The sequence below is a fragment of the Legionella quateirensis genome (assembly GCF_001467955.1).
GTDB lineage: Bacteria > Pseudomonadota > Gammaproteobacteria > Legionellales > Legionellaceae > Legionella > Legionella quateirensis.
Genome location: NZ_LNYR01000022.1, coordinates 97,303 through 154,973, shown reverse-complemented (window position 1 = coordinate 154,973; position 57,671 = coordinate 97,303). Strand labels below are relative to the sequence as shown.

Sequence of the window (57,671 nt, the reverse complement as noted above, 5' to 3'; positions counted from 1 at the left end):
CAGCCACTTACTTTAGATCAACTGAAAACAGTCTATCAGGAAGGTTTCATTCTTAATTGGACTGATTTTTATAAGTCTTTAAATAGTCCATTTGAGAAAGTTAAATTACCTTTATATGAATTTGACCGAAAGGAATATTGGACCAAATCAAAAGACAAATTGAATGACATTCCAATTCCAGACAATTGGTGTTTTCAAATGCAATGGCAAATTCAACCCTGCGATAAAAAAAATAGGAAAATACAGGGGAATAATTGGCTCCTGGTTGGGGCAAAGCATTTGGAATCTGATTTTAAAGCGAAAGGATTAAACATTTTTATTGAGGATGATGGCGTTGCCCTCGACAAAATGTATGGGATAATTTTTGCAGCAGGTCTGGATTCAACTGAGTCAGAATCTAGTGATTTCAAAATCGAGTTCCAAAAAAGCATCACTAAAAAGCTGCTGAATTTGATAAAAGATTTAAATAAACGAGGGCTTACTCCCCATTTATTTGTTCTTACAACCAATGCTATAGCTGAACTTCCTTTAGGCAAACTCAATCTGAGTAATAGCCCACTCATTGGATTTTGCAAAACCCTTGGTCTTGAATTACCCCAGTTCCAAACCACCCTTATCGATCTGGAGCTATCAGACACAAGCAACCTGGCCAATCAGGTATTTGATGAGATAAATCACAACCACGGGCAATTCCATGAACACATGATTGCTTATCGTGATGGCGTCAGGATGGTCTCTCGATTAAAACAAACACCGTTAATTGACGAGAAAATCTTGATATCCGGCAAGGGCCGCTACCTCATCACCGGAGGTGGTGGAGGCTTAGGACTGGTAACCACACAGGCCTTGCTTTCAGCTGGAGCAAGAGAAGTAATTATCATCTCCAGAACAGTAGATAAACCCGAATTAAAAGCCGCTATTAAAAAAATTCTTATCGACTTCCCGGAGCAAACCATTCGCACACGAAGCGTGGATGTCAGCAATAAAGAACAATTGGAACAACTCATAATAGAACTCAATGAAGATAATTTGTTGAAAGGTATTATTCATGCTGCGGGAGCCGCGATTAAAGCCCCATTGATTGATCATAAAGACGAAGATGTTGATTATTTGTTTTCAGCAAAAGTAAAAGGAGCATGGCATTTACATGAATTAAGCCAGCACTGTGATTTGGATTTCTTTGTTGTTTATTCTTCCATCTCTTCAGTATTCGGTAGTAATAAAGAATCTGTATATAGCGGGACCAACAGTGTTCTTGATCTGCTGATTGCTGAGCGTCAGCGGCTGGGTCTGGTAGGCACAGCCATTCAATGGGGGCCTTGGGGTGAAGTTGGAATGGCCAATAAACGTTCACGCGATCAAGGTCTGAAAGATGCGTTGATCACTAATGAACAAGGTCATTCATTCATTAAAGTGTTACTGAGTGGCCAACTGTCGCATGCAAGCATCATCTCTCCAGACTATCTCAAGTTTATGTTGGATTTTGTTCCCAAGCCCCTGCCCGGATTTTATCAAGTGCTCTCCGATGATCTGATTTTGGATGATCGCAGCGTAACGAATCAATCCATCAATAAAGACCTGTCACAGTGGTTAAGTCATTACCTCAATATTAACAAAGAGAATCGATTTAAAGCCTGCAGGGAAATGTTGTCAGGCATCTGCAAAGACATACTGGAGCTGTCTGCTGCTGATGATTTGGATGAAGACGAAGGATTTTTTGAAATAGGTTTGGATTCGCTCATGATTGCCGAAATGGCGAACGAACTAAAGAAAAAACTAGAGCCAGCCATGAAAATCATGGTCAATATTGGCTTTAATCATCCTTCGATTAATAAATTGGCACGTCATATTGAATCCGAGCTGGATACGCATTTAATTCAAAAACAGACCGATCAGCCATCACTCCCAAAAAATGAAGACGCCATCGCTATTATCGGTATGAGCTGTGCCCTGCCTAATGCTCCCGACATCACGGCGTTCGAGAATCTTCTCGAACAAGGGCTAAGCGGTATTAAGGATATTCCGAATGAGCGTTGGGATAACAGTAAATATTATGATCCCGATATGGATGCCCCAGGCAAATCCTATGTGACTAAAATGGGCTTTATCGAACACATCAAAGATTTTGATGCCAATTTTTTCGGCATTAGTCCCCGTGAAGCAAAATTGATGGAACCACAGCAACGCCTTTTTTTAGAGCATTGTTATAAAGCATTAGAACATGCAAACTACCCTCCAGATTCATTGCGAGGCAGTTTAACTGGAGTTTTTGCCGGCGTTGGACCTAATGAATACTATGCATTATTGGAAAAGTCAGGCTTTTCCAATGAAGAACTGAGTGCTTATTCGATTACTGGGAATGTATTGAATTTAATTCCAGGTCGAGTAGCCTATTATTTTGATTTTAAAGGACCGTCCTTAAGTATAGATACCGCATGTTCTTCTTCTATGGTCGCACTTCATTATGCCTGCCAAAGTTTAAAAAATCATGAAACAGATTACGCACTCGCAGGTGGAGTCAACGTCCTCTTAATGCCTGAATCCAACGTGACCCTCTGCAAGGCCAAAGCTTTGGCTCCTGATGGTCAATGTAAAACCTTTGATGAAAAAGCAGACGGTTATGCCCGAGCCGAAGGTTGTGGTGTCGTGTTTCTCAAAAGATTATCCGATGCGATACGTGACAAAGACTCCATTCTAGCCGTTATCAAGGCCTCAGCAGTCAATAATGACGGCAAATCAGCAGGTTTAACTGTTCCTAACGGCACAAGCCAGGAAGAAGTGATGAAAACGGCTTTGAACCAAAGCAATTTATCAAGCGAAGACATCAGCTATATTGAGGCACATGGTACAGGAACACCTCTGGGCGATCCCATAGAGGTTCATGCCATTAACCAGGTATATGGTGCCCATCACAACCCGGAAAATCCTCTCTATCTGGGGACAGTTAAAACCAATATTGGACATCTTGAAAGTAGTTCGGGTATTGCGGGCATTATTAAAACAATTATTAGTTTACAAAAGAAACGAATTTATAAAACTCTGAATTTCAATCATTTAAATCCCAATATTACCTTAAATAATACTCGTATAGCCTTGCACAATATGGATTGGGATAGTAATTCAAAACTCAGATGCGCCGGGATCAATGCCTTCGGCTTTAGCGGTACAAATGCACATGTTATTCTTCAGGAATTTCCTCAACAGGACACTAGAAGATCTTCCCATCCCGATCAGCCCCATGTACTTGTTTTATCAGCAAAATCCAGTACGGCATTAACTCATTTATCAAAAGCTTATCAGCACTATCTGGAAGCAACCAAAGAAGATTTTGGCGACATTTGTTTTACGGCAGCAACGTGCCGCGATCATTATCCTCATCGTCTGACTTTGGTAGCTAAAAGTAACACTGAAGCCGCCCAGCTGCTTAATGCAGGCCAGGTTGCCCTGTCGTCAGATCCCAACAAGATATTCGATCTCTCACAGTATGCAGCACTTAATACTTTATTAATAAAATACTTAAGTGGTGGGTCTGTAAACTGGGCACTCTATTATAAATCCAGTGGCATTGAATTTAATCACGTTGTGCTGCCTAATTACACTTTTGACCGCATTGAGTTCTGGCCAGATAAAAAAAGTGAATACTTGCCCTCTGCAGGCCTGATACATCCCCTTTTAGGGCAGATGCTCTCCATGCCAGGAAATGAATTCTTATTTAATAACAAGCTGGATTTAAATAATTTAAGTTATATAAAACAGCACAAAGTATTTGATAAAGTAGTAGTTCCGGCAACGGCCTATCTTGAAACCGGATTAGCCGCTGCCAAGGAAATCCTCAAGACTAACGCAGTGTGCGTGGAACACGTTCATATAGAACGTCCTTTATATCCCCGACAAGGTCAGGATGTTCAGCTGTTGGTAAAACTAGGCCATAATGGACGATACAAAATCACTATATTCGCAAAACAAGATTCAAACTGGCAGAAATATGTTGAGATGGAATGTGATGCAAAACCTGGTGCTCCGCCAGAATATAGAGATATTGACGATCTTAAATCATCCTTTAAACACAAGATGGATCTGTCACAGATTTATGAACACTTTAAAAAACGATCGTTATTCTACGGGCAAGAATTTCAAGTGCTTCAAGAAGGTTATGTAGGTTCAGACAGCATACTTTCCAAAGTAACTCTAACCCAAGCAACTCAGACGGCACATTATCATTATCATCCTGTATTACTTGACGGCGCAATACAAAGTAGTGTCCTCCTCAGTATGAATACACTGGAACATTCGACTTACGTGCCCTACTCCATAGACCGTATGACCACTCTGCAAGAAGCACCTCGAAGTGTTTGGGTACATTTGACCAAAAGAAATACAGAACACGTTAACGATCTGTGTTTCGATTTAAAAATGTACGATGAGTCAGGCTTATTGATTGCTGATATCAAAGGGCTGAAATTAAGAAAGGTCACATCCAATCAGTTTATTTCCTATGAATCCATAGTACACCATCTTTATCAGATCCAATGGAATCAAGTTGATAAAAAACTACATGACCAACAAAAAGTACCAGAGCTATTGGTTATTTCAAAGGATCCGGAACACGCTAAAAAACGGTTAGGAACACTTCGTTATCAACTGATTAAAGAAGTCAAATCATTAGTAGAAACAGAACATAAAAACATTCTGTTTCTCTATGATCAAAGTCAATTTAATGAACTGGTTCAGTGCTGCAAAATGCTCTTTAAATCACGCCCGGCGAGCTTTACCTTAGTAACCGAACATGCTTATGCCCTGCACGAGAACGATCCGGTCAATCCCTACCATACAATGGCTCATTCTTTCTGGAACAGTTTCAGGAATGAACTGGATTTAAATCATAATTATACTATTGATTGTGGCGCAGAGAGTACGCTGTCAGCATCGCTCAGTTATTTATTTAATAACAATAATGCAGAAACACAATGCTTAATAAGAGATGCACTCTATATACCCAGATTAAAGAAAAAAATTCTGCAATTAAACCCTGCGCAACAAAAACCGATATTTGATTCTCATGCCAACTATCTAATCATTGGTGGAACAGGTGGTTTAGCAGAACCATTAATTCAGTACCTGATGAACAGAGGTGTTCGAAACATCCATCTGACCAGTCGTTCAGAACCATCAGCCCCTATTACATCATTAATTGAACATGCGGAACAAAAACAGGTGCACATAACGCATCATCAAATAAATGCCAGCAATTATCAACACATGGAACAATTGATAAAAACCCTTAATCAAGATTCCATACCACTTAAAGGGGTATTTCATCTGGCTGGAGTCGTTCAAGATGGATTGATCGTCAATCTGACTGAGGAAAAAATTCAAAGCGTATTAAACGCAAAAATGGATAGTGCTCTGATTCTGCATCAGCTTACCCAAAAGTTAGCTCTGGATTTGTTTGTTTTGTTTTCCTCCTCAGCATCCATACTCGGAGCTAAAGGACAATCAAATTATGCAGCCGCAAATGGGTTTCTGGATGGATTGTCGCATCTTCGCCATCATGAAGGATTACCCGCAATTGCAATTAACTGGGGACCTTTTCAAAACACAGGAATGACATCAAATCTGACCCAAGGCATGCAACAGCATGGATTTATGCCTCTGGAGAAAGACCACATCGAATTACTTGATGTTTTACTAAAAAGTCCTTTAACCCAAATTGCTCCTTGCCCTATCGATTGGGATATCTATTTCAAACACTCGCCCAAACAAGCCCTGTTCGCGGATCTTGCCAAGGGTACCAGGGCACCAGACCATCACTTTTTAAACTCCTTAAAACAGGGTACTAAAGAAGAATCCATTACCAAACTAAGTCAGGCTTTATGCCAAATCACTGCTGGTGTACTGGCGTTAGATAACACAAATCAAATCACCCCAAAAGACAATTTATTCTCTTTGGGTATGGATTCACTCATGTCTCTGGAGATAAGAAACCGTATTCATGATCTTTTGCGCTATCCCAAACTGAGTTTACCCATCGAGTACTTCATTAATAGTCCAACTATTGAAAAGATTGCCACCGAAATTGCCAACGAATTATATCCGATGCTCCTCACTGAAACGAATTATTCCGTTACAGTGCCCTTAACAGAACAGACCGTTCCTTTATGTGATTTTCAGTACATCTTTTGGGTTATGAATAAACTGGATTACAGTTTTAACATAGGCATGCAAATGCAAATACATGGCCCGCTTAATAAAGACTATCTGGCACAAGCATTTGATTTTGTGGTACAACAAAACAGCGCTTTTTGGATTAAATTTAACAAGGATGAACCCATCCAGACGTTAGAAAAACGAGATCAATTTCAATTAATCTATCATGATATCTCGTTGAATAATGAACGACATGTATTGCACATGGAATTTTATAGAAATTTAATGCGCATCATTCCATTGTCCGAACAACCTTTAATTAGAGTGTACCTTTATAAAATTAATAATGATCTGCACGAGTTGCATCTGTTAATCCCTCACATTATTGTTGATGATACTTCCTGTGAATTAGTATGGAGCCAATTTAAATACAGTTATGAGCAGCTTATCCAGGGCGTAAAACTGATTCCAATTCCCGAAAAGGAATCCTTTTTTAATTATGTAACACACAACAATGATCATTACGAAAAAAATCTGAATACTAAAATAGATTTTTGGAAACAGTATAATCAAGGATTTGAACTGTTAAGTTTTGGACATCGCAATCATCTGCCCGATGCAGCCATACAGTCTCAGTTTTTGTGTCACTACCCTATTCCAAATCAAATGCTGGACCAATATTTTGAGTGGCATAAAAAACAAAATATCAACGTAACCACTGGCTTGATTGCAGCTTGTCAAATTGCTTTTTACAAAATCAGCCATCAAAAGAAAATACCTGTAATTTTGATTCGCAGCGGCAGGGAAGGCAGTCGGTACAAATCCGTTGTGGGATTGTTTTCTGAATACAAACGCATCAACTTAACTCTGGATGAACAGTACCGCTTTATTGATTGCATCGAGGCAATCGAAGAACAAATTCTGAAAACAGCCCCCTATCAAAAATGCTCCCATTTCATCAAAGACGCAGGTTTTAAAAATTCAAAATTAACTTTTAGCCAATATATTTCCTATGCGTTAAACAAACTGTTCCTGACGAAACAATTTAAAGAAAGCAAAGTGAACTCCCTGGTGATCAATTACTATCTCAAGTATCTTAGCAGGACAAAAACCTTTAAAAACAGTCTGTTGATAAAAGATAAAATCAATCAATTATTTAATTTGAGTTTGCCTCTCCAAAAACCAGACAGACTAAGAGTGCTCATCAGCATTACTCCCAGTTTATTTGCTAAGGAACAGCAGGACATGAGTTTTGCAGATCTTAGCTACACATATCCCAGCCACTTTAGCTGCATGGATCGCCCCATCAGTAATAAAACCTTATGGGTTTATTTCTCAAAAAATCAACATGGAGAATATCAACTTTCTATAAACGGGCCATTAACTAAAGAATGTAAAGATCAAATAAGTATTGAGTTGAATAAAATTATTGCCCAAGTTGTAGAAAATGATAAATGTACTGTTGGTGAATTAATTATTTAAATAAATGTTCAACTAGGTGTATCGCAGTGAAGGATCTCCAATAACAGGCACTATGCTAAATTCAGGAGATCTCTCACTTCGTTCGAGATGACGTCTTTTGATTCTTTTTGTCTTCCGGTTCTTTTTAACGAAGAGGTTGGGTATGCTTCGAAAGTCCTGAATCTAACATGTCACCTAAGTGCTCTATCATATACTCATGCATCGTTTTTTTATGATGCTGGGTATCAAACAGGAAACGCCGTGGTGCGGAATGAGACGATGGATTATTGTTGGTCTTGTTGTTTCTGTCTAAAGTGAACTCATGAGATTCTGCATTATCAGCCAACTGGCGCTCTTCATCTATTGAAAGTGGTTGACCGTTCTTTTGCTTTTGTTTGATTACTTCTAAATGTTCAGCCATTAGCGAAGCTATAGAGGAAAAACTGTCATGAACCAGATCATCGTCATCATAGCGCTCCGGATTTTGATGATTACGCGCTACTGAATACACTTTATACTGGGACGGAATTCTATCCCATGCACTGGCAGCGTCAATATGCCATCCAGCAAGCCATATTAATGGGGCTATAAAGAGATACGTCAAGCCTACAAGCATATAACTGAGCCAGTTCAGAGGGTTCCATAGATTGCAATTACTCTTAGGCATAACATAACCAACAATTAATCGAACAAGCGATCGGTAGGATCGTTCATTATATAATTGTACTTTTAATCCTTTATCATGCATCTCTGCTGCAGAAAGTGTCGCAATAGCCGCTCCCAGACTCATGCCTTCAAAAGCAATATGTTCCGGCCTCACCCCAGACTCCAGCAATCGCCGAGCTTGCGCAAGGACATCTTGAACCATATTATCTTGAGTCCAGATCATGCCTTTGCTGTAATCTATTCCACGATAATTAAATCCAACCACAGTACAGCCAATTTTTTTCGCTGTAATATAAAAATCCTTTAACCAATACATGTAATTTTGGTTACGTGCCATACACACAATAACAAACTTTCGTTCAGCCATAGGCTTTAACTGTTCCTCGATGTCCGATACCTCTACGGATTCCAGAACAGCATTATCGGGAGTTTCTAAAGTAAAAAAATCCATGTTGATTTTACGAGGTCGTTCAAAAAAATCATGATGGTATTTATGGCGTACCTGTTCTTTGAAATACTGTGCCAGGTGATCATCCAGCCGTTCCATTCCTTTGATATGAATGTCTTCAATGGCAAAGTGTTTATTGGTACATTTATCATATGTGGACTTTCCCTGAATAAGGCATCCGATTTCCTCGATAATGGAGTCTACATAGGCTTTATGAACTGGATTATTAAAGGATAATTGGCGTTTTCCTAAAGAACTGAGTTGAGGAAGTGTGTCATAGTAACTTCTGGGATTTTTATCAGACCGCCCGGGAAGAACATTAACAACAACCGCCCCTTTCTCAGTTCTATCCTCAGAAAAAAACTGGACATGAATTGGTTTTTGCAGCCTGACCTCATCAGGACCTAATGCAATATTGATGATAATTCGTCTTAATATAAAGGTTAAAATCCAATTAAACTGCACAATCAGTTCTCTGATATACTCGGACCAATATCTTCGTTTAGGTTCATCAAGAATATAATAGCCAGGAACAAGAGTTCTCATTTGGATTCACCTTTAAACAGTAAGCTGTCCTAAATTAAACGCTTTATAGAGTTCGTGTCAATGCAAGTTGGCCCGAAGCAATTGCTTTGATAAAGGCCATTGAAGATAAATTTCTTATCCAATAGATTCAACTGTCGAATTTAGGTTAAGGTGTGTTAATAGAGCAAATTCAACTCAACACTATGAATAAATCCCAATCATTCATCAAACCAGTTGAATTTATACGAAAACCAAGAGTATATTCACAGAGATATCCACAGAAAATGTGGATAAGTAAACCATCATCAACACAATAAAAAATCCACTTCATCCCATGTACAATAAGGATTTTCTAGTTAAATTGAGTATTAATTGAAGAAATGGATTAACGAAATCAGAAATAAATATCCACAAGAAGAATACTGCCAAATTGGATATTGAGGGTACCATGTTAACAACAAAAATATTAAAAAAACAGTCTTGACTGACACAATTTAACTAATTTTTTTTATAATATTTTGGGAGTGTTTGCAATTCAACCCTGCCGCCTACCAACTGAGCTTTAAGCTTCGAATTAGTCTAAAGTTCCAGTGGTAAACGTGTAATCAATGTGTTTTGAATTCAGATCTGAACATTCGTTCTGAAGATTGAGTAATCCCCTCATAATCTATAACACCGGGAATGTATTCATTTAAACCTCTAGGATCAATTGAACTCCCGTCTTTGCAAGTTAATTCCCGTCTTTGCAAGTTAATTCCCGTCTTTGCAAGTTAATTCCCGTCTTTGCAAGTTAATTCCCGTCTTTGCAAGTTAATTCCCGTCTTTGCGAGTTAATTCCCGTCTTTGCGAGCAACGCGAAGCAATCCAGAACTGGTATCCAATAAGGCTCCGTCCTGGATTGCTTCGCGTTGCTCGCAAAGACGAATGATTGCACTGAATAGTAGATAGTGATCCTCGCTACACTAGTGGTAATCTCGCTACATTAATGGTACTAATTAATATAACTCAGATCACATTAAAAATAGGAATCCGAAGTGCGACGCAGAATTTAAATCACTCTATGTCATGGACGATTAAAAGGAGCAGAAATATCATGCTCCTGTTCAACAGAGTTGTTATCGTTGGTTATACTTCTGTAAAAATCCAAGGCTCCTTTTCGGACCATATGAACGAGGATGGTTCCTTGATCTGTAACAGCAACTTTATTTATTTCTTCCCCACCTAGATAAACATCGGAAAAATCCAGCAGATTTCTAAAATACTCTTTTGAAGTACTCAATGCAGTTAACATGTCAAAAGCAGTATATCCAGCATTGTTTTTAAACTCTGTAAATTCATTCCAAATACCCAGTTCAACCGCCCTGCTTTTTAATTCATTCAAGAGTTCTTCTTGTCCGGTAATTGCAGCAATATGAAATACACTATTTCCTCTGGGAGTAGGCTTCATCAATTCCTCAGCAGAATAAAAAGGAAGCAACTCTTTAACAGCCTCAACATCCCCGGCCTTAACCAATAACATCAAGGGTGAGTTTATCGGCATACCCATAGCTGATAATTCAACTGTAATTACACCGCGGGGATTATTTGGAGTTGTTAATAAATTTCTAGCAGATTCAGAAGTTTGAGCTAATTGACAGAGTTTAATTAATACCGACATGATTTCCCTATGACCTGCTCGGCGATAGTCCTGTTCTCTAATAAAAACACGCTCAGCCAGAAAACCAGTCAAGGGAGTATTACCCAGATCGTCATTGGAATAAGGATTCAATTCGAACGCTCGCACCATTTGATGCGACAGCTGCCTGTCGTTAGAGGATGATACCCGGGAAGTTAATTCATTATGCCTGTATAAGCTAGGAGCATTGCCAATGTCATATGACGAATCGATATTATCAAGATCGTCATCATTGTGCTCCTCATCCACAAAGATACTTCGTATACCGTCTATAAAGGAAAACAAAGTATAAGTCACAGGAGCCCAAAGAAATTTCAAGCTTAATGCATAGGGTAAATAAGACTCATTATTCCGGGGAAGATCAAACAATCGATACCAAAAACTTCTACGCTCTGCTGCCATTAAATACTCCTTGTGTCTTATAATATTCATTGTACACTTAAAGGCTTAAGTCACTATTAAGAAGACTATGATTTGAAATCGAACAAATTAATGTAGCACTTATTTGACTACTCACAGTATTATTTATCTTGTTCATTAAGCTCTATCAAAATCTGTAAATAAATCTTAAAATCAAACCGGAACAAATAACTTCTGAATAACACAGAGAGTTTCGTCATCTTGAGCGTAACGAAGGATCTCCATATGAAGATGCAGTGCCTCGTTCGAGAGATCCCCCATTACATTCGGGATGACGATACCCGGGGTTAAAATGTCATCCTGAGCGTAGCGAAGGATCTCCATATGAAGGTACCGCGCCCCATTCGGGATGACGTTTCCCGGGAGTATTGAGAGGTTACAGAAAAACCAGGCTTGATAAAAACGACAACAACGTTTTTCAAGCCCTTTTTCTTTCCAATCAATTGAACCCTTAATTTTAAGTTTATGGAGTACTGATTATGCCTTTAACACCCCCTGGTTCACCAAAACCAGAAAGAAATACTGAACAAACACCTCCACCGAGAGATCCGAACACTCTTTTTGGTCATACACCCCGTTTATATCGCTGCGAGCACAACCATATTCATTTAGTGGATGTAGTAGATGGAGAGCTAATATTTTTAACCTTAGGACAGTTCCCCGAACTAACTCCTTTTATAATGCTAGCATCAATTATTCAAGACCTAAATCTAAGTAATCAAGATGAATATACAGAAGATTATTCCAGCGAGGAAGACAATGTTGATGAAGTAACAGTTCAATCAACTGAAAAAACTGCAACCTCCAGCCCTCTTCCTGCAGCATCGACCGAAGAAGAACAAAACGTAGAGGAAGATCAAGACGATGAAAAAGAGGATGTATTAAAAGCATTCAGAACCATAAGTATGTAAAATTGAATTCCGCGGTCTTTGCCGCGGAGTTCACTTCATTGACTTTTTTCTGCGGTTGAACAATGAATCCGATAAGAAAAATCATCCATATCGATATGGACTGCTTTTATGCCGCAATTGAAATGCGTGACTTCCCTGAGCTTGCGGATAAGCCTATCGCTGTAGGAGGAGAAGCGGTACGTCGTGGAGTCATAGCAACCTGTAATTATGCTGCTCGCCAATTCGGTGTACGATCCGCAATGCCAACAGCTCATGCCCTAAAACTGTGCCGCCAATTAATCTTGCGGCCTGTGCGTATGGATGTCTATCAAAAAGAAAGCCAATACATCAGAGCGCTCTTTGCAGAGTATACTGATCTCGTTGAGCCCTTATCTTTAGATGAGGCATATCTTGACGTCACCCATTCCACACAATGTCAGGGCAGCGCAACCTGGATAGCTCAGGAACTACGTGACCGAATTTATCAAACACGGCAACTTACCGCGAGCGCAGGCATAGCTCCTAATAAAAGCCTGGCAAAAATCGCCAGTGATTGGCATAAACCAAATGGTCAAATGGTGATTAGACCAGAAGATATCAAGGACTTTATTGCTGAGCTGCCAGTACGTAAATTATTTGGCGTAGGCCCCAAAATGGAAGAACGACTTAACGCACTCAACATTAAAACCTGCATTGATTTGCAACACTATTCCATCGAATATTTATCAAAACAATTCGGTACCATTGGACATAGACTTTATGAACTCGCTCGAGGCATCGATAATCGCCCTGTAAATCCTGATCGTAATCGAAAGTCCATCAGTGTTGAAGAAACGTATCCAACAGACTTACCCGATAGTAAGGCCTGTATTGCGGCCTTACCCGAACTGATTAAACGCCTTGAAGCACGTCTACATCGTGCTGGTATCACTTCCGGTATCCATAATCTGTTCGTAAAATTGAAATTTAACACCTTTCAACAAACAACTGTTGAGCGGGTAAGCCATACCATTGATTTGAACATTTTACATCAAATGATACATGAAGGTTTTTACAGAAAAGACATGCCCGTTCGATTACTCGGCATAGGAATCAAGCTAAAACAAGAATCTGTGCATGCCCCTATTCAGCTGCAACTAATTGATTTTTAACGTGTTCTATTTAAAGGATCACCGACACTGTTTAATGTGGTTAATGATGGTTAATGGTGTAAGAATCTGAGGCAATACTACCGGTTCGCCTGATTGCGGGTAATAGACATAGAGCGGTACACCGGCACGATTAAATTGTTGCAAATACTGTAAAATGGCATCGTTTTTATTGGTCCAATCCGCCTTTACTACAACAATATGCTCTTTACTAAAGAAACTTTGTACTTCATTAGTGTCTATCGCAATTTTTTCATTTATTTTACAGGTTATGCACCAGGCCGCTGTCGCATAAACAAATACTTTATGATGATCCTTAATCAGACTCTTTAGCTGTTCAGAAGAGTAATCATAAGGTTCATTAATCTGATGTTTTTGAGTTAATTCTTGTTGTATCCAATACAATGGGTATACAACCAGGGCAAGACTGACCAACAGGGCTATCAAGCGGAAGGCTCCGTGATGAATAGCGCGCAAAAGCCAAAAAAACAATGCCAGAAAGCACAAACTGACCAATAACATAATAACACTGTCATAGCTCATTTGAAGGCCTGCTACCCATAGTAACCAAATAACTGACAACAACATGGGAAATCCGAGGAAGTGTTTCAATTTTTCCATCCAGACACCTGGCTTCGGCAAAATAATCTTGTTTTTTGGAAGGGTACACAAGAGTAAATAAGGCAAGGCAAATCCAAATCCAAGAGACAAAAAGATCAAGACAGTAATCCAGCTACCCTGACTTATGGCGACACCAACCGCCGTAGCCATAAATGGAGCCGAGCATGGCGTGGTTACCACTGCGGCCAAAACCCCCGTTCCAAAGGCATAGAGCAATTCATGCGTTTTTTGCCATTTCAGATTGGTACTTAGCGAAAAGGGAATATCAAAAAGTCCAAATAAATTCATCGTAATAAGCGTAAACAAAAAAATCAGCAGGATTAAAACGGCGGGTGACTGCATTTGAAACCCCCACCCCACCTTATTACCCAGGCTTTGCAATAACAGTGTTATCAAAGCAATGATAAAAAAGAAAAACATGACGCCCAAGGTATAAAAAATCCCTTGCATGCGTTTGTTTTTAAATGAATGAAGAGTCAATATTTTGAGTGATAAAATGGGAAACACACAAGGCATCAAGTTTAAAATCAATCCGCCCAGAAAGGCAAAAAGCACAATGGTACCGATCCAATAGCTGTCACTTGGATCTGTTGCCAGTTGACTTGTCTGATTACTGGCATCCATTTTAGTGAGAAGCGGTGAGTTGGGTACTGTTTTGGAAAGTGATATGGCATTTTGCTTGTTCACCAAAGTTAGCTGAAGCGGCTTTTTAAGCAATGTTTTCAGAGTTTGAGCAGATTCAAAAGCCTCATTTTTCTTTCCTTGAATTATAAAAAATCCATGTGTTTCATCCAGTTGTGTTAATTTTGGGACATTAAACAGTAGCTCGTCTGGACCCTCAACAAACAATTGTGCGTCTTTTATACCCGCTGCAGACCATACATTAACCTGCAAATCGATAGTTTGATCATCCTGATGCGTTACAATCAAATCGTGCAATGCCAGATCGCTGGTGTTTCCTGATTTTGGGATGGATTTTATCGCCTTATCGATTAATTTTGCCTCTGGCGTTATCGCAGCATCTCCTGGTGGCAAAGTCAAATTGAGCTTCGCTTGTTGGGGGACACAGGCAGTGGGACTACATAATAAATAATCGAGTTTCAAATGTAATGCCAAGGTTTTTGTGGCATCTTTCGGAATTATTTTAACAGGAAAGATCACTTCATTCAGATAGACATTTGCAATAAAATCAAAACTCTTTATACGTGTTGGCCATGGCCACAAGACTTCAGCCTGCTCCAGATTCTGACTGCCTTCCCATGAAAATTTAGCGCCGTATCCAACCTCTCCTGGTGTGCGCCAAAACGTTTCCCAGCCTTTAGGTAGTTTAAGACGCACGCCAAGAAGCACAGCATGTCCTTCCCGTATGCTGTCAGTATTGCTGATAAGTGAACTATTTGCTTTCGGGAGTTTGGAGGCATATACAGAGGCAACACAGCTCAACATCCCGAAAAACAGAACACATAGTACCCAAAAAATTTTAAGTGATCGATTCATATAATTTTTCGTACATTTTAATCTAAAGTTTAGACTATAGTGCAGAGATTTATATGTTTTAATTTGAATATAAGCTGACAGCTTATCGCTTTAACACAATTCTCCAGGGTTGAAAATAAGTCCAAATGTCCGCTTTTTTATAAGCAGGGCGTAGCTGCATTCTTTTAAACCAATCAATTAATTCAGAAGATTGAACCAACTGATACTCCCCTATCATTTTTAAACGTCCAAATAAAACTACGGTAACAATATCCACTGAACTGATTTTATCACCAAACAGACACGTTTCGGGTGTAGGTAATTGTTCGAGGAAGCTCCGCACATTATTACGTTCAACCTCTAATTTATCAGCAAGATTTCCCTCAGTGAAATAAGCCAAACGTTGCTGGTTCAGATTGATTTTTGCTTCAAGCGCCGTCTTATCTGAGGAAGTCGACAGTTGCGCTTCCAGGGAGTGAATCGCATTACGTATCATTCGAAGTGCAATAAATCTAAGTGGAGCAATGCTGCTCAATGCTTTACCAAAAGTAAGTCGCTCAATAGTAATTGAATAGTGATCTCGAACGAGTTGCTCAATTCTTGAAGCACAATCGGCATCAGCATCCATCCATTGATCACCAGCCCGAGTAGCAGCATATTTTAAAATATCCTGACTGTCCGTCCAGATCTGATCCTTATCTACCAGAGCAGGCACCGTCATGGCAGGGTTTATCTTCATATACCAGGCAGACAATTGCTCTTTAGCCAAATGAATATCCATACGTCTTAGTTCAAAAGGCAAACCCGCTTCGAGTAATGCATAACGACCTATCATCGAATAATAAGATGAAGAAGCACTATATAAAATCATAATCCATCCCTGAATCTAACCATTATTAAATAACAGAGTATCACTGCTTACTGACTTTTGGGAATACGATAACTCCTCTTATCTCTTCAAATGTTGAAATGATGTGAACCCCCAAAGAAGCCCCAAATACATGCCACTCTAGTTGAACGGATGAAAATCACTGGAAACGCCTCTTAACACACACTGTGCATCAATTTATTTCATCTTGTTTTAAATAACTCAGAGCGAATAAAGCAAGATATTTTTAAAAAATATTTAGGGAATTTTTGTCAGTCAATACTGTTTTTTTAATTTTTTTGTTGTTAATATGAGAACCCGAATATCCAAACCACTGATTCACCTCCTGTGGATATTTATTTCCAGAGTTCTAATTTCATTTCTAAAGTCACAATCCAATTCATAAACATCTCCTTGCCCTATATGGGTTATTTCTGCTGTTCCAATGTATTTGGCGTGAGTTACTTATCCACATTTTCTGTGGATATCTCTGTGAATAGCCTCTGAGTCTTCTGATGAATTCAGCAGGATGATTGCCTGATTAGGACTTACACAAAGTGCTGGAACCGTAAATTTTGTTTTTAATAACAGACGAATCCATCAATTTAGCCTCCCCCAACGAGCCCCTTCCTGCAATTCAGTTAAGCCGGTGTAGTCTGTTAATGCAATGCCTTCATCCCTCATCTTTAATTTTAACGTCACACATGCTTTATTTTATTGATTTCTAACCGTGAATAATAGAGAATCTGCCGCTCAATAATTTTCGTTCTTAGCCTTTTTAAATTTCCCGCTAGATAACTATTAATTCTGAAAATTGTTGATAAGAAATATAAGGACATATTTTATGAAGTTACTGATATCTGACGAAGCAGACCGCCCTTGTTATACCGTAACACCTAGTCCCGTTATCGCAACACTACTGGCGATCAGTATCTTTGTTCCAATCCAGGCCACTGCTGCCACCGCCGCTGAACAACAAGAACGGATTGAAGCTCTGGAAAAGAGAGTTCGTATACTCGAAAGACTGCTAACCGAGCAGTATAAAACAGCAATCAAGACTTCCTCTGGTTCGAAAAAGAACCATTCTGCCAGAACATATAAGCCCATACATACAGTACACAAACCTAAGGTATCCAAGCCTGATGTGCAAAAAACTGAAGCACACCAAGCACCCACGTCCTCGATTGAACCACCGAACTTTGCAACAGATAAAAAATTTCATTTAAAAGGAATAACGATTACACCTGGTGGATTTTTCGCTGGTGAAGGATTTACCCGTTCGCGCTATCAACAATCAGACGTAGGTTCTTTCTTCAGCGGTATTCCACTTGGCAATAATCCCTTACATTATATGAGAGAGACAAGACTCTCTGCGCGTCAATCACGGTTTTCCGGCCTGGTTGAAGGTGTGGTAAATCCAGAAACCTTATTGTCCGGATATGTGGAAGTCGATTTTTTGGGTAACGGATCAGCAAACTCAACTGAAAGCAATTCGTTCGATCTTAGATTAAGACATGCTTATCTCAATAATGACTGGAATAATTGGGGAGTACATCTCCTGGCCGGTCAGACCTGGTCTCTTGCGACAACTAATTTTAAGGGAATAACCCCCCGCAATGAGTTACCTCCGCCAACTATTGATACTCAATATGTGGTTGGATTTGTTTGGAAACGCCAGCCTCAGTTGCGGCTGGTAAAAAATCTGGGAGAACTCTTTACAGCTGCGATCTCAATTGAAAACGCTCAAACGACCTTCGGAGGCACACCCTGCGGCACAAATTTGGGCAATGGCGTTATAAACCAGATTTGTTTTACCCCAGGAATTCAAACTCTTCCCAATATTACCTTATTTTCATTAAACAACATTCCGGACGTCATTGGAAAACTGGCTTACGAAGACACTTTGAAAAACCACAAAGTCCACATCGAAGGGTTTGGTTTGCATCGAAACTTCTATAATCGAGTTCGACACACGCCTGATTTTAATAATAATCATAATACAAGTGCCTATGGCATTGGTGCAGGCGGACTTATCGAAGTAATACCGAAACGCCTTGATTTTCAAGGTAATTTCCTTGCCGGTCGCGGCATAGGGAGTTATGCATCTGGTTTTCTTCCTGATGCAACTATCAGCTCTAACGGTGCATTAGCAGCTATTCCTGAAGTTATATTTATGACTGGAGCAACATTGCATGCCACTTCAAAACTTGACTTCTATGTCTATGGTGGGCAAGAGAAAGAAGATCGCAAATACTTCAGGATTAACCAAAATTACTTTGGTTATGGCGTCCCTAACGCCAACAATACGGGATGTAACATTGAATACGGTATATGTGACGGAAACAATCAGGCATTATGGCAAGTGACAACAGGATTATGGAATAAATTTTATCAAGGAGATTACGGTGATTTACGTGCTGGTCTTCAGTATTCTTATACAGTGCGAAAAATTTTCTCAGGCAATGGTGGGCAGACCAATATAATTTTCCCCAAATATATTGGCTATCAAACCTACGATCAAATGGTTTTTGCCAGCCTGCGCTATTATCCTTTTACGACTCCTGCCGTCTCACCAGCAACTACTAAATAGTGTGCTGGTGGAGACTTCGTATTTCGGCACTGTATCCGCAAGGAGGATATTTTATTGATTTTTAAAATGCGTTTAAGTCTGGAAAAGATGATCTGTGATGTATTATTATTGCCAATTCGTCCATTTCAATCAATTTAATTTTAACCAGGAAGGTATTTATGCGTATGATGCGTGCTGTTTTATCGTTTGTTGTCATTCCACTGTGTTCCCTTTTCACTCCAGGCTTTACATCCATTTCATATGCACTAGGTAATAACATAGTTGCCGTTGATGTAGATGGAGTGACCGGCCAATATACATCAATAGCTCTGGACTCCCAGGGTTTTCCTACAATCAGTTATTATGATGCAACGGAACAAAAATTAAAGGTAGCTCATTGTTTTACTCGTACTTGCAATCAATTTAATTCAATTGTTACACCTGACGCAGCAACCAGCATAGGAAAATACACATCGATTGCACTTGATGGTGCTGGTAATCCTGTTATCAGTTATTATGATGAAACAAATTCCGCATTAAAAGTATTGCATTGCGGGAACAGTGTCTGTTCTACAGGTAATACCATTGCAACGCCAGATAATACCGGTACGGTTGGCATGTATACGTCCGTTACTGTTGATAAAAATAATTTTCCCGTTGTAAGTTATTATGATTCAACTAATGGAAAATTGAAAATTCTCCATTGTGGAAATGCAGCCTGTACAGTTGGTAACACCATTGTGAAGCCAGATTTAAGCAGCAGCAATGGTGTGCAGAGTTCAGTTAAGTTGAATTCATCTGGCAATCCAGTGGTTGCTTATTTTGATTTTACGAATTCATCGCTGAAGATTGTTCGTTGTGGCAATAGCGCCTGTAATTCAGGCAACTCAATCACAACGGTGGATGCAACTGGTGACGTTGGACGATATCCGTCATTAATGCTTGATAGCAATCAATATCCAGTAGTGAGTTATCTGGATTCTACAAACGGTAAATTAAAAGTATTGCATTGTGGTGACACCTTGTGTACATCAAATAATTCACTTGCATCAATAGCTGGTAATGGTGTTGCTGGTTATTATTCCTCACTATCACTTGATGCAGGTAATATACCAACGATTAGCTATTATGATTTTACAAACCAGAATTTAAATGTTGTACGTTGCGGCAATGCAAATTGTACAAACAACAATATAATCAATGTACCCGACAGCACTGGCAATGTAGGATTATTTACCTCTTTAAGGCTTGATGCGAGCAGTAACCCGGTTATTAGTTACTACGATGGAACAAATGCAAATTTGAACGTCTTACGTTGCGGTAGCCCAACCTGCGGTCCAAACTCAGTTTATGTTGGCGATCCTGCAATAGATGTCGGCCGATATAGCGCGATTAAATTAGATGCAAATGGAAGACCCGTAGTCAGTTATTGGGATGAAACGAATGGCGATCTCAAGTTACTGCATTGTGGTGATACAACATGCAGTCAAAGCAATTCAATAACCAGTCCACTCACCACAGGAAATGTTGGATGGGATACATCACTTGATATCGATACAAATGGTTATCCTGTGATAAGTTTTTATGACTTCACTGGAAAAGTGATGCGAATCATGCATTGTACCAATGCAAATTGCAGTGGTGTCAATCCAGTAAATACCCCGGATATTTTATCAAAAAGGGCATCTTCCATGGCGCTTGATGCCTCAGGAAATCCCGTGATCGCATCCGCTGGGCAATCTGATCAAGGATTAAGAGTCGTTCATTGCGGGGATGCAAATTGTTCAGCGAACAACAGCATTGCTTCACCGGATTTTCCGATTTATCCCGATAATGCAGATGTACGTGGTGTATCCCTAGTGCTTGATGCATCAGGATATCCAGTAGTTAGTTATTTTCGCGCAGATAAAAACCAATTAAAATTACTGCATTGTGACAATGCTAATTGTACAGGACAAACCAATTCTCTATCAGTTCTCGATCCAGGAGCACAGGCTGGAGATCATCGTGCAACATCGGTTACTTTAGACGCCAGTGGTAATCCGGTACTCGCTTATTGGGACACTGCAAGTAATGCGCTAAAAGTGTTGCATTGTGGCAATGCGGCGTGTAATTCAGGTAATAGCATTGCATCTCCAGTCACAGGACCTGGTGTTGGATTACAACCCTCTATCAAAATTGACAGCGCTACAGGGAATCCAATTGTGAGCTTTGGAACAAGCAGCTCCATGTCGATACTCTATTGTGGTAACGCAAACTGCACATCAGGTAATGAGGTCACAGCAGTTGATCCAACAACGCAAGGATTAGACAGTGCCTTAGTTCTGGATGCAAATAATAACCCCGTATCAAGTTACTACAGCTCAACGGGCAAGCACATCAAAGTTTTGCACTGCGCAACAAAAAACTGCCAATAAATATCAACTAAATCATCCATATCAAGACGGATGCTTAACACCAGTTCATCCCCGAAAAGGGGATGAACTTATCTTGCTGCAAGCAATACAACCAAATTATTTAATCATTTTGAACTGATTGCAATTCACTATCTGCTAAGCAACACAAAGTACTATTATTTATAACCCAGCTGAAGACACGCGAATGATTCCTTCAAAAGGTCCATGCTCGTTGAACACGTCTGCTCTGGCTCATAACATGAGTCAAATTTTTGTATAATATTAGTCCGAATTTCTTTTATCTTGGTATGATTCGCTTTTCTTTGTTCATCAGATAAAACAACCATACTGAAAAATCCGTATCCTATAGTTATTGGTCCTTCTTTTTTACTCAAATCATATTCAATAATTTTAAGCACCAGAACAACTGCTTTTAACAAAGTCTTATGTTCTTCAACTTGAGTAATACTTGCTATGTAAATGGTAATTGATTCAAACAATTTATTTTGTATGCCATCCAAATCCATTATTGACATCAACGATGAGATACTCATTGAAGTTGGTAAGCTGTCTATGGCTTCTCGCAAAGCAATTAATGCGTCCCGTTCATTCTCTGTTATTCTATTATGTCCCGACATACAGTCCTGATCCAGGATCTCGTTAATCCATTCTTGTCCAATTTGAATAGCTAACGTTGTTTGACCCGTCTTATTACCTTTGTCATCCTTGACTTGATGATTATCAATTACTTTTAAAGAATTCACATGTAACAAATAGTCGATAACCTTGGCTTTGGTTAAACTCACAAACGCTCCTTGTTTATCAGTTAATCAATCATTTAACCCTTAAATTCCAAATCTACAAAAGGGATATTAGTTCAAACCCTGATTTTCTTTATTAAACACCGATTCCCAAAAATCCATCAGGCTTGAGACATAACTATCCTAAAGCGAAATCATTAGAAAGTGCAATGACTAAATGAACAGAGTCTGGTGATTTCAATACCTGCTTTTTAAACTTGCTCGAATAATTGCTCAACCTTATGGAAGTGTGGTTGGAATTTACCAGAAGCGTTTATTCTTTGTTACTATAGCAATTAAAATTCAGGAGGTATGTCTATGGCTGCTAATATGCGTAAGAAAGAAGAGCTTGTTGAAATTCACCTTACGGGAGGAAAAGAAAAGAATCGATTTAAAACAGAGGTTGTTGAAGAACGAATGGGACGGCAGGAAGTTCGAGACAAGGCATTATCCGGCGCTGTAATGGGATGTCATGTCGTCATTGCTGTCAGCAAAAATGATCCGCAAAACCAATATATGTTTCATATGAATGCTGCAAGTAATATCCCGACAGCCCGTGATTTGTCTTGTTCGATTATTACTTCGGAGTTCAGTTTGTATTTGGTTGCTCCGAATAGCGCGCTAATAGAGTATGGTGTGGGAAATATTGATCATTTTATTGATAAAGTTGAAAGTATTTATAATGTGAAGTTTGATAAAACTTTTCATATCATCCACCCAGGTGAACGATTATATATTACGTATAAAAAGAATGGGGAATTGTCTTTTTATGATGATTTTCAGGCAAAAGCAACTACAAAAATTGATTTAAAATATGGTTTCATTATTTCTCCTGAAGTGCATAAAATTCACGAAATAATTTCGATATTACTTGCCAATCGTGTAGTGGGTATGTTGGGGGTTAAAAAAAATCCCGTACATTACAATAGCCTGATGAAGGCTTCTACCCTTACAGAAATAGGTGAGATATCAAGAAAAGCTTATCTTAATAAGCCTCGATATAGAGATGAGGTAATAATTCACCCCACTTATGAGCTACTGCAAGAGTTAACACGATTTGGTGATGCTCAGGAAAAAGGCCCTAACTCCTTCAATGATGTGATTAGAAAATTAAAAGCGAAATTTCCTGATTTGCTAAAAGATGTAGATCCCAAAGTTGATGCAGGTTATAAACCGCCTGGTTATTATTGATCCATTTTTTGTATATCGGTGGAGTGAATTGACCTGAATTGTCTTTGGATAAAAGACACTGAGCTTGAATGAGTTTGAGCTGTTACTCTGTTTTTGCGCTTATTGTCAGTACCCTTTTTTCTGACAATAAGCTTGTTGAAACTCCATACAGGATGCCATAAATACTATCCCTACCCAATTCAAGTTCAATTCTGGAACACTAATTATTTCACTCCTGGAAGATCATAATTATCAGGTGTTATCCCTTAGTCCTAGAAGAAAGTGATTAAATATGAGGAATCTTACGATTTTTCATATCACCAATAACAACGGTTGCTGGCAGCGCATCAGTTTGGGTATTGGTACCATCCATGCCGAGAAAGTCATCATAAGCAAAAGCATAGGAGTTAAGAAAACTCTGCTGCGGATGCTGAATATATTGATCATTAGATAGGGCATGCATCGCTTCAGAATAAACATTCACACATGGGGCATTCCCAGCTGCGCCACATTGATTTTGTGAGTAATCAACCGAATTATCCACATTATTAAAATAGAATTCTATTATGTTTTGCATTTGTTGTTTGTTTTTAAAAACAGGGTTGCCCTGCTCATCAAAAAAATCTTTGCCAGTAAAGGCGCTTTCTTTACGCATTAACATTCCTGAAACCACTGCAGAAGTAAGATCTCTAGCAATGGTTGAGTCAATGGCGTCTATATTATTAAAAGGTGCTTGGGCACCCATTAAAATTGAATTACTGGTTTGGGATAAACTCAGGTCATAAGAATAAGTTTTTAAGTTTGTACCAGCATCTTGTTTAAAAACTAAGGTTTTAGTATTCGGAATGAACGAACCAGACCAGATTCCTTGATTCAATTCACTTAAATCAATTTTTATAGAGCGGTTCATAGTTGAGGAATAGTATTGACTTAACGCATTCAAATAATTATCGAAATAACCTGTAAAACTGTTTCCAGCTCTGCCCGGAGCATCCACTCTCATTAAATTATGCTCTTCATTATACTTAATTAAACCAGACCACTCAGACTGCTCCCACTGGGTTGCGCATTCAGATGAATCGGGGGATAAATCCAAAGCACCGCATACTATAGTTTTCATATTGGCTATCACCCCCTCTAAACCGCCTATATGTCCATACTCATGCCCGCCTTGTTTAATGGTATAAGGAATTGCGAAAAAATCTACACCGGTTGGATTGATCACTGTTTCACCACTTGTACTGTAGTTAAATTCAACTTTATCAAATAAGGTGCCATTTGTAGTAGTCTGTGGATTATTCACATCAGGTTGTTTTGGAGTCAAGGTTTTATCATCAGTTGGTATATCTAATGGATTACCAAAAGAAAGGTATATTCGGGCAGAAGTAATATGTGGAATGCATGCGTTTGCAAAACCAGAATTATCCTGGGTTAATTGTGATAAAGGGATCCCAAAATCCTTCCCGTTTATTGTGTTACTGTTGATATCAACTAAGGTCCCCAGTTTATTTCCACTATCAAATTTAACATAAGTATGCTTATTTGTAGCAGGGTTTAAACCTAAAACGACTATGTAAGTATTTTCATTTTTTATACGTGCATTTTGCGTCTGTGTTAAGTCAAAGCTAATTGACATACCACTTTGACAGGGTGATTGCGCTAAAGCAATGTCACTTATTGGAACTAATCCTATCAATCCCAGTATAAATGCACCTTTATTTTTTAACTTTATATTATACATCTTAACCTCTAAAGCTCTGTGTGCGGGCACTGTTGACAAGTAGACTACGCAATCTAAACAGCGTGGTTTCTTTCATATTTTAGGAATTCAAGTATATCTATGTTTAAAAATGATAATTGGCTGTCTTGTTAATTTTACCAAACTTTTACACTCCTTTTTAATCGTAGCATCGCGGCGGTATTATTTTTTGGGGCTAAACAATTGAAAAACACGTGTCGCAAATTGAACCAGCTTAAATTCACGCGCCTTGAATACAGGATCCACAGGAGTGTTAAACAAATGGTTTGTATAATTGGATAACGTTTTTGCCGAAATCGCCAAAACTATGTCCAGAATTTGCTTTTCTGTGTAACCAGCCAATAGAAACTCTTCGACCTTTTCTGCTGATGGGCGTCCTCTGGTCCATAACATTTCCCGGGTAAAATCAGCAAGAATCCGATATTTTTCATCTGGAATTGCAAGATCGTTGCGTATTGCATCCGTAATTGCCGGATCAAGTTTAGCGGTAAAATCTGCTACCGTAGAGTGCGCAGCAAGACAATAATCACAGCCATTTTCATAACTGATGATCAGAAATATAATTTGCTGCTCTTTGGCGGTAAACCCGGAGGATTGAGAAAACATCGTGTACGCATCCAGATAAGTTTGCAATACCTCGGGAGCGTTTGCCATAACCTTAAATAGATTGGGAACCATTTTGGTTTCGCTACGTGAACGCTCATACAATTTATTTACCCAATCATTACTTGATTGTTCAACTAAACCTGATTTCATAACGTATCTATCATCACCCATGATTCTCTCTTAATTTAGGATTCTTATATGATCATAGACAAAATGATTTATATTTACTTCATTCGCCACAAAATTTCGTAAGGAAATACTCGAGTCTGACGCTATTGAAGCGCTTCGTAGTTCATGAATACCGACCCTGTCATTCTTGATTTAAAACATCTTCTTTTTTATATTGGTGTATTGAGATCTAAATAAGAAATTACATGCACAAATTAAAACATGGCTGTTTTTTTTGGATGCTATTGTTATATTGCTTCAAAGCAAATGCCTTGGAACCATGGTTTACTGGACCCGCTATTGCCATTTCCGGAAAAACTGTCCCAAAAGGGGTCATAGCAATTCAACCTTATGTTTTTTATACGGATATTTATGGAGCATTTAACAACAATAAGAAAAAAATAAATACACCAGACATTCATCAGACCAGCACTGATTATTTTCTATTTTACGGACTAAACGATTTTATGGATCTGCAAGGACTGGTTTCGCTTGATCAAAGAAGTCAGTTCAATAGATCCTCAGATGGAATTGAAGATTCACGTATCTTAATGGGAATACAATTATTAAAAGGTGAACTTCATTCATGGAAACCCTTTGTAAAAGTGACATTAGCTCAATACATTCCCACGGGAAAATATAGTGATTTATCACCAGAACTTCACGGACTGGATGCACACGGAACTGGGGCTTACAGCCAGCAAGCAGGTCTTGTTATCCAAAAATATTATCTGTTTAAAAACCAGCATTATCTTGCCAATCGCTCCGTATTTTCATACCGCTTCCCTTCCAGTGTTCACGTCGATGGATTCAATGCTTATGGCGGTGGCTTTGGAACAAACGGTCTAGTCAAAACAGGATATGTATTTCAAGCTGACACCGCTATAGAGTATCAATTAACCCAGAACTGGGTAGCAGTTTTAGAGTTAAATTATATCTATAATAACAAATCAACATTCTCCGGAATTCCAGGAGTTACTCATACCGGCATACAGGCTCTGACAGGTTCTGATAATCAATACAGCTTTTCTTATTTGCCAGGGATTGAGTACAACCTGAGCTCGAAAATAGGCATACTGGCATCACTCTGGATGCCCATACAAGGAAAAAACTCTGGAAATTATATTACTGGACTTGTTACTGTTTATGCCACTTTAAACTGAGTGTAACAATCATTAAGTACAATTAATGGAGCCAGACTCTAAGACGTCCTCACAACAAATAGAGCATCATTCAAAGGTAAGTCTCATAATCACAACTTATGGAAATAGAACCAATAACAGATAACCAGTCTACACTTTCTTATCAGCACGTGTATCACGTGTAGCCTGGCTGAAGGGTTAGAGTTGGCACGGGAGCTACAACCAAACAACCATCAGCTTTGATATCAAAATGAAGTGCATCCCCTTCAATCAGATCAATGATCCTTGGCAAGTTCTCTCGATATGCAATTAACCGGAAAGATAACGGGATGGTACCCAAAAGAACATCTGAATCAATCGCTTTAGTCCATGCTTGAAGAGCCGCCATTTCAATACGGGAAAAGATCTCAACTGACCTGGTTACTGAATAACCCATATCAAGCAAATTTAATAGAACGGTAGGCTTATAGGTTGGCGTGATTTTGATTAATTTTAATTGCTGTTCGAAAAAGTTTAATTTGTCTTGTTGTTCCTCATTGGATAGTGAATTAAACCAACCCTGAATTTGCGCCCCAATTTCAGGCGTATTTTTACGCATTAATGCCCCAAGCGCCGCTAGATAATTGTTAGACACTCCCAATTTGCTGGCACGGTAAGCCAGATAATGTTCAAGCACAGGATGATCATTATTCGTTAATAATTGATCCAATTCTTTTTTCAATGCAAAAATACAACCAGCAATTGGCTCTGTCAAAAAACTTGAACCAGCAGGTTTAATATGCCCGTCAATACCCGCAATATTAATAATCCAGCGTGCAAACCAAAGGTTCATTTTCGCCTGGTTGATTGATTTGCTTTCAATTCCTTCCTTAAGTGCGAAGAGCATATTGTGCCCACCTTCCATATCGAGCATATGTCGAGCATGGCAATTTTTATAAAAGACAAAAGAGAGTAATTCACGTGTAGGTTGGTCCATTTGTCTACAAATTGGGAGCACCTCAGGACACTCAGCAACCAGGTAACTTATAAATTGCTCACTATCAACAGGTAAATCCGATTTCAAGGAAGTGGGCACACTTGCTTCCGCTTTATCCGATTTAGTAATAAAACAACTTGCAACAAGGCATTGATACTCAGACAAAGACAATGTGCCTATAAACTCGGATAAACTATTAAAACTCTCTTGTGTTAATTTGATATCTTCTAATTGGAGACTCACAAATTGTTGCCAACGTTGTTCTTGATCCATAGCACTATCAAGTTCTCTTCTCAGCAAGTGCAGACAATTTAAACGAGCCAAAATACGTTTCACTTCTATATTAAGGCGATCGGGCTTAGCCAGACTATCAGATTGGCTGGTTATTACAGAGTTAGTCTGTAACCAAAGTAATTGCTCCATCATATCGGCATCAAGCATCAGTGCAGGATAATGTTCTTTACAATACGATTTAATAATGTGTTTCGCAGAGGGATCTTGAGCAAATAAACCTAAAATATGCTGAGATGAACTACTCATAAATAAGTACCGATACGTATCAAATTTTTGAATAGTATTCTTAATGATTAAATTTTACAATGATTGGATAATAATAACCACTATTCGATTTATTAATAATAATTATCAATAAGTCAGCGCTCGATAATTATATAGTTAATTGTTTAAGCCCTTCATCAATGATCGAAAGTCCTATTTCCAAGTTGGATGTATCCGTTGTTAACGGCATATGAAGTCGAATGACGTTTCCATAGGTTCCACAAGTTAATATCACCAATCCGTGTTCCAAACAGTATTTTGATAATTGCTCAGCAGCTTCTTTATTGGGTTCCTTGGTGCTTTTATCCTTTACTAATTCGATGGCCTGCATCATACCTAAGCCACGAACATCACCAACCACTTTATATGTGTCTTTAAATCCAGAAAGACGGGACTGAAGGATCTTTGCAAGATTGGCGACATTGTCCAAAATACTTCCCTCTTCAAAAATTTTAAAGACTTCAAGAGCCGCTGCACAACTGATAGGGTTTCCTCCAAAAGTTCCTCCCAGCCCACCTACCATAGCAGCATCCATCATTTCAGCTCGACCAGTTACTGCAGCGAGCACCGTTCCACCACCAAGCCCTTTCGCTGTTATTGTAAGATCAGGAACAACTCCCAATGTGTTCATCGCAAACAAATTTCCTGTGCGACCAAAGCCTGTCTGAATCTCATCAGCAATTAAAATAATTTTGTTTGTCGTACAAAACTCTCGAAGTTTTTGCAAAAATGGAACTGGGAACGGTATAAATCCTCCCTCCCCCAGGACTGGTTCTAATATTACTGCCGCGATATTCTCAACACCTACACGAAAAGTAACCAAATCGGTAAAGTCATTAAAACTCTCTTCAACACAGTGTGTTCCATTCCAACGATACTCATAGGGCAAGGGAGCTCGATGGATTTCAGAAAGAAATGGCCCGAATCCATGCTTATAAGGCTTATTTTTAGCGGTGAGTGTCATGGCCATATAAGTACGTCCATGATAGGCATGATCAAAGCAAATTACCGCTTGTTTGCCACTGTAGGCGCGAGCGATTTTAATCGCATTTTCTACTGCTTCGGCACCTGAATTCAAAAGAAGTGTTTTTTTTTCAAAACTCCCAGGAGTATGATGATTTAATTGTTCGCAGACTTTAATGTATCCCTCATAAGGAAGAATATTAAAACTTGTATGAATGAACTGTTCCGCCTGATCTTTGATTGCATTTACTACACTATCAGGGCAATGACCCGTATTCACGACTCCAAAACCAGACGCAAAATCCAGAAATACATTCCCATCGACATCTTCTATAAATGAACCTTTCGCTCTTTCAACGAAGACAGGAGTAACATGAAATGGCCCCTTTGCGACATGTTTATGACGTTGCTCCATTAACTTTTGTGATTTTGGCCCTGGTATCGGTGTTTTAATATTAATTTTTATCATTAGTACCATCCAATTGGTGTCTCATCGAGGTTTATATTTACTTGCTTGATCTCAAGATACCCCTCTATCCCATATAATCCTAATTCACGACCAGAGCCACTTTGTTTGTAGCCGCCCCATGGCATTTCATTAAATGTTGGATGATAGGTATTTACCCAAAGAATCCCTGCTCGGAGTTGAGACGTGACACGATGGGTTCGAGTTATATCCTTAGTCCATACAGCCGCAGCTAATCCATACTCTGTATCATTTGCAATTTGGATTGCCTCTTCCTCGGTATCAAAAGGAATAACCGTAAGCACTGGGCCAAATATCTCTTCGCGAGCGATTCGCATCGTTGGCTTTACGTCATCAAAAATTGTCGGCTCAAGAAAATTCCCTTTTGAAAACTCACTTCCAGCTGGACGTTTACCGCCACAGATCAATTTGGCACCCTCATCTATCCCAATCCTGATCCAGTTTTCAACTTTATCACGATGAATGGCTGAAATCAGTGGTCCCATTTTTACCCCTGCATCTAAACCATGACCAAGCTTGATTTTGGAAATTTTTTGCAACATTCCTTCAACTATTTTCTTGTGAATTGATCGTTCAACCAACAAGCGAGAGCCTGCGGAACATACTTCGCCTTGGTTTGCAAAAGCGCCAAAAAGAGCACCGTCAATCGCCATTTCAAGATCACAATCTGCAAAAACAAGATTGGGATTTTTCCCACCAAGCTCTAAAGATATTCGCTTTAAATTTCCTGTAGCAGCTTGCATGATCTTTCTGCCAGTAACAGTACCGCCAGTAAAAGCAACCTTATCCACCATTGAATTAACTGCCAATTCTTCACCTACTTCAGAACCCACACCGGTAATGAGATTCACTACACCGTCGGGAAATCCACATTGATCGATCAGTTTTATTAATTCCAGTGCGGTTAGTGGCGTTAGTTCCGAAGGTTTTAATACTAAGGTATTTCCTGCCGCAAGAGCTGGGGCAAGCTTCCAGGAAGCCATGAGCAAAGGGAAATTCCATGGAATAATTTGTCCACAGACACCAATAGGTTCACGTAGTACATAACTGAAGGAATTCGCTGGAACCGACATGGTATCGCCATGGATTTTAGTGGCTAAACCTGCATAAAACTCAAAACAATTAGCGGCATCGATCACATCATACTCAGCCTCCGGCAAAGGCTTTCCACAGTTTCGTGTTTCCAGTTCCGCTAATTGTTTAGCATGAGCACGAATCAATTCAGCAACTTTAAATAAAAGTTTGCTGCGCTCAAGTGCGGGTGTTTTTCTCCAATTACCCTCATCAAATGCCCTGCGTGCGGCTTTTATAGCAAGAACTGCATCTTCTTTGGCTGCTTCCGGCACTGTTGCGATCAAATCTCCATTGCCGGGATCAAAGATGTTTCTAGTGGCTCCACATTTGGCTAAAGTAAATTTCCCATCAATGTACATTTTGTAAGTTTTCATTTATTTAGCACCTTGTTGATGGAGTATTCCCATTTTATATGCTGTTCATGATTCTGTTGGGCAAGATAAATTAATCATAGCAGTTCAATATGATTCTTCAAATACATTAAATCAGAGGATGACAAGCTTATAATTACTGCACATTAAAGTGAGTTAATATGCATTTGTATTAGGAGAGGATTCCGTGTACAAGCCACGGGACATCAAGACGTTGAGAGGTGTATGTATTTAAATCATGGGGCGCTCTGGAGTACAATGAAACAATCAATTTTGAGGGTGATATACACTAATGACAAATTATCATGGGCAATGCAGTTGCGGTACAGTTAAATTTTTATGTACCGGTGACCCCATCTTTACACAACACTGTCATTGTAATAAGTGTCGTGAAATCGCTTCAATGTCTAAAAATGCGAGCGACAAAACAGGTTACTCCTATACAGCAGCCTATTTAACGGACAAATTCAGCATTCTTTCTGGTCAGGATAATCTTGATGCGCTCATTAGAGAAACTGCAAAATTAGTGTTGTGTTCCTGTTGCAAAAGTCTTATTTACGGAATTTCCCTTGATCCGGCAAAACAAGGAGGTATTGGAATTAATGTAAATAATTTTGATTTTAATAAAAACATCCCTGACTCATTTAAACCGGTCAGGCACATTTGGTATGCGAATCGTATTATCAATTTCAACGATAATCTGCCCAAATATAAAGATGCTCCCTCGGAGCAATTCGGTTCAGGAGAATTATATGAATAGCTTCATCAATATGGAACAAACTGATGATTCAAATAACATTAACTGGCTTCAGCCAGGCTGTGGTAATCACTAGATCTCTCGGAACTTACGGAATTAAGAATGCTCATTATCTGAAAATTCATTGAGCACCCCATTATAAAAAATTTTATTGCTCACGGCGATATCACCTGAAAAGGGATAATCAAAACTCAATGCCAGAGCAAGGTTAAAACCCAAAAGAGCTGAAAAAAGCAACATTGGACTTAGTTTAATGATGCTGTCTTTACCCCTGATTATCCCAAGCATGAACGCTAAAAAAATTGAACCCCAGAATATGGAGTAACTTAAAGATTTAGGGATAATGCTGTCAATTTTATTTAGCCGATCCCGCCGTGATAATAATACGTTATTAATGTTATTTATGACCAGCCTGTAAAATATGAACTCCTTACTCGTCACTGGATCATAATTTTTTACTGTTAAATATAAATTATTCAAACTACTCCAGGCTTCAGGATTTTCTTCACCATGCCTCATGGCAGCCCATTCATCAACCCTTACCGCCACAGTATACTGACCTACTGCATCCCTGATTTTCGACTGAATTTCAGGAGGAAATGCTCCTATATCTCGCATTATAATGGCCAGATAATCAGCTTCCTTAGACACCGCAGTGCTCGCATCTTGTAAATAATTCCATGTATTTATAATGATAAAAGCAAGTAAAACAAAAAAGCCACCAGTCAAAATACTCATTAAGGAATTTGATAATTGTCGATGAGTATTATCTTTTTCATGGAAAAAAATATAATCGGAAAAATAAGCTGAAACATAAGATATTACTACAAACAGAGACATTAGCAGGATCATTAATATTCCAAATGGAATATGATTTATTAGCTCACGAAACATACATTCTCCATTCAGCTACAGTACTAATCCAAACCGATTTTATACCTATTAATTGAAAGTACTGTTTAATTAACGAATAATCAAGAAATTACCTGAACGTTTTTTTTTAAAAGCAACCACGAAACATAATGTGCCGCTCACCGCTTTAGTAAATGAATTGCCAATTGTAAAAAATTCTCAATTGGAAATTGTTATGAATTAGCTCTGATGGCCTTGGATTATATGGTAAAAGATCAACTCAAAGTGAACGCTGAAGTCTATTCTATAAAACGCGGAGACCATCTCCGTGCACAAAAAAACCTCGGATTACACTGCGATAATCCGGGCTAAAAAAAACTTAATTAATACTATTAGATTAAAATAAACCAACCCGGTTATGCTCTCGGCAGTTTCCAATTTATAAGCCAAATATGATGTATGCACTAGGGACTGTTGAAAATTGCTCCCGCCGCCTACGTGCCGCGGCTTGTCCGCGGCACGTAGGCGGCGGGGGCAATTGTCAACAGCCCCTAAATAAAATTTTATTTTTTTTGATGATGATCATAATTAATAAAAGCTTGTTTCACTGCGTCGAGACAATTGAGTATTTTCGGTTGACCAACGTAAAGCGTCAAAAGTACCAACATCTCTATAATTTCTGCTTTACTCACGCCCTGCAGTAAGCAATTTTCTGTATGCAAAGCAACCTCAAATTGCACTGTATTGTCCGTAATGATAGAGGCTAAAACCATCAATTCCTTTTCGCGCATACTCAGCGATGGTGTTTTGTTTTGCCATATTTCATGCATTCCCTGACGAACAATAACATCAGCTAAATCAGGAGAAAAATCTTCAATTTGTTTCAGCAAATCCATTGCTTTAGGCAGATAACGTGTCTTAATCGAGTCAACACCAATCTCATAGTCCTTCTTAATATCATCATCCTTCAAAGTGAATATCCTTATAAAATTACTCAAAAATATTAAATTACTCAAAAATAATTCGTACTATAAATATAATGCACAAAACTATAAAAGTCTTTACAGAGATAAAAAGGGTGCATTTTAACTATAAATTCTATTGATTAAGGGAGTTTAGATAAACTAAATGACTGAATTAAAAAATACCATTTAAAAAAGAATTTGAGCATTATTCAATAGTCCTGTTGATACACTTCACTTTGATTATAATGCATTTTAAAAGACCCCTGATTATTGCTGCGATTACTGAATCAGTAATGCAGTACTCTCCACCACTCGTTTTGCTCACCAGGTTCGAAACAATTAGGGGGCTCACAATTAAATACTATCAATTACCATGACAGGATTACCTTCCATAGCAGGCATCATCAAGGCATTTATCAATAAGCGCCTGAAAGACAAAAACCACACCATAAAGAGCCGAAAAACATCAATTTGACTAATGATAAATCAAGAGCCATATTTAAAACAAAATACTTATAAATTCGAAATGCAAATTTGGAGTATTAAAATATGCTCACTAAAATTTATCCCACCATGGATACTATCCACAATGTTGCTCGAAGACGAGATCCTCGGATAGAACAGATTAACCTTTATATTGACCAATATAATTCACTGACAATTGCTGATCAGGCATCAGCAACACATGCATTAAAACTTTTAAGACGTATAGACTACTTATCAAACAAACTCAAAGAAGAACAAGTACAAAATAATGAATTTGCCTTATGGCGCAGTCAGGATATGGTTAACATCGAATTAGACAGAATAACACCTCATCTTCCTAATACAATGGGATCACCCAATATAAGTAGCGACTCTGAATCCGGATACCATATTCCCAGCACTACTCACTGGAGAAGAGAGACAACTCCACGCAAGACTTCACTCACAGGTGGCACAATTGGTGTTCGTTCCAGTCAGTATGCGGAGCTGGATCCTTTTATTCATGCAGTGAAAGTAGCTGAGGCTGAACACACTCCTGGCTCCGAACCATCACCAGAGCTCATCAGAGCAACTGAAGCATTAGAATCAAAAATACTGTCCTTAGCAGTACCTGCCGATAAACCCAAAATGATTGATCGTATTGGACACTTATTAATGGTTGTAAACGGGTATTTATTCAGTCTGATGGAAGACATCCCTATTGCAAAAGAAAAAAATCCACTTACAGCATCCTCCTCTTCAAGCGTCATACCGACAGATGCATTACAAGATAGAGATAGACTGGTGCCTTTAGTACATCACCTGTCCTCATCAACAGCAGCACTCCCACTGGGTGAGTACCATGCCTCATTTCTTGGTGGCAGAAATAACTTGAATTGGTTAGCCGTTAATCCTGAAACAGAGGAAAAATATGTTATCCGCCTAGAACCCGCCGGAGATGGAGAACCCATATTTATTGCTACCGATTATTTACTTGTTGATGAAATAAAAAAACATCCTGATTTAAATAAGTTTATTGCTAAAGATACAACTTTTTTTCCTACAGGAATCGTACCAACCATTGATGGGAGTGATAAGAAGCTCTATAACATTGCTGTTTCAGAATTTTGCCCACGAGGCGATCTGGGTAGAGCATTACGTCAAAAACAGGGGGCTAACTCCCCAGACAGCGAGGCTCCCAAAAACTTCGAAATCATGCAAACAGTTTTAGACCGGATGGAACAAACATGCGAAATGGCTGAGACTTTTCATCAAAATAATTTGATCTATCCAGATTTTAAAGCTGAAAATCTTCTAGAACGTGAAGATGGCAGTGTTATTACAGCTGATCTGAAAACTGTAAAACGCACAAACAACGGCATGATAATAGCAAATACTATTGATACTACCAAAGATTATGAACCACCAGAATGCGATACCCCCAAAGCATCAATCGATGCAAATAAATACATGACCTATCAAATTGGCCTGATGACCTATATGTTAATGACCGGTATTAATGGTGATGCTAAATATGAAGCCCTGGATAAATTGCAACGAGACAAAAATTTTGATTTTGACAGTCATCCTATTTTTCAAAGCGAACAAGGTATAAAATCAAGACAGCTAATAGAACGATGCATGAACCAGGATCCGGCTATAAGACCAACGCTTTCTGAAGCCAGAACCCAGTTTGCAGCCCTAAAAGCTGAAACGGCTCTAAGACTAAATCCCGATCAAGAACAGGTACACGATCAAGAACAAGTACTATCCTTAAACTCCTGATCGTAGTGCATTAGGTGTACTTTGCTGTGACAGCATAGTTAACTTGTCTTGGAATTCAAGATAAAGAGGTGATAAATGTTTTTTATTTTCCAAATATTCGAAGGCCATAGTACCATGCTCATCTCTAATCCATAACAGCTCTTGAAGTGGCTCTGCATCCATGAGTTTTTTTATAACGCCCTCGTCAGCATACCTGCACGCCAAATGAAGCACTGTAGAATTATTTTCTGTTATTGCCGTCAATAAGTAATTATCCTGAGCAAAATAATCAATTAAATTATTTGCATTCCGAATAATAGCTTTATGCAGTGCATTTTCCCCAAGGCTATCCGCGAGGTACAAAACTTCAGGATTTTTCTCTACAACCGATTTTATTATATCAAGATCATTAAATTCCACCAGATTAATCAATAATGAGCCACCACTTATATCTTTACTTGTTAACAGTTCAGGTGAAGTTCTACTGAGCAACAGGCGTATGCAGAGTATTCGATCAGCAGTACCACCTCCATTTATATCCTGCTTGATTGAGGCCAAATGGATTGGAAGTTTACCCGAATTATTAAAGAGGTTGGGATTTGCATTTTCGTCCAGTAATACTTCTGTACACAAGACATGACCAACAAGACCAGAACAATGTAATGCGGTGTTTCCAACTTTGTTTTTAACGCTTAAAACAGACTCTTTATCCATTCCTTCAGATGAATGCAGGGCACGAGAAATAAAAACATCAAAACCGGAACTGACTGCTTCATGCAATACCGTATTTCCCATTTTTTCATTGACTACCGCTTTAAGAGAAGGCTTTTCATTTAATTGAAAATACTTTAATAATAGTGGATACAATAGGTTTATATCAGGATCCGCAAGAGAACTTTTAACATTTTTTTTACACCAATCCAGTATTTTTATTCTATCATGTTCGTTTAGATTGTTTGGTGAGCCTTGTGAGTCAGAACTTGAACCAGCAACACCAGAGCTGGCTTCTGTGCTTATATTTAAAACCCTAAGTAATTCATACCAATTTTTAATATCATCATCGGCTAGCATAATGAACTACTCCTTCAATTTATTTTGTCAATATAAGTAAATATACACACATATATGAATTATTGCTAACCATTATGCCATTATATTTAACAAATTAAGTTTATTTAAATAATACTCATCTCCTTTTATGTGAGTAGCAGTTTCTAATTTCTTGACCCACTATGATAGAAACACTAAATCCAGTATTAATTCTTTTGATGATTATCATAATTAGTGAACGCTTGTTTCACTGCGTCGAGACAAATGAGTATTTTCAGTTGGCCAACGTAACGTGTCAAAAGCACCAACATCTCTATAATTTCTGCTTTACTGACCCCTTGCAGTAAACAATTTCTGTATGCAAAGCAACCTCAAATTGAACTGTATTGTCAGTTCGGTAGTCCTGTTAATAAACCGAGTTTTGCTTATAATGCATCTACAAAAGCCTCTACGCGGGAAAAATGATCTTGCCAGGTTGGGATACGGAAGCCTTCCATTCGTTGTAATTGTGCATTTCTAAGAGCACTGTTTTCCAGGGTATACTGTTCTATGCATTTCATCCACCCCAATCCATCCAAAGGATCCAGATACTCAGGGATGTCACCAGCTATTTCCCGAAAAACTGCTAAATCGCTGGCTATAACAGGTACATTAAGACTCAAAGCTTCGATGAGAGGAAGCCCATACCCTTCCGTAAAAGAAGGAAAAAGTAATGCTCGGGCATGTTGTAAATAGTTGATCATCTCGTCATCAGTACATGAAAAGTCGATTACTTTATCCCGTAACTCCTCGCAGCGATCCAGCATAGCCAGCGCATATTCATCTGTAGCGCTGCGTTTACCAACTATAACCAACGTGGGTACATTGTTTCCGTAACGATTAACCATATTGCGCCAAATCTGCAATAGCAGCAGATGATTTTTTCTCGCTCCTATGGTACTCACCGTAATAAAGTAAATACCTTTAATCCGAGGGAGAGTTTTGTGATTTGTAGCGAGTATACCTGGAGCTAAAGTGGATGTCAGAGTTGGAGGACAAAATGCTCCAATATGAGCAACATAACGCAATAAGCTTTCCCGGGTAGCTTCTGAAACAGTGATTATGCCTTTGGCGTGCTCCAGTATAGTTGATAATCCAGTGGAAAATTTCGCAGTGTGGTGTGCTGTACAATATTCAGGATTTAAAATAGGGATGAGATCGTGAACTACAGCAATAATTTTAATTTTTTTATTATTCAAAGCTTGAATATAACGAGGATTTCTAAATCCACCTTGATCTACTTTTAATAAATAATATTCTGTATCAGGTACAGTATGGCGAGAAAATAAAATCCCTTTAAGAATCAATTTCATAATAGGTTTAAATAAACGCGGATCCCAGGCAAGAAGCAAATTCACTATTTCTTTAGATTTCTCGTGAGAGAGAATAAAAACCCATTTCCCCCCCCTGATCAGAACCTGTATGGAGTCTTTATAATGGTTTAAATAGGCTAAAGTAACCCTTGGAATGCCGTGAGGAGGCCTTTTGTGTCGTAGTTCATTTACCAAACTTGAAATATCTATCAATACGCGTTTCAAAACTTAAATCCCTGAACCACTATAAGGACGCATTCTAGTGCTGATGTTATAGAGTATCAATAAATTACATAGATTAATTAAATGAAACCAGAGGAGCAAATGAACTAAGTGGAACCTAATGGGTGCCCTCAATTAAACCCTGGTAACCCGTATTACCCCTCGCTAATCTGGGCTACGAAAATAATCCTTAACTTAATGGCCGGGACTCTCAGTGTTTCTGATAAAAATTGAGTTGTTAGAACAGTGGATATACTTTAATCTAAAGTAATAATTGAATGAGTAGAACAATACAAATAGATGAGCTATAGGATTTGGCAGACAATTATTGCCATTTGGGTATTGATTACGTATACATTGCTTTTTTATCTGATATTTAATGATAAATTCAAGCTGGATTTCAGCACATTTTATTCATCTATACAGGCATTAATGCATGACAATAATCCTTATGCGACATTAGTGGCCGATTATTTACCCATACCCAGGAAGTTATCTAGTAATTTATGTCCGCCTTTTTTTCTGGTTTTAACGTACCCTTTAGGTCTGCTTAGTTATCACACGGCCCTGCTATGTTGGTTTCTTTTTTCCTTCATTTCCGGATTAATTGGAGCCGGTATTGCCATTTCTCTCGCTTTTTCAAAAGACAGCATACATAAATATGGCTTAATCCTGATGCTTATCTATATGATGCTGTTCTCAACGATAATGAATCTCGTGATTGGGCAAATCGGTTCGATTTTATTTTTGTTCATCATGTTGGGATACTATTATTACCTGCGAAAACGTGATTATTTGGCAGGAATATTGTGGGCAATTATAATTTCAATAAAGCTTTTTCCAGGATTATTGTTTTTTTATGTGATTTCTGAGCGTCGTTTTAAATTATTTTTCACAATGATCTTCATTTGCGTTTGTTGCTGGGCTATTCCTCTATACTTTTGTGGACCGCAAATTTACCGAAATTATTATAATTTAATGAGTACTGTTTCCTGGTATGCGGACAGCTGGAATGCAAGTATTTATGGGTTTTTATACCGACTTGTTACTTATAATTTTGATGCCCCTTATGAGCTGCGACTTAAGATCAGCTTTATTTATATAATTGTATTTACTGTCGCCTTTGGCTTTTATTATCACTGCTTACGCAGAACCACTAATGATAGTACCACTCACCCGGTAAACCATTATCGATTCTGCCTCACATTAGTGTTCATGCTATTACTCAGTCCTTTCGGCTGGATTTATTATTTCTCTTTATTAATCCTGCCTTTGCTACTGTTTTGGTCTAAAGAAGTGCAAAAAACGAATACCCCAACACGTACATTAGGATTTTTTTTGATCAGTGTATTTTTGCTGAACTTCCCCTTTGATTATGTAAAAATTGGCTACATGCCTCATTTTTTAACTCGAGCCACCATTTATTCTTTTCATTTTTATGGTTTATTATTGCTTGCGTATCTGATTATCAAAGAAAAAGAATTGCCAGGACAGAATGAACTGATTAAAGCCCCCCTTTTGAACTCATTAATAATCATTGTCATGCTTGGTTCGTCTATTCCCTTGGCAAGTTTTATTGTTACGCTTATTTACTACTGATCTGCTGGTTTGGGTACTATTTTTGAAGACTAAGCCCTTTATTCATTTTGATAGTTGCATATCCTTTGGAAGCTACTATACTTAAATAGGTTATTTTTTGTGCATATAGATTAAGAAATCACCAAGGAGATCCTCATGAAGATCAAAGCAACAACAGTTGGATTACTTTTTACTGCTGCCATGATTTTTGCAGCAGGCCCATTACAAGCAGAATGTGTTAATCCAGAACCAGGATGGCATATGGTTTCTAAAAATTGCAACATCAAAAATGCCGATAACTGGCAAGAATATACCAGCGGAGTATATCTTCAACCAGTTCCTGGAGCTCTTCTAAAATAGATTCAGGATAAAATAACATGTAAACTAGCCAATGGGATCTCACCAAGTCTGATCCCATTGAAAATTGATTGTATAATCTGTCTCAATTCAAGTAGATAAAGCCAATTAAACCATCATCTATATCTGAATGATGAGTTGTATCCAAACTGTTTTTTAAAGGGAACCAATGTACTGTAGTAGGCTTAAACACTTCTGTTTTGTTTCATTGGTATTGTTTGCTTTTCTTGTTTCTTTGCAAATGCTAACAAGAATTTGGATGGTTCATGAATTTATTTTAACCAAAAATAGTACCCTGGAAGATAATGTCATAATAAATTTATTAATTACTGGACTACGATTTGATTTAAAAATTGCTGCGATTTTTATTATTTTACTTCTAATACTCGCATCTATTTTTTGTTGGTTTGAATGGAGTTGGCATTTATTAAAAAAAATTTTCTTGACGAGCTCAGTAGTACTTGTATTTATATTAACCCTACTTTCTTTTGCTAGTTATCATTATTTTAAAACATTTAATCATAGCTTTGATATTTTTGTTTATAATGTCACTTCAGAAAATAAAACAGCCATACTGGAAGCAGTTTGGCAAAATTACCCTATTTTGAACAGTATAGCATCTGCCCTTGTGTTATCACTTCTGACAATGGGTATTATCAAAAAACTTCTAGTACGACCGTTAAATTTAATTACATACAGGATCAAATTTATTATATTAATGGTTTGTTACTTTATAATTCTACTAGTATGTGGCCGAGGAAGCTTCGATACATTTCCTTTACGAAAACAGCATATAAACATTTCAACCAATCCTATTGCGAATGAATTAGTTCCTAATCCAGTAAGTGCGCTATGGTGGGCATATCAAGATTATCAAAATAAATATTCATTTGTTCCTGTTACAAAACAGGACGGTATAAAATTATTAAATTACTTTGGACACAACTTACAACATAGAACCCCTGTTAACTCATGGTTATCTCTTCATCCCCCAAATGTTGTTTTTATTCTTACAGAAAGCCTGGGTTCAAATATTTTAGAGATAGGCGAACAGACACAAAATAATTTCTTAGGTAAGTTAGATAATCACTGGCAAAAAGATTTTATTTTTAAACGTTTTTTATCAGAGAAAAATGGGACGACAGATAGTCTAGAAGCCATTTTTTTTCATTCTCCATACGCCCATTTGAGCAGCTCGGTTAAAAAAAATATCCCACTTAAAGGTACGCCATTTTGGACCTATAAAGAAGCAGGATATAGGACCATTTTTATCTGCTCGCAAAGTATGAACTGGGAAAATCTAGATCAGTATTTAAAGGTCCAGGGAGTTGATAAAATATATGATTTGTCTTATTTAAAGAAAAAATATCCTGAATCATCACAAGATGAAAATTCTTATGGCGTCCTTGACGAGTATGCATTTAAGTTGGCCAAGTCAATATTATTGAAAGCAAAAAAGCCGGTATTTATAAGTATACTAACTATAACAAATCATCCCCCTTTCAAATTACCTAATCACTATTCTCAAATGCCTATTTCTCATAAAGAACACTTTAAACAATATGGCTTTAAAACAAAGAATGATTTTATGCAATTGCAAACCTATCGATATACCACCGATCTTCTTGGCGAATTTATTGATTTCATTAAAAGCTCACCTCAAACAAACAATACTATTGTAGCTATAACAGGTGATCACAAAGTTAGAAATGTTAGTATGTCTTATCCAAAGCAGCTTGTATTAATGTATGCAGTTCCTTTTTATTTGTATGTTCCCCTTAACATCTTAAATCATGTAAATTGGCATTATGATCCCTCTCGAGTAGGATCTCATAAAGATATTTTCCCTACATTATATGCATTTAGTTTATCAAGCCAAAAATATAATAGTCTTTGCGGTCGAAACATGCTTTCTAGGATTGACGTGGATACCTGTGCTTTTGGATATAATGAAAAATTGTGGATTTCATCTGAAGGAGTATTCCCTCTTGATTTAGATCATCCGATTTATTTTACCTGGGAGAATAATAGTAGTTTACTAATAAATAATAATTTATTACCTACTCCATCTCATCAGTCTAAAACATTCAAAAATTACAAACAGCTTTTAGATTGGCAATTAAATTATCAGACTACTGTCTGAATCAGGCAAGGTCCCGATGAGTTTACAAACGAACTGAATTAAATTGTTTTTATTTGTATAGCGTTCACGACAGAATGCCCTGATACACCTGAAAGTCTTTAATTGGGTATAGGTATTTTAAAACACCTCTTTCTCGTGTTCAAAAGCATCTTGCTTAAAATCCTGACACGAAATTACTCTAAATACACAATTGATGCTATTCGATTAACATCCATTATTCATTTGGAGAGTATTTGAATCTGCCCACGGAATTTTTTCTTCAGGATGTAACACTCTAGGTGTCAGCTCAAATAGTTCGAATTCAGAGTGTGTTGCTTTCCAGTGGTCTGATGCACCTTCAGCAATAAATCCACTATCTTCAATTTTATAAGTTGAACCATCGAAAATATACTCTACAGACAGTGTTTTTCTCGATCCCGACAAGGCATCATTGAGCATGTAGCACTCTCCAACCCATGGATCAAGAATGACAACATCATCACCCCATTTTTTGGGATTATTGATATCCGAATCTGCTTTGCGGTTAATTACGACAAATTCATGATCATCATTATCAATTGAGAACGTTTCAATGGATACTGATGTTTTAATACCAGGAAGATTCAATTCTGCAAAGCCTTGAGAAGGATAGTGCATTAATAAACCAATTGCTGCCTGAGAAAGGTCGGAACAATTTCCAATCCCCCATTGCGCTAATCTTTTAGTAATGCTCTCTACGCGCTCCTTAATAGTGTAATCAGATTTATTTTTTCGTTTCTCTTTAAATTCTAGAGATTCAATTTCATCATAAACGTAATTATTTAAATCAGTCAGTGTGCATTCTATTTCCACAACCTGAGACTGCTCATTAAGTTCTATGTGATAATCTTCTGCCTGACATTCACTCTGTAAATAGTTAGACAAATTTACAATATTGACTTGATCTCTGTTTATTTTGATCCTGCCTGACTCATAGTGTTCATCAGGCACATTGGAAGAAATGTCGATATCCCAGCTCAATATAAGTTGGCGTATACCATCCTGATCATTTCTGGCACGCATTGCGTTGATCCAAAGAAGACGATGAATTGGCTGCTCTGCAGAAATCTCTTCAATTATATTGGTATTCGAGCTATAGGGTGCATAAAATTTAACTTTATCCAGGATGAACTGAGCAATTTTAAGCAAATCATCACTGATTGTTCTTACACTTCTGGAAGTATTTTTATGGCTAAACATAATATTTCGATTCAAACTATAAATTAATCCAAATTATAGACGATTAGAACCTGGAGAACCTAGTAAACCAGTGGTCAGATCCTGCTTTTTTGCCTCTAGCCTGAAAATACAGCAATTAAGGATTACTTCTTAATAATTAGTTCTAAATATTTTAATTATCTATCAAAAGGCAATAAGTAAGTCCAGATTTAGCATGTTAAGACCATTAGGCTAAGAAACGAGTTCAGACCATTGCAAAATTAAAAATCAACAGTTCCTCACGATTAAAGCATTGTCCGACAACTAGACGAAATTATGTGTTGATGGCGTTATATTAATATAGTGCAATAGACCAATATTCTCTCAGTTCGCTTCATTCAGATTGGTGTTGGGTCAAAACAACCCAACCTACCTTGTTTTTAATAATATTGCTCTCACAATTATTTCGGTATATGCTGATGGCTCATCCAGTACCTATTTGTGACAGAGTGATTTTTATCAGAACGGCAAATGTTTATTATTCATATGGAAATGGGATAACTGGTTGTATGTATGAGCCCCTAGGTGATGATAAAAATTATTCTATTAAGGAGATCGGAAATTATGCGCACTTTATTTGATTGGCTTCCCAAAGATTTAGGTTTTGAGAAGAATCCGAATGAGTTTGGTAAAGAGTGCAATAAAGCTTATGGGGGTCTACCTCCTCAATGGGGTGGTACAATAGACAGTTGTGAAGTTAAAACTGAGTATTTTGCTCTGGTATATAACTTTATTGGATTTGTTGGTTCTCTGGCAGCCGTAGTGGGAGGATTTATAGCGTTACAGTATGCAAAAAATACCCTAATTGATGCTGTTTCCGAAAACAAACCTGAATATGAATGTCAGAATCGTGCCTTAAACTTTGATCGGTTTGGGGGATAATACAGCCGAACTCAAGCATCAAGCGACAATTTAAGTTTCGGGTTTATTGTTCTAAATTCGTCCAGGCTAGTTATACGCTTTAGTTAGCATAAACTGGCCTGAAACGCACATCAATCCAATCACCAAAACCTAGTTCACTAAAGATCTCAGAAAGCCCAATCACACAACTCAGAAAAAAAATTTTGGCTTATTTGAAAGAAAAAATAACGTACTCCCCTGCTCGAGAAACAATGGGCAAAACATCATAAGGAGGATGTGGCGTTGGAGAAGCTAAAGCAGATAATCGGCTTTGTGACGATGAGCCTGCAAAGAAGGTTGGAGCCCTTGCCGAAGCAGGCACCTGTAATAGCACGCTTTGTTGTGGCACTGATTCCATTAAAGGATGAGCCGTGTTTTGAACAGCTTCCTTCTGCTCCTCCTCCAAACGCTCCTGTTTTGTTTTAAGAACCTGAAATAGCTCCTCCACTTCACTTTCAGTAACCAGTTCCACAATTTGCTTAGTCGGTATTATAACCTCAGATACTGTTCTGAAGAACTCTGCAACAAGTTCCAGTCTACGTGCACCATGATGTTGAAATGCTATGCAAACAATATCTCGAATTTGAAGCCCCATACCTATAAGCTCATCATGTTTTGCACGCACGCTCTCTAAAGTCAATGAGCCATTACGACGAGATACCATATGGATAATATCCCAAGTCAAATAGCCCCGTGCTCTAAGAGTTGTGTAATGATCCATCAAAGCCTGAAGATTTTTGACACCCTCTGGACAAGCACAAGCCTTAATCAGATCCTTATGGCCTAAACCATTGTCCTTGACAAGGCCTATAAGGGTATTATGCATCCTAATCAATGCCTCAACACCCCCATGCTGACCCGCGCCCAGAAATAATGAGTGAATACTCTCTTCTTTATAGCCCAGTTGTTCCAATGCCTTGTAATACCTTATGTAGGTATCTCCAGGGAAACCGCACTTCGCGTATCCTGAAGCGAGACTAATTGTATTTCTTTCTGACCAGAAGTGGTTGTTTGTATCGACACTCCTGTGTACTCTGAAAGAACTGGAAGCAGCAGATACCTCGCCTCGAACAGCTCGCTGCATACATTGTTGACTGGGATTGTCAGGTTGTAAAATATCATCCCCATCTGGCTTTTCTATTCTTGCACTGGAAGCTAAGGGAGTTTTCAATAAATCTTCGGTCAAAGTTCGTTTGTATCTGCGCAAAACAGGTCCATCCAATATGGGAGCACTGCCACTCAACAAATGTGTAACTGAAGGCAAAATAATCATATCTGGTGAGTCGACAGGCAGGTTCTGCTGATGGTCCGGAACAACCGATGCGCTTGATGGAAAGACATCATCCAACTGTGATGATGGACGGGCCAAAGTCAAAGAAGAACGTTGAGACATAGAGCCTGCAGAACGCGAGAAAGCAGATGCATGAGCTTGTTTCGGTAATACCCAGGTAAAAGCAGATCCACCGCTTCGAACCTTTGAAGTTGCCTTTTTTCCAGACGACGTGCGCTGAATTTTAGCGACGCTTGCACTTGATGTAGAGGAACAGGAAGCCGTCGCTTCCTCGCTTCGGACAACGCGCTTCGACTCCCTGCTATCAGATTTATGAAATTTATATTCAGTCCATCCATCCAGGTTTTTTGAACTCATCTTAAAAGCTGAAGATGTGTTCAATACACTTTCAGTCGAAATTGGCTTGTATCCGTCAGAAAAATATCCTTCAGAATTCGAACCAGGATTATCCAACAAGCCCGTCACTGGAGTTAAAGGAGCTACATCAGGCAAAAGCAAAGGAGGGTTTTGCAACCCCAAAAAAGTAAGGGTATTTGATGCCTGCACATAATCTTCCAGATCACCCGATAGCGTTATCTCAGGTAAATCCAAAGACAAGCTTTGTCCGTGCCCGGAAAAATCAAACTCACTTGATAGCGTCATATCAACATCTACATCATACGGCACGAGAGGAGAATCATTCAAGCAACCAGGCGTGATCAAGGATCCCGGTACGTTCGGCATTTGTTCCTCATCATCACTCAATGAAAAATAAGGAAAATCATCATCATTTATCATAATTCGCTCGATTATTGCCTGTATAAAACTGTATTGTCGCAATATAGTACAATTTTAACATTAACAAAATATGAACAACACCCTCTTGTGGTTAAATTTTTTACACTTAGAATAACAACATTGATTCCTTGATTGTACAAAAATCTATAAGTATGTTTTGCATTATTACTCTGTTTTATTCATAATTGCTGAGTTTTTTTCAAGCTATCTCTTAATTATAAATGGAGATTATTTTTTATTATTACACAGACTTATAATGCAAAAATGGTTCATTGCCCTTCTGGTTTTTTTTGCACTGGGATGTGCTTCTGCTGACACTTACTCAACTCCCAAACCAGGCCATTGGCTGCTTGAAAGTACATTTCTTTATTGGTCACAAAGCCCTATTCCAGGCTTGGCCGGGGAATCTGTACTGGATTTTATCATTGTCAATGGAGCGCCACCATCTGCTCCTGGTGCAACAAATAATGGCATAATAAATAAGAATCTTTTTGGATATAATCCTGGTTTTCGTATTGCTGGCACTTATGCTTTTAGCAAGTCTGATTTCCTTGCTCTGTTACGTTGGACTCAAATTAAACCTTCCCGTGAACGCACAGTTGCCGGCCCCTATTTAATTCCTTTTAACACAAGTCCATTAGGTCTAGGACCTTATAGCGGCTCTGCATTGTCTAACAATTATGGTAAGTATCAGAATGGGGAGTTGTTAATTGGTAAAACCATATTGGATCAATCTCCCATAAATATGTCTCTTTATATGGGTCTAAATTATCTTCATTCAGATATTATTACAAATACAAGGTATCAGTCTGCCACCACGGTTCAATTTAACCGCAACCATTTATGGTTAAATGGACTGGGGCCTGAATTTTATATTGACAATTACATCAAATTGATGACACTTAAAAATGGACAACTTTCCATGCGAGGCAGTATGCAAGCAGGATTCATTGTTGTACGAGGTCCGGTTGGAGAAAGTTATGAAATAACAAACGGTATTATCAATACGGATTTTAAAACTCAGGTCGACTGGATTGTTGATCCCTCATTTGATCTTCGTTTAGGACTGGGTTATGACGCCGAGGTTGGCAAGGGTATAATAGGAGTTCAGGCTGGATATGAGTTTCTTACCTATAATATCGTAAGTGCGCACGGTCCATTTGTCACTCTTCGAATTATTCTTTAAAATTATTAATTGTTATTCACTAATAGGAGCGCTGTTGCGCTCCATTAAAACAAGCACCTAGGGGGCAGATTCTTAGCTATCCCTTATTGTCTCCAGAAATCGGTAGTACTCCCGGGTTTGCACTTTGCTATTTTTTTGATGAAGCATGACTGATGAATCGGTGAAAATCCGATGAAACGCTTAGGCGTCTAATGCTAAGCCCCTCTCATTCCCCCGCCTAAGTGTCAGATCTTGCTTTTTGACTCTATCCTGAAAAGTCAGCAATTAGGGCTTAATTCTTAATAATTATTTCTAAATATTTTAATTTTCGTTCAAAAGGAAATAGTAAGCCCAGGATTAGCATGGTAAGACCTTTGGTATTGAGTTTACTGGTGGGCTCTATCACATTACCAGTCAAGGAAATAGAAAAGAAGCAATATATTTATCAGATTAAGACAAAGGGCAAAAGGCACGATTTGCCCCCTATTGTGCTGTGTATATTAAGTTCAGAAGATTAGGATATGAATTTATCCCCCGAAACCAACTATTATTTATTTTGATTCATATCGTTATATTAATCAGGTATGATTATTATCGGCTGCGTATTAGTTATTCTCACCAGTACATAGTGCACATACAATACTTAAATCGAATATATTCATGAAATGGAGATTATGAAATTGGATAGATCAGGTAAAAAAATGACATGTAAAGTCATCTCTGGTTGTTTGTTATCGTTATCAGCCTCAATTGCGTTTAGCGGCGCTATGGGTCCTGAATCAATTGTACAACCCGGAAAAATCTATGTGGGCGTTTTTGGTGGTGGCGGAGGAGTAACCAGTGGAGATATCAGCCAACTTGGAACAGCTTATTATCCTGAAAACCTTGGAGGTCCTCTAGCCGTTAATGCCTTCGGTACATCTGAGAGCAGTACCTTTGGAATGGTTGGAGGTCATATTGGATTTGCATGGACGAACATTATTGGGAGGCATTTGCCGGTAACACCTGCCTTTGAGCTAGAAGGTTATTACATGGGCGGAGCTAAAATAGAGGGTCACGATATCAGCAATGATACAGTAAGACTTGATGAACATGATTTTATAGTGAGCTATCCTTTAAAATCAGGTGTCTTTCTTATTAATGCCGTATTAAACGCTAACAATGCACTATTTGGCAATTTCAAACCCTACGTAGGTGTTGGTATAGGTTCTGCCATAGTCTCCATATCCAATGCTAATGCATTACAAACTAGCCCTCCGGAGCCTGGAATCAACCATTACAACTCCAATCCCGACGATAAAGCAGTTACTTTTGCCGCACAGCCCAAAGTAGGATTACGCTTTGATTTCAGTCCAAACACAAGTGTCTTTGCTGAATACAGATTCTTATACCTTTCAGAAGCACATTATACTTTCGGCTCAACTGTTGCTCCAGGACATTTTGCTACCGCTCCCTGGATAGTTAAAATAGAACCGCAGTATTATAATATGGGAACTTTAGGTATTAATTTTGATCTATAAGTAACTAAAGGAATCGTTCTTTTGCCTATGCGCTGTAATTCACTCTGCATAGGCAGAAAGAGCGGTTGTTCTTTCCGATGATTTAATGCCGGCAATTGTTGTAGACCTTACGAATTTTAATAGGTCTTGTTACAAATTCGCGTTCAGGGTCAGGCCTTGAATTTTGAATTTAGAAATCTATAGTCATAATTTTTTGACTATTTTACTTACACTAGAATATTGCAAACCAAAATAATCTCCCACAATTCAAGGGCTGACCCTGACCTCCAAGGCCTGACCCTGACCTCTTCAAAAAATCTTGGTGCGCAAACACCAAGAACCCGAATATTTGAACCTTTCAAGCGCCTCAAGGAGTTAAGGCCATGAGGATGATGGCAAGTCTCGAAGATGGCTCGTTGTTTATTGTGGTGAAGTCCCCACCGGCGTAGACGGTAGTACCGCTGAGAGCAAGAGTCAATACGCTGTTGTTGGCGTTGGAGACCAAGGCGGTGGCGTTGCCGCTGGTGGCGTCCAAGGCGGCAATGCGATTGCGTGCTTGGCCGCCTATGGAGGTGAAGGTCCCACCGGCGTAGACAGTGGGGCCACTGACCGCAAGGGCATTGACGCTGTTGTTAGCATTGGGGTCCCAGGCGGTGGCGTTGCCGTTGGTGACGTCCAAGGCAGCAATGCGATTGCGTGCTTGGCTGCCTATGGAGGTGAATGCCCCGCCAGCGTAGACAGTGGTGCCACTGACAGCAAGGGCATTGACGCTGTTGTCGGCGTTGGGGTCCCAGGCGGTGGCGTTGCCGGTGCTGGCGTCCAGAGCGGCAATACGATTGCGTGCTTGGCCGTTTATGGAGGTGAAGGCTCCGCCAGCGTAGACAGTGGGGCCACTGACCGCAAGGGCAGTGACGCTGTTGTTGGCGTTAGGATCCCAGGCGGTGGCGTTACCTGTACTGGCGTCCAAGGTGGCAATGCGATTGCGTGCTTGGCCGCCTATGGAGGTGAAGGCCCCGCCAGCGTAGACAGTGGTGCCGCTGACCGCAAGGGCACCGACGTTGCCGTTGGAGTTGGGGTCCCAGGCGGTGGCGTTGCTGCTGATAGCATCCAGAGCGGCAATTCGATTGCGTGCTTGGCCGCCTATGGAGGTGAAAGCACCACCGGCGTAGACGGTGGTGCCACTGACCGCAAGGGCAGTGACGCTGTTGTTGGCGTTGGGGTCCCAGGCGGTGACGGTGCCGCTGGTGGCATCCAGAGCAGCAATGTAATTGCGTGTTACGCTGCCTATGGAAAAGAAGGCTCCGCCAGCGTAGACGGTGGTGCCGCTGACCGCAAGAGCACCGACGCCGCCGTTGGGATTGGGGTTCCAGGTGGTGGCGTTGCCGGTGGCGGCATCCAGGGCGGCAATGAAATTACGTGATTGACCGCCTATAGAGGTGAATAAGCCACCAGCGTAGACGGTGGTGCCGCTGACCGCAAGGGCTAAGACGGTATTGTTGGCATTGGGATTCCAGGCAGTGGCGTTACCACTGTTGGCATCCAGAGCGGCAATGCGATTGCGTGCTTGGCTGCCTATATTGGTGAAGAACCCGCCGGCGTAGACGGTGCCACCGCTAACAGCAAGGACAAAGACGTTGCCGTTGGAGTTGGGGTCCCAGGCGGTGGCGGTGCCGCTGTTGGCGTCCAGGGCGGCAATGCGATTGCGTGCTTGACCGCCTATGGAGGTGAATAAGCCACCAGCGTAGACGGTGGTGCCGCTGACAGCAAGGGCATTGACGCTGTTGTTGGCGTTGGGGCTCCAAGCGGTGGCGTTGCCGGTGCTGGCGTCCAGAGCGGCAATGCGAGTGCGTGGTTGGCTGCCTATGTTGGTGAAGGTTCCACTGGCGTAGATGGTGGTGCCGCTGACAGCAAGGGCAGTGACGCTGTTGTTGGGGTTGGGGTTCCAAGCGGTGGCGTTGCCGGTGCTGGCGTCCAGGGCGGCAAGGTTATTGCGTGCTTGGCCGCCTATGGAGGTGAAGACCCCGCTAGCATAGACGGTGGTCCCGCTGACAGCAAGGGCTAGCACGCTGCCGCTGGCGTTGGGATTCCAGGTGGGGTCTAAAGTACCGTCGCTGAGAATATGGGCAATACGATTGCGAGGTTCACCGCTCACGAAGGTAAAAGACCCTCCGATGTACCAGCCGCCACCGCTATCGGCCACAACCGCACTGACTACACCATTAACGCGCGGGAAGGTAGCCAAAGGCAAGCCTGTGCTGTCGTCAATAGGAACTCCGTTGCCTATGTTAGGGCCCACTTGAGAAAAGACTCCTCCCAGATAGATGAGGTTATTGGCCGCATCCACTACGACCGCATTCACAGTCCCATTGGTCACATAAGGTAAAACCAGGGTTATCGTTCCTCCAACTGTATTGGTGTTGGTGCCTGCAACGGTAATAGCGGTTGGCGGATGGGATTGGGCGTTGGCAGTAAAGTGAAGGTTGCAGCTCGCCCCTGAGATTAATATGGTGCAATTGCTGGCATCTTGAGTGACGTCAGCCGCCAAAGCAGGTGGCAGAGTCGCGATTACATTCAGTGCGGTGCTGCTGCCTGTATTGGTCACGATTAATGAGCCTGTCGCATTTGGAGTCAATAATAGAGGCGATCCATTGACGGAAATCGCCGTAGCCGGTGTCGGTGTCGGTGTCGGTGTCGGTCTCGGTGGTGCTGTACTTAAGGTGATGTTGAGCTGATTACACAGGCTTGGCTGATAACATTGAGAGGGATTAGGACTGCTGTCAGCATTGATTTGGCATAAGGCAGGGCCGCCATGAATACCGCTTTGGGGCAAAGCGCTGCCGCTGATGACAAGATTTAACGTACAACTGCTGCCAGCTTGCCCTTTGGGGGCTAATAGACAAGGAGCGGTTTGTTTGACGCCTGGTATCGGCAAAATGACCAGCTGTTTGGATTTAGGGGATTGATTCTCAATGATATACTGTATTGAGGCACTGCCGTTTGCCGGTACCGCCTGGGTAGGATTGGAACCTACTGCCGGAGTGAATGTCCATAAGGGTCTAGCTGCTTGCACCATGGACATGGCCGTAAACAATAAAAATAATCCAACTAAAACGTGATAAATGCAAAATATTCGGTTTCTTTTCAGCACATTGGTATCCTTACCTCAGAATAAGCGAGATTCAATATCACCTCGTTGGTATAGAGGTAATTGAGCTTCAGACCAGCATTTGGTGTTTAACCATAAGCTTGTCCAAGAAAGACTATTCCAAATGATGATACTTTGTTAATGATTGAAAATCAAAAAAAATTCCCTCATTTTTTATTACTCAAACCTTGCCCCAATCATTTCGGAATAGCGTTCAGGGTCAGGCCTTGAATTTTGAATTTAGAACTCTATAGTCATATTTTTTTGACTATTTTACTTACACCAAAATAATGCAAACCAAAATAATCTCCTATTTCTTTTAAACTAAATTATCCGTATTTGTATGCAATTTGAATTCTTTCATTTTTTGTATCTGCCTTCTGTTCTATTTCTTTCAATGTGTGAATCTCCGTTTCATATTAAGCTTTCGGGATGTCTATTAAATTCATTTGAGGGTCAATCTTTTTCAACATCTTATTAATGAACCCATCATTTCCCAAATAAATTTGCTTTTTTAAATCACTCCAAGGAGACTTACTCATTATTCCATCAATTACAAACTGTTGATATGTCCTAATAGCTGCGGATACATCTTCACTAAATAAACAGAGAATTTTATCTACATATAACCCATTTGGTTTAGACTCTTTTAATATTGTTGCCAGATAACTACTCCATTTCCATTCATGCGGTGAAGTAACCATTTTTGCGCGTATAGGATTTAATACAATGTATCTTGATAGCTCAAGCAAATAATGGTCTTTATCAACTAATATTGCTTTGAATCGTCCTTGAAAAACATGCCCCACACGATTGTGTATTCGATTAAATTTTTGAGTTTAGACACCGTTAAGTAATGGCATACCTTTACTTAAATTGCCGGCTGGAGTCTCTATTAACAAATGATAATGGTTATCCATGAGACAGTATGCATAACACTCCCATGTGCATCTTAAACATGTCTCAGAAAGAGTATTTAAAAATAAATTTCGATCTTCTTCTGAAATGTAAATGCGCTCCCGACCATCACCCCTTGAGGTGATAGGATACAAGGCTCCTGGAAATTCTATCCGTAGGGATCTTGCCATGTTGGACTATTAATTTTTAATTTTCCTTTCCTCATGCTTTTAATCTATTTGATTCGGATCGTCAATAGATTCATCTGCTGTTAATTGATAATTCACAATTCAAGGCCTGACCCTGACCTACTGACCTACTAAAGGGTCTTAGCTTGAGGGCTATAGGCGCATCGCTCGACCTAAGCTTGTATATGACAATTATTTTATTATTGACAATATATTTCATTCAAAATTTTTAATTTGTTTAAAAAAGCAATTTATATTAGATTCTGCAGACATTGGATGCTCATTTGATTTTAAAAAGGAACATTTATGCCTACTGAAGCGCAAATAAAACTTAATGAAGATTTAAAAAATGCTGTTTGGAAAAAAGATTTTTCAACAATACAACAACTCTTTGAGCCTGCAGAAGCTGGTGCAGAAATACCTGAAATTAATGATACAACTGATCAATATGGTCGTTCAGCGCTTGGCATTGCCGTGATAATGAATTCTGCAATTATTGTTTCTTATTTATTAAAACATGGTGCAGATCCCGCCTTTGGAAAGTATCAAACCGCTGAGTCGGCAACCAGTATAGCCTGGAGAGAAGGAAAACTGGATGTTTTACAATGTTTTATTCCATCAGATAATATCGATAGAGTAATTTCGGATGGTGAAAATTTGTTTTTTCAAGCCGTGAGAAATAAAAATAATGCCATGATTCTTCACCTCGCAAGTTTGGGGGCAGAAGTAAACGGATACAATGATCAAGGTGATACACCTCTTATCGTCGCGTGTAAGGCTGGCGACAAAGAGCGTGTTCAACTCCTGTTAAGCCAGCAGGCTAATCCCAATATCAAAAGTAAAGAAGGCAAACCAGCCATTTTCTACGTACCTACTAAAGCACAACATAAAGAGCTTATCACGCTTCTTCTAGCTCGTGGCGCTAATCAAGAGGATTTAATTACTGAAACACGCACTTTAAATGATTGTATCATTTTGTGGGGTGAAGATTTATTTTCAGTAGAGTTAAATTTTGCTGAGATTGACTTAAATAAACTTATCTATGATAAAACTCCTTTAATGAAATATGTTGAAGAAGACAACATAAAGATGCTCACAAAAGTGCTTGCTGAACAGCAAGATTTGGATAAAACAAACAGCAAAGGGTGTTCGGCAATACACTATGTAAAATCGTGTGAAGCGTTACAATTACTTAAAGATGCAGGTGCTAATCTCCGCTTGCACAATGCAGAAAGGAAAACAGCCTTATGGTATGTGCCTACAGAAGAACTAGCCCGCCTCTTAATTAATGAAGGATGTGCATTTGATCATATTCCGACTAGTGTCAATTTTTTCGGTACTTCAGGAGCAACATTCTTGTTTCGCTGCCAATATGAAGGTTGGACTATCTTGGCCTCTGAATTGTTAGAGCAAGATCAATTTACTCCCAGGGTGATTAACGAAATTGTAGAATTTGGTGCGAGCCAAATTCATAATTTTTTGGGATATATTGCGCAACGAAGTTTTGAGCATAAGGATAGATTATTAAGGGCTGTATTAAATGCGGGAGGTAAAGCCACCGAAGACTTCGATCGTCATTGCATGGGAAATTTAAATGAGAATCAAGTAGCCATGATAAGACATAGAGAACATGCTGTCGGATTCGCAGGTACTATAATATTTCTGTGGGAAAAAGGGTATTTGGACGCAGATATGGAAATAAATGCTATAGCCATTGATACTCTCATAAAGATTATAGATAACAAGTGTCATCAGGTCATGGTTCAATTAGCCTCTTCAATTGCAATAAAAATGCTTTTTAAAAGTGATTATCGTGAACGTGATTTATCAGTCCAAGCGACATCCTCTGAGATGGATCAATGCAGATCAGAAGTCACCTCAATTGTAAAAAAGCATTCATTCCTGATATTGAAAATAGCGAAAACTCTGGATCTGAATAAACCCACAACAGATTATATTGAACCATTCGAACCAGTACTGATAGAAGAACAATTGCAAACACTACAAAAATCGTTTCGGGCTGAAGCTGAAGTCGAGCATGGTGCTAGCATTAGCCCTTTTTGATTTTAGGATAGTGGATATTATTATGAAACCTGGCTGGTTCAGTCATAAGATTTCTGTAGCCATGCGTTTGGTTAGCATTAAAGCGAATACCTTCGCCATGTGCAGAGATCACAGTGCGTTCAAGGTCAGATCATGCTTTTTGCTTTCAAGATATAACATAGCAAAAAACAAGATCTGACCCTGTTAATATGCGTGATGCATATACTGCCAAAAAAAAATTATTTTCAATTTCAATAGATGCAGTAACTCTTCGATAGGATCATTATTAGTGGCTCTTTTTCATTAGAGAAGTAATTTAGCACACCCCCCCAATGTTCTATAATTTTTATTAGTGAAAATTATTAAAACACATTAATCAATGCTAACGCTTTAGAAATTGGTCTGGAATTTTTTCCAATTGTTCATTTCAAAAATTCCATATTGTGCCATTGTATTTAAAGTTATACTTAAATTGTCATTTAATAGGGAAATGCATTGATGAAAGGACCAGAAGTTTGTGATACATATAAACCTTTGCAATTTTTTATCATTGTTTTTATTTTAACCTGGATATTCTGGTTTTCTTCTAATTACATTCAAGCTCAAAATGGAAAGGAGTTGTTTTTTTTACTAGGGTTAATTTCTCCCTGCATCACGGCATTTCTGTTCATCTTTTCAACTAAAAGCAAAACGCTTAAAAGACAATTTCTCAACAAATTATTTAATTTACGGTTGATTAAGGTAGGAACTCTAATTTATCTCCTCTTGATTCCACCTCTTTCATTGATTATTTCCATCTTAATATCACTTTTATTTTCCTTTTCAATCGACCAATTTAACCTTGCACAATCCTTTTCATTTCGTATAGCAGGGATTCCTACTCTTCTCATTCTATTTTTAGCTGCCTGTTTTGAAGAATTAGGCTGGAGAGGATACGGGATGGATAGTTTGTCAGCTCAATTTAATTATTTTATTAGTACTGCTATTTTTTCGGTACTATGGGCAGTATGGCATCTGCCATTATTTTTTATTAACCATAGTTATCACTATAATATTTTACACTTAAATCCATTGTTCGCGATTAACTTTATAATCGGTGTAATTCCATTTGCATTTATCATTAACTGGTTATGGAAAAAGAATAACTACAGCATTCCAGTAGCAATACTATTTCATTTTATCGCTAACCTTTCACAAGAAGCATTTATGATTGAGCCTGTGACAAAATGTATTCAGACATTAGTGCTGATTGTATTTGCCAGTATCATTATTTACAAAGATAGAACGATGTTTTTTGATAGAAAATAACCATTAATTATTCTGGTGATTTAGTGGCCCTGATACTTGAGCTGAGCGCTACTGAAACAGCCAGGGTAGCCTGGGAGCAGGCCCAAAGGCCGTATCCCAGGTTTTCATTGTACTACCATACCTCAACTAACCCCTATAAAATTCCATTCACAAGAAATCCAACTTCATAAACAAATATGGTTTATGTTCGCAAAGATTTTACGCCAGGAGGTACTTATTTTTACACTCTTGTTTTGACAAGTCGGAAATCACACTTATTAACCAGCCATATTGACCTTTTAACAAGCGTAGGTCGGGCGCTTCGCCCGACAATTCATTAACTCATATTAGATT

Annotated in this window: 38 protein-coding genes (1 of these 38 running past the window's edge); 19 read left to right on the top strand and 19 right to left on the bottom strand. The window is 39.0% G+C overall.

Annotated features, from left to right (window positions below):
• Window positions 1–7,629, top strand: the 3' portion of a protein-coding gene (locus tag Lqua_RS09535) for an SDR family NAD(P)-dependent oxidoreductase (RefSeq protein WP_115148837.1). Its footprint begins 3,624 nt before the window's first position; 7,629 of the gene's 11,253 nt are visible here — the last part of the coding sequence; the start codon falls outside the window, past its left edge; its stop codon occupies window positions 7,627–7,629.
• A gap of 124 nt (window positions 7,630–7,753) precedes the next feature.
• Here Lqua_RS09535 and Lqua_RS09530 read toward each other — a convergent pair whose 3' ends face one another.
• On the bottom strand, window positions 7,754–9,268 hold the full coding sequence (locus Lqua_RS09530; RefSeq protein WP_058474056.1) for an alpha/beta fold hydrolase: 1,515 nt from the start codon (window positions 9,266–9,268) through the stop codon (window positions 7,754–7,756).
• Window positions 9,269–10,310: 1,042 nt separating this feature from the next.
• Complete coding sequence (locus tag Lqua_RS09525) at window positions 10,311–11,324, bottom strand: ankyrin repeat domain-containing protein (RefSeq protein ID WP_058474055.1); 1,014 nt, start codon at window positions 11,322–11,324, stop codon at window positions 10,311–10,313.
• Between the two features lie 497 nt (window positions 11,325–11,821).
• On the opposite strand from Lqua_RS09525, the gene Lqua_RS09520 reads away from it, so the two are divergent.
• Together Lqua_RS09520 and dinB are read left to right on the top strand one after the other, a co-directional pair.
• The gene (locus tag Lqua_RS09520) at window positions 11,822–12,253 is read left to right on the top strand and encodes a hypothetical protein (protein ID WP_058474054.1); all 432 of its coding nucleotides are present in this window, start codon (window positions 11,822–11,824) and stop codon (window positions 12,251–12,253) included.
• Between the two features lie 62 nt (window positions 12,254–12,315).
• Window positions 12,316–13,383 carry a DNA polymerase IV gene (gene dinB, locus Lqua_RS09515; RefSeq protein WP_058474053.1) on the top strand — a complete coding sequence of 356 codons (1,068 nt, stop codon included), beginning with the start codon at window positions 12,316–12,318 and terminating at the stop codon, window positions 13,381–13,383.
• Window positions 13,384–13,401: 18 nt separating this feature from the next.
• Here the strand turns inward: dinB and Lqua_RS09510 are convergent, their stop codons facing one another.
• Window positions 13,402–15,498 carry a protein-disulfide reductase DsbD family protein gene (locus Lqua_RS09510; RefSeq protein ID WP_058474052.1) on the bottom strand — a complete coding sequence of 699 codons (2,097 nt, stop codon included), beginning with the start codon at window positions 15,496–15,498 and terminating at the stop codon, window positions 13,402–13,404.
• Between the two features lie 82 nt (window positions 15,499–15,580).
• Window positions 15,581–16,348 (bottom strand): glutathione S-transferase family protein, encoded by a 768-nt coding sequence (locus Lqua_RS09505; RefSeq protein ID WP_058474051.1) that lies wholly within the window; start codon window positions 16,346–16,348, stop codon window positions 15,581–15,583.
• A gap of 841 nt (window positions 16,349–17,189) precedes the next feature.
• Here Lqua_RS09505 and Lqua_RS09500 point away from each other — a divergent pair.
• Window positions 17,190–18,935 carry a hypothetical protein gene (locus tag Lqua_RS09500; protein WP_058474050.1) on the top strand — a complete coding sequence of 582 codons (1,746 nt, stop codon included), beginning with the start codon at window positions 17,190–17,192 and terminating at the stop codon, window positions 18,933–18,935.
• A 158-nt stretch (window positions 18,936–19,093) separates the two neighbouring features.
• Window positions 19,094–21,331, top strand: a complete 2,238-nt coding sequence (locus Lqua_RS09495; RefSeq protein ID WP_058474049.1) for a hypothetical protein — start codon at window positions 19,094–19,096, stop codon at window positions 21,329–21,331.
• Window positions 21,332–21,486: 155 nt separating this feature from the next.
• Here Lqua_RS09495 and Lqua_RS09490 read toward each other — a convergent pair whose 3' ends face one another.
• Window positions 21,487–22,116 (bottom strand): hypothetical protein, encoded by a 630-nt coding sequence (locus tag Lqua_RS09490; protein ID WP_058474048.1) that lies wholly within the window; start codon window positions 22,114–22,116, stop codon window positions 21,487–21,489.
• Between the two features lie 312 nt (window positions 22,117–22,428).
• Here Lqua_RS09490 and Lqua_RS09485 point away from each other — a divergent pair, with 312 nt between their 5' ends.
• The gene (locus Lqua_RS09485) at window positions 22,429–23,301 is read left to right on the top strand and encodes a hypothetical protein (protein WP_058474047.1); all 873 of its coding nucleotides are present in this window, start codon (window positions 22,429–22,431) and stop codon (window positions 23,299–23,301) included.
• 265 nt (window positions 23,302–23,566) lie between these two features.
• Here Lqua_RS09485 and Lqua_RS09480 read toward each other — a convergent pair whose 3' ends face one another.
• Together Lqua_RS09480 and Lqua_RS09475 are read right to left on the bottom strand one after the other, a co-directional pair.
• Window positions 23,567–25,021 carry a beta-1,3-glucanase family protein gene (locus tag Lqua_RS09480; protein ID WP_083501302.1) on the bottom strand — a complete coding sequence of 485 codons (1,455 nt, stop codon included), beginning with the start codon at window positions 25,019–25,021 and terminating at the stop codon, window positions 23,567–23,569.
• A 180-nt stretch (window positions 25,022–25,201) separates the two neighbouring features.
• Window positions 25,202–25,816 (bottom strand): carboxymuconolactone decarboxylase family protein, encoded by a 615-nt coding sequence (locus Lqua_RS09475; RefSeq protein ID WP_058474046.1) that lies wholly within the window; start codon window positions 25,814–25,816, stop codon window positions 25,202–25,204.
• A gap of 203 nt (window positions 25,817–26,019) precedes the next feature.
• Between Lqua_RS09475 and Lqua_RS09470 the strand changes: the two genes are divergently transcribed.
• On the top strand, window positions 26,020–26,976 hold the full coding sequence (locus Lqua_RS09470; RefSeq protein ID WP_058474045.1) for a hypothetical protein: 957 nt from the start codon (window positions 26,020–26,022) through the stop codon (window positions 26,974–26,976).
• Between the two features lie 154 nt (window positions 26,977–27,130).
• On the opposite strand, the gene Lqua_RS09465 is transcribed toward Lqua_RS09470, so the two are convergent.
• The 3 genes from Lqua_RS09465 to Lqua_RS09455 form a co-directional block, all read right to left on the bottom strand.
• Window positions 27,131–28,471: a hypothetical protein gene (locus Lqua_RS09465; RefSeq protein WP_058474044.1), complete on the bottom strand. Its 1,341-nt coding sequence runs from the start codon at window positions 28,469–28,471 to the stop codon at window positions 27,131–27,133.
• A 127-nt stretch (window positions 28,472–28,598) separates the two neighbouring features.
• Window positions 28,599–29,921 carry a 4-aminobutyrate--2-oxoglutarate transaminase gene (gene gabT / locus Lqua_RS09460; RefSeq protein ID WP_083501301.1) on the bottom strand — a complete coding sequence of 441 codons (1,323 nt, stop codon included), beginning with the start codon at window positions 29,919–29,921 and terminating at the stop codon, window positions 28,599–28,601.
• Complete coding sequence (locus Lqua_RS09455) at window positions 29,921–31,387, bottom strand: aldehyde dehydrogenase family protein (RefSeq protein WP_058474042.1); 1,467 nt, start codon at window positions 31,385–31,387, stop codon at window positions 29,921–29,923. Before Lqua_RS09455 ends, gabT begins: the two co-directional genes overlap by 1 nt.
• A 289-nt stretch (window positions 31,388–31,676) precedes the next feature.
• Here Lqua_RS09455 and Lqua_RS09450 point away from each other — a divergent pair, with 289 nt between their 5' ends.
• Entirely contained in the window at window positions 31,677–32,144 is a 468-nt protein-coding gene (locus tag Lqua_RS09450; protein WP_058474041.1) for a GFA family protein, read from the top strand.
• 93 nt (window positions 32,145–32,237) lie between these two features.
• Here Lqua_RS09450 and Lqua_RS09445 read toward each other — a convergent pair whose 3' ends face one another.
• The gene (locus Lqua_RS09445; RefSeq protein WP_058474040.1) at window positions 32,238–33,035 is read right to left on the bottom strand and encodes a bestrophin-like domain; all 798 of its coding nucleotides are present in this window, start codon (window positions 33,033–33,035) and stop codon (window positions 32,238–32,240) included.
• A 521-nt stretch (window positions 33,036–33,556) separates the two neighbouring features.
• Window positions 33,557–33,964, bottom strand: a complete 408-nt coding sequence (locus Lqua_RS09440; protein WP_058474039.1) for a carboxymuconolactone decarboxylase family protein — start codon at window positions 33,962–33,964, stop codon at window positions 33,557–33,559.
• Window positions 33,965–34,507: 543 nt separating this feature from the next.
• On the opposite strand from Lqua_RS09440, the gene Lqua_RS09435 reads away from it, so the two are divergent.
• Entirely contained in the window at window positions 34,508–36,208 is a 1,701-nt protein-coding gene (locus Lqua_RS09435) for a protein kinase domain-containing protein (protein WP_058474038.1), read from the top strand.
• Here the strand turns inward: Lqua_RS09435 and Lqua_RS09430 are convergent.
• Together Lqua_RS09430 and Lqua_RS09425 are read right to left on the bottom strand one after the other, a co-directional pair.
• Window positions 36,197–37,258 (bottom strand): ankyrin repeat domain-containing protein, encoded by a 1,062-nt coding sequence (locus tag Lqua_RS09430; RefSeq protein WP_058474037.1) that lies wholly within the window; start codon window positions 37,256–37,258, stop codon window positions 36,197–36,199. The two genes, Lqua_RS09435 and Lqua_RS09430, sit on opposite strands and share 12 nt — an antisense overlap.
• A 404-nt stretch (window positions 37,259–37,662) precedes the next feature.
• Window positions 37,663–38,814: a glycosyltransferase family 4 protein gene (locus Lqua_RS09425; RefSeq protein WP_058474036.1), complete on the bottom strand. Its 1,152-nt coding sequence runs from the start codon at window positions 38,812–38,814 to the stop codon at window positions 37,663–37,665.
• A gap of 297 nt (window positions 38,815–39,111) precedes the next feature.
• On the opposite strand from Lqua_RS09425, the gene Lqua_RS09420 reads away from it, so the two are divergent.
• From Lqua_RS09420 to Lqua_RS09410, 3 genes are all read left to right on the top strand, one after another.
• Entirely contained in the window at window positions 39,112–40,410 is a 1,299-nt protein-coding gene (locus tag Lqua_RS09420; RefSeq protein WP_058474035.1) for a glycosyltransferase family 87 protein, read from the top strand.
• A gap of 135 nt (window positions 40,411–40,545) precedes the next feature.
• Window positions 40,546–40,749: a hypothetical protein gene (locus tag Lqua_RS09415; protein ID WP_058474034.1), complete on the top strand. Its 204-nt coding sequence runs from the start codon at window positions 40,546–40,548 to the stop codon at window positions 40,747–40,749.
• A 256-nt stretch (window positions 40,750–41,005) separates the two neighbouring features.
• Window positions 41,006–42,889: an LTA synthase family protein gene (locus Lqua_RS09410; protein ID WP_058474033.1), complete on the top strand. Its 1,884-nt coding sequence runs from the start codon at window positions 41,006–41,008 to the stop codon at window positions 42,887–42,889.
• A gap of 204 nt (window positions 42,890–43,093) precedes the next feature.
• On the opposite strand, the gene Lqua_RS09405 is transcribed toward Lqua_RS09410, so the two are convergent.
• Window positions 43,094–44,122, bottom strand: coding sequence for a hypothetical protein (locus tag Lqua_RS09405; protein WP_133141090.1), 1,029 nt, complete (start codon window positions 44,120–44,122; stop codon window positions 43,094–43,096).
• A gap of 567 nt (window positions 44,123–44,689) precedes the next feature.
• Between Lqua_RS09405 and Lqua_RS09400 the strand changes: the two genes are divergently transcribed.
• On the top strand, window positions 44,690–45,007 hold the full coding sequence (locus Lqua_RS09400) for a hypothetical protein (RefSeq protein ID WP_238585560.1): 318 nt from the start codon (window positions 44,690–44,692) through the stop codon (window positions 45,005–45,007).
• Window positions 45,008–45,194: 187 nt separating this feature from the next.
• Here Lqua_RS09400 and Lqua_RS09395 read toward each other — a convergent pair whose 3' ends face one another.
• On the bottom strand, window positions 45,195–47,093 hold the full coding sequence (locus Lqua_RS09395) for a hypothetical protein (protein WP_058474031.1): 1,899 nt from the start codon (window positions 47,091–47,093) through the stop codon (window positions 45,195–45,197).
• A gap of 256 nt (window positions 47,094–47,349) precedes the next feature.
• Between Lqua_RS09395 and Lqua_RS09390 the strand changes: the two genes are divergently transcribed.
• Entirely contained in the window at window positions 47,350–48,279 is a 930-nt protein-coding gene (locus Lqua_RS09390) for an Lpg1974 family pore-forming outer membrane protein (RefSeq protein ID WP_058474030.1), read from the top strand.
• A 680-nt stretch (window positions 48,280–48,959) separates the two neighbouring features.
• On the top strand, window positions 48,960–49,778 hold the full coding sequence (locus Lqua_RS09385; protein ID WP_058474059.1) for an outer membrane protein: 819 nt from the start codon (window positions 48,960–48,962) through the stop codon (window positions 49,776–49,778).
• Window positions 49,779–50,124: 346 nt separating this feature from the next.
• On the opposite strand, the gene Lqua_RS09380 is transcribed toward Lqua_RS09385, so the two are convergent.
• Window positions 50,125–52,101 (bottom strand): beta strand repeat-containing protein, encoded by a 1,977-nt coding sequence (locus Lqua_RS09380; protein WP_162264396.1) that lies wholly within the window; start codon window positions 52,099–52,101, stop codon window positions 50,125–50,127.
• A gap of 184 nt (window positions 52,102–52,285) precedes the next feature.
• On the opposite strand from Lqua_RS09380, the gene Lqua_RS18745 reads away from it, so the two are divergent.
• Both Lqua_RS18745 and Lqua_RS18740 read left to right on the top strand, forming a co-directional pair.
• Window positions 52,286–52,489 carry a hypothetical protein gene (locus tag Lqua_RS18745; protein WP_162264395.1) on the top strand — a complete coding sequence of 68 codons (204 nt, stop codon included), beginning with the start codon at window positions 52,286–52,288 and terminating at the stop codon, window positions 52,487–52,489.
• 237 nt (window positions 52,490–52,726) lie between these two features.
• Complete coding sequence (locus Lqua_RS18740; protein ID WP_162264394.1) at window positions 52,727–52,873, top strand: hypothetical protein; 147 nt, start codon at window positions 52,727–52,729, stop codon at window positions 52,871–52,873.
• Between the two features lie 448 nt (window positions 52,874–53,321).
• Here Lqua_RS18740 and Lqua_RS18735 read toward each other — a convergent pair whose 3' ends face one another.
• Window positions 53,322–53,711 carry a hypothetical protein gene (locus tag Lqua_RS18735; RefSeq protein WP_238585559.1) on the bottom strand — a complete coding sequence of 130 codons (390 nt, stop codon included), beginning with the start codon at window positions 53,709–53,711 and terminating at the stop codon, window positions 53,322–53,324.
• A gap of 30 nt (window positions 53,712–53,741) precedes the next feature.
• Window positions 53,742–53,990, bottom strand: coding sequence for a transposase (locus Lqua_RS18730; protein WP_238585558.1), 249 nt, complete (start codon window positions 53,988–53,990; stop codon window positions 53,742–53,744).
• Between the two features lie 303 nt (window positions 53,991–54,293).
• Here Lqua_RS18730 and Lqua_RS09370 point away from each other — a divergent pair, with 303 nt between their 5' ends.
• Window positions 54,294–56,051, top strand: coding sequence for an ankyrin repeat domain-containing protein (locus Lqua_RS09370; protein WP_058474028.1), 1,758 nt, complete (start codon window positions 54,294–54,296; stop codon window positions 56,049–56,051).
• Window positions 56,052–56,528: 477 nt separating this feature from the next.
• A complete protein-coding gene (locus tag Lqua_RS09365) occupies window positions 56,529–57,338 on the top strand; it encodes a CPBP family intramembrane glutamic endopeptidase (RefSeq protein WP_065240164.1) in 810 nt (269 codons plus the stop codon).
• Window positions 57,339–57,671: the final 333 nt, after the last annotated feature.

What these genes read in the sequence shown, in the direction of transcription:
- Lqua_RS09530 (WP_058474056.1), bottom strand. Translation starts at nt 9,268, where the DNA reads ATGAGAACTCTTGTTCCTGGCTATTATATTCTTGATGAACCTAAACGA.
- Lqua_RS09525 (WP_058474055.1), bottom strand. Translation starts at nt 11,324, where the DNA reads ATGGCAGCAGAGCGTAGAAGTTTTTGGTATCGATTGTTTGATCTTCCC.
- Lqua_RS09520 (WP_058474054.1), top strand. Translation starts at nt 11,822, where the DNA reads ATGCCTTTAACACCCCCTGGTTCACCAAAACCAGAAAGAAATACTGAA.
- dinB (WP_058474053.1), top strand. Translation starts at nt 12,316, where the DNA reads ATGAATCCGATAAGAAAAATCATCCATATCGATATGGACTGCTTTTAT.
- Lqua_RS09510 (WP_058474052.1), bottom strand. Translation starts at nt 15,498, where the DNA reads ATGAATCGATCACTTAAAATTTTTTGGGTACTATGTGTTCTGTTTTTC.
- Lqua_RS09505 (WP_058474051.1), bottom strand. Translation starts at nt 16,348, where the DNA reads ATGATTTTATATAGTGCTTCTTCATCTTATTATTCGATGATAGGTCGT.
- Lqua_RS09500 (WP_058474050.1), top strand. Translation starts at nt 17,190, where the DNA reads ATGAAGTTACTGATATCTGACGAAGCAGACCGCCCTTGTTATACCGTA.
- Lqua_RS09495 (WP_058474049.1), top strand. Translation starts at nt 19,094, where the DNA reads ATGCGTATGATGCGTGCTGTTTTATCGTTTGTTGTCATTCCACTGTGT.
- Lqua_RS09485 (WP_058474047.1), top strand. Translation starts at nt 22,429, where the DNA reads ATGGCTGCTAATATGCGTAAGAAAGAAGAGCTTGTTGAAATTCACCTT.
- Lqua_RS09480 (WP_083501302.1), bottom strand. Translation starts at nt 25,021, where the DNA reads ATGTATAATATAAAGTTAAAAAATAAAGGTGCATTTATACTGGGATTG.
- Lqua_RS09475 (WP_058474046.1), bottom strand. Translation starts at nt 25,816, where the DNA reads ATGGGTGATGATAGATACGTTATGAAATCAGGTTTAGTTGAACAATCA.
- Lqua_RS09470 (WP_058474045.1), top strand. Translation starts at nt 26,020, where the DNA reads ATGCACAAATTAAAACATGGCTGTTTTTTTTGGATGCTATTGTTATAT.
- Lqua_RS09465 (WP_058474044.1), bottom strand. Translation starts at nt 28,471, where the DNA reads ATGAGTAGTTCATCTCAGCATATTTTAGGTTTATTTGCTCAAGATCCC.
- gabT (WP_083501301.1), bottom strand. Translation starts at nt 29,921, where the DNA reads ATGATAAAAATTAATATTAAAACACCGATACCAGGGCCAAAATCACAA.
- Lqua_RS09455 (WP_058474042.1), bottom strand. Translation starts at nt 31,387, where the DNA reads ATGAAAACTTACAAAATGTACATTGATGGGAAATTTACTTTAGCCAAA.
- Lqua_RS09450 (WP_058474041.1), top strand. Translation starts at nt 31,677, where the DNA reads ATGACAAATTATCATGGGCAATGCAGTTGCGGTACAGTTAAATTTTTA.
- Lqua_RS09445 (WP_058474040.1), bottom strand. Translation starts at nt 33,035, where the DNA reads ATGTTTCGTGAGCTAATAAATCATATTCCATTTGGAATATTAATGATC.
- Lqua_RS09435 (WP_058474038.1), top strand. Translation starts at nt 34,508, where the DNA reads ATGCTCACTAAAATTTATCCCACCATGGATACTATCCACAATGTTGCT.
- Lqua_RS09430 (WP_058474037.1), bottom strand. Translation starts at nt 37,258, where the DNA reads ATGCTAGCCGATGATGATATTAAAAATTGGTATGAATTACTTAGGGTT.
- Lqua_RS09420 (WP_058474035.1), top strand. Translation starts at nt 39,112, where the DNA reads ATGAGCTATAGGATTTGGCAGACAATTATTGCCATTTGGGTATTGATT.
- Lqua_RS09415 (WP_058474034.1), top strand. Translation starts at nt 40,546, where the DNA reads ATGAAGATCAAAGCAACAACAGTTGGATTACTTTTTACTGCTGCCATG.
- Lqua_RS09410 (WP_058474033.1), top strand. Translation starts at nt 41,006, where the DNA reads ATGGTTCATGAATTTATTTTAACCAAAAATAGTACCCTGGAAGATAAT.
- Lqua_RS09400 (WP_238585560.1), top strand. Translation starts at nt 44,690, where the DNA reads ATGCGCACTTTATTTGATTGGCTTCCCAAAGATTTAGGTTTTGAGAAG.
- Lqua_RS09395 (WP_058474031.1), bottom strand. Translation starts at nt 47,093, where the DNA reads ATGATAAATGATGATGATTTTCCTTATTTTTCATTGAGTGATGATGAG.
- Lqua_RS09390 (WP_058474030.1), top strand. Translation starts at nt 47,350, where the DNA reads ATGCAAAAATGGTTCATTGCCCTTCTGGTTTTTTTTGCACTGGGATGT.
- Lqua_RS09385 (WP_058474059.1), top strand. Translation starts at nt 48,960, where the DNA reads ATGACATGTAAAGTCATCTCTGGTTGTTTGTTATCGTTATCAGCCTCA.
- Lqua_RS18740 (WP_162264394.1), top strand. Translation starts at nt 52,727, where the DNA reads ATGATATACTGTATTGAGGCACTGCCGTTTGCCGGTACCGCCTGGGTA.
- Lqua_RS18730 (WP_238585558.1), bottom strand. Translation starts at nt 53,990, where the DNA reads ATGGCAAGATCCCTACGGATAGAATTTCCAGGAGCCTTGTATCCTATC.
- Lqua_RS09370 (WP_058474028.1), top strand. Translation starts at nt 54,294, where the DNA reads ATGCCTACTGAAGCGCAAATAAAACTTAATGAAGATTTAAAAAATGCT.
- Lqua_RS09365 (WP_065240164.1), top strand. Translation starts at nt 56,529, where the DNA reads ATGAAAGGACCAGAAGTTTGTGATACATATAAACCTTTGCAATTTTTT.